Raw genomic sequence first — 57,671 nt, 5'->3', positions numbered from 1 at the left:
TGAATGTCTTGTTCATGATTTTTATGGCGGACACATTTACTTCGGCGCTTTTGTATATCAAAAATGGAAATTCCTGGGGTTACACTTTTGCAATGAATATGAGCTTAGGAACAGTACAAAGCTTGATTAGTGGGATCGGGATTGTTTTGGCAATTCCAGTTGCAAGTGCGTTGGCCGGTTTATTACTCGGAAGGCGGGTGAAAGCATGACGACAATTACAGGGCTTGGGCTAGTGTTATTAATGTTGATGGTGATTGTTGGCGGGCGGCAAGGCTGGAAGGCATTCTTAAGTTTGATCCTTAATTTTGGTTTCTTGTTCATGGCGGTTATCTTGATTGCGTTTCATTTGCCACCTCTAGCCGTCACCCTTGTAACAGGGGTGATTATTTTGGCGATCACAATTTTTATGGGCGATGATGATTTAGTGACAACCCAGACGGCTTTTTATGCGTCACTGGTGGTACTAGTATTATTAGTGTTATTGATTATTCCGGTTGAACATTGGGCAATGGTCCAAGGATTCGGTGAGGAAGATTCTGATGATCTGGAAGGAATGTCAATTTTGATTGGCATTAAATTTCTTAAAATTGCTGTCACAACGACGGTACTCAGTACTTTGGGTGCTATTGCAGAGGCCGCAATGGCAATTGCTGCTGGTCTAGCAGAAATCGTTCAACAACATCCACAAATCACAGCTCAGGCGTTGTTTAAAAATGGTATTTCAGTTGGTGAACAAATTATTGGCACAACTTTTAATACACTGTTCTTTGGCTTTTTTGGGGGGTTCTTAGCCCTCTTCATCTGGTTTGCAGGCCTGCATTATTCATTTGGTGAAATTGTTAATAATAAAATTTTCGTGGCAGAACTGATTATGGTATTAGTTTCGTTTGTGGGAGTAATATTGACAGTACCAATTACTGCTTTTGTGATGGGTCGGCGTCAGCAACGGTCATTGACAAAATAGCTAAAATAGGATAATATCAGATAAATTAAATGTCCTTTTAATTTGGTCCAGTGAGGCCAAAAATGGAATCTCGTATAAAGAATTACCATTATAAAATGATGACCATCGAGACAGCCTTTTGCATCCTTACTGGATTGTGAGAGCTGTCTTTTTTGTTTGAGGAGGATGAAAAAATGCAACGACGAGATGTGGTTTTAGATATAGGTGATCGACCTAAATTTGGTCAATGGGTTGGGTTGTCAATTCAGCATATGTTTTCAATGTTTGGGTCAACCGTTTTAGTGCCAATTTTGGTTGGATTAAACCCGGGGATTGCGCTATTTAGTTCCGGAGTCGGTACACTGCTTTATATTTTGATTACAAAGGCAAAAATTCCTGCCTACATGGGATCGAGTTTTTCCTTCATTGTACCAATGGTGGCGTTGATGAAGACGGCTGGTTATCCTGCAATCGCTCAAGGCACAATTGCAGTTGGGGCAGTTTATCTAATTGTTGCTTTAATTGTTAGTTTTTTTGGCTCGGATTGGATTGACCGTGTTTTACCGCCGGTGATTGTCGGACCTATCGTGATGGTGATTGGACTATCGCTAGCAAGCACGGCAGCGAAGGATGCAACAATCAACGCGGCTGGGAAATATGACCTGCGTTTTTTCGCCGTCGCAATTGTGACGCTGTTGATTACGATTGGCTTTAACATGTATCTACACGGATTTCTAGGTTTAATTCCAATTTTACTTGGTATTGTCGTGGGATATTTGATTGCTGCACTGGTCGGGATTGTTAATTTTAAACCTGTACTGGATGCAGCCTGGTTTAGCCTGCCTTCCTTTCAAGTTCCATTCCTAACGTATCACCCACAACTGTATTGGGGCGCAATTTTAAGCATGGCACCAATTGCGTTTGTGACAATGACCGAACATCTGGGTCACATCATGGTGTTAAATCAGTTAACCGGACGAAATTTCTTCAAGTCCCCAGGATTGAATCACACTTTGGCCGGTGATGGAACTGCGTCAGTCATTGCGGCGTTTGTGGGTGGGCCTCCAGTGACTAGTTATGGTGAAAATATTGGTGTGTTAGCCATTACTCGTGTGCATAGTGTTTATGTTTTAGGGGGTGCCGCTTTTTTTGCCATCGTATTTAGTTTTGTTGGCAAATTAAGCGCATTGATTGAATCAATTCCAAGCCCGGTCATTGGCGGTATCTCATTTTTACTATTCGGTGTGATTGCCTCAAGTGGATTGCGAGTACTAATCGATCAGCGGGTTGATTTCAACGAGAAAAGAAATTTAATGATTTCATCGACTATTCTAGTTATTGGAATAGGAAACGCTTATTTGCAATTAGGACAGTACCAATTTTCGGGATTAGCGGTGGCGGCAGTGTTGGGAATTGCTCTAAATTTGATTTTGCCTAAACAAGCATTCAGTGAAAAATGATTTTAGCTATAAATACCGTAATGGCAAGATTTATCGTCGATTAATTTAGTGGATTTCATTTTGAAATCTTTTTGATATTTAGGCTGATTGGTGGTATGATTTTATTTGTATTTTGAATTGTCTGGTAATGCTTTATTTATGCATTTGTGAACGACGTTTCATGATATAATTGGTCTAAATTTGTTGTTATGAAGAAAAGAGGTGGAGTATACATGGGTGGTGAACCAGCTTACACGTTTAAGCTTTTTGGGCTCATGTTTGATTGGACAAATGTGATATCGGTATCAGTAGTTTGTATAATCATTTTCCTTGTGATTTTTGGATTATCTCGTAAGGTTCAAATGAAACCTAAGGGCGGGCAAAACATTCTTGAATGGATGATCGATTTTACGAATGGAATTGTTCGTGGACAAATGCCTGCAAGTAAGGCACGTCAGTATAATTTTTTTGCGTTTGTTTTGTTCATATTTATCATTGTTTCCAACGAGTTAGGGCTGATACTGCAAGTTGGGTGGAATGGACACGAGTTGGTCAGAAGCCCAACAGCAGATCCAATTATTACCTTGACACTTTCATTGACAGTTATGACGGTAGCACACTTTGCCGGCGTCGCAGAACGGGGAGCAAAGGGATATTTTAAAGCGTTTGTGTCTCCGATGGCAATACTACTACCAATTAATTTGTTTGAAGAAGTTGGTAATTTTCTAACGTTAGGATTGCGGCTTTTTGGGAATATTTTTGCTGGAGAGCTATTATTGAAATTATTGGCAGAACTTGCCTTTTCACATGGTGCGTTGACAGTTATTGTAGCGCTACCGTTAGAAATTATTTGGCAGGGATTTTCAATCTTCATAGGAGCAATTCAGGCGTATGTTTTTGTAACTTTATCGTCATTATATATTTCTCGTAAAATTACTGAGGAATAACATATTTAAGGAGGAAATTTATTATGGGTGCACTCGCAGCAGGTATCGCAGCATTTGGAGCTACAGTTGGAGCAGGTTTTGCGAACGGAATGGTTATTACAAAAACGGTTGAAAGTATGGCACGTCAACCCGAAATGATTGGTGAATTGAGGACTACTATGTTTATTGGTGTCGGTTTAATTGAAGCCATTCCAATTTTAGCAATTGTTGTTAGTTTCCTTGTAATGAACAAGTAATTGAACGAGAAAAATTCATTTATTAGGGAGGCAGCAATTTAATGTTTGAACAAGTTGTTTTGGCTCAATCAAATAGTTTATATATTGGTGACATGCTATTTTATATTCTGGCATTCGTTGTATTGATGTTAGTAATCAAAAAATTTGCCTGGAAACCAATTGTGAAAATGATGCAAGATCGAGAAAAGAAAGTTGCAAGTGATATCGATGATGCTGAAAGATCACGAAAAGAAGCAAACCAGTTAGCACAAAAAAGACAAGTAGAATTGCAAAACTCTCGTCAAGAAGCCGTTGGCATCATTAAGGATGCAAAACAAGACGGAGAAACTCGTCGAACACAAATTGTTGAAACGGCTCAAAATGACGCACAGGTTCTGAAGGAAACGGCACAAAAAGATGCACAACAAGCACGGCAAGATGCGCTTAAAGGTGCCCAAAATGACTTAGCTAATTTGTCTGTTGATATAGCTTCTAAAATTATTGGCAAAGAGCTAAATGCAGTTGATCACAAGGCCTTGATTGATTCTTATATCGAAGGGTTGGGAAAAAATGAGTCTTGATAAAATGACAATTGCAAACCGTTATTCCAAAGCCCTGTTTGAACTGGTTATAGCAAAAAATCAAGTTGATGAGACATATCAGGACTTGGTGCAGCTACGCCAAGTCTTTAAAACTAACGATGATTTGATTCCTGCTTTAATTGGAGCTGAGTTACCTATTAGTGAAAAGAAAGAATTGATACACATCTTAATTAGTAATGCTAGTACCGTTGTGTCAAATTTAATCAAAATGGTTTTTGATTACGGCCGCATGGATGATCTGGTCGCAATTATTGATGAGTTTGAACGACGATACGATATTTATAAGCAGCGAGTCCATGCTGATGTTGTTACAGCTGTGAAACTGGATGAAACACAAAAGAGTGAACTCGTTCAAACATTTGCCAAACGAATTGGGGCAAAGCAGGTATTGTTGAGTGAACATGTTGATCCAACAATCTTAGGTGGGGCGATCATGAGTGCAAATAATCAAACACTAGATGGTAGTCTCAGTTCCAAGATTGAGCAGATTCGGCGTTTACTTGTTAAGTAATGAATATTTTTAGTGAAGAGGTGAGACTTTTATGAGCATTAAGGCTGAGGAAATCAGTTCACTCATCAAACAGCAGTTAGCCAATTACCAAGATCAGTTATCAGTTGAAGAAACTGGGACGGTCACATATGTTGGTGATGGTATTGCAAGAGCCCATGGGCTTGACAACGCTATGGCTGGTGAGTTGCTCGAATTTGATAATGGCGTTTATGGAATGGTTCAAAACCTAGAAAGCAACGATGTTGGTATTGTTGTTCTAGGTGAATTTGGTGGCATCCGTGAAGGTGACAGTGTCAAACGTACCGGGCGAATCATGGAAGTTCCAGTTGGTGACGCATTATTAGGTCGTGTAGTTGATCCACTTGGTCGTCCAATTGATGGATTAGGTGAAGTAAAAACTGAAAGCACGCGTCCAATTGAGAAAAAAGCACCTGGTGTTATGCAACGCCAAAGTGTTTTTGAACCATTACAAACTGGAATTAAGGCGATTGATGCGTTGGTACCGATCGGTCGTGGTCAACGGGAGTTGATTATTGGTGACCGTAAAACCGGTAAAACATCAGTTGCTATGGACACAATTATTAATCAAAAAGGTCAAAATATGATTTGTGTGTACGTGGCAATCGGACAAAAGGAATCAACTGTTCGGAGTCAAGTAGAAACACTACGTCGCTATGGCGCCTTAGACTATACGATTGTGGTCTCAGCTGGTCCTTCTGATCCAGCACCCTTACTGTGGATAGCACCATATGCAGGCGCAGCTATGGGTGAGGAATTTATGTATAACGGCAAGCATGTTTTGATTGTTTATGATGATTTATCAAAACAAGCCGATGCTTATCGTGAACTTTCATTGGTCTTACGTCGACCACCTGGGCGTGAAGCTTATCCTGGAGATATTTTCTATACTCATTCTCGTTTATTAGAGCGAGCAGCCAAGTTGTCGGATGAATTGGGTGGTGGTTCTATGACTGCCTTGCCAATTATTCAAACACAGGCTGGGGATGTTGCAGCATATATTCCAACGAACGTTATTTCTATAACTGATGGTCAAATATTCTTGGATTCTGACTTGTTTTATGCAGGTACGCGACCTGCAATTGATGCCGGAACTTCGGTTTCTCGAGTTGGTGGAGATGCACAAGCTAAGGCGATGAAGAAGGTTGCTGGAACGTTGCGACTTGATTTAGCATCGTACAGTGAACTAGCTTCATTTGCCCAATTTGGCTCAGATTTGGATGAAGCAACACAAGCAAAATTGAATCGTGGTCGTCGAACGGTTGAAGTGTTGAAGCAAGGATTACATCAACCAGAGTCTGTTTCACAACAGGTTGTGATTTTGTATGCATTGACGCATGGCTATCTTGACAAGGTTGCGGTTGAAGATATTTTACGTTTTGAAAGTGAATTATTTGAAAACTTTGCTGCTAGTCATCAAGATTTGTTTGATCAAATCAAAGAAACATCACAGTTGCCAGAAGGAGATAGCTTAGACCAAGCTATCAAAGATTTTGCTGCTTCATTTCAATCAAGTGAAGAAAAAAAGGCGGCAACTAGTGATCCCAATAAGTAAAATTGACCAGTAGGAAGGGACGGTGAGATTCAGTGCCTGCTTCACTTGCAAGCGTTAAGCATAAAATTGCAACTACTAAAAACATGAAACAAATAACGACTGCGATGCAAATGGTGTCTACGTCGAAGTTGAACCAGATTCAACATCACACGAAGACATATCAGGTGTATGCAGCCAAAGTAGAACGAGTTGTGGCTCATCTTGCACAATCTCATATTATTGGTTCGGCTTCTGCTGGTGAAGATTCAACAATTTCTCCAATACTAGAGCAACGCCCAGTGAAAAAAACAGGTATTTTAGTAATTACCTCTGATCGTGGATTGGTTGGCAGCTATAATAGCAACGTGATTAAGGAAACACTTGATTACATGCGCCAACACGATTTAACTGCTGATAATACTGTTTTCCTGACAGTTGGTAATACTGGAACTGAGTTTTTTACAAAGCGTGGCATGAATGTTGCGTATGAGTACACTGGTGTCAGCGATGTGCCAACATTCACAGAAGTACGAGAAATTGTCAAAATGGTAACAGATATGTATGGAAACGAGATTTTTGATGAGTTATATGTTTCATATAGCCATTTTGTGAATCGAATTTCGTCAAAAGTTAAGACTATTCAAATGTTACCAATTTCTGAAGAAACACTGGGAGAAAAGGCTTCGGAAGAATCTGAAATTTCCCAGAGTGACTTAGATTATGAATTTGAACCTTCAGAAGAGGAAATTCTTTCAGTTGTGTTGCCACAATATACTGAAAGTTTGGTCTACGGAGCAATTCTAGATGCCAAAACATCTGAACATTCTTCGAGTTCTAATGCAATGCGATCTGCTTCCGATAATGCTAGTGATATTATTTCTGCATTAGAGTTGCAATATAATCGTGCACGACAGGCTGTGATCACCACTGAAATTACTGAAATTACAGGTGGTATGACAGCTGTCGAGTAAATATTATGAGATAGGAGGATACAACAAAATGAGTTCTGGTAAAGTTGTACAAGTTATCGGACCTGTCGTTGATGTTGAATTCCCCTTAGATGGTAAATTACCTGATATCAACACAGCGTTGAAAATCAAATTAGCCGATGGTAAAAGTTTAACTGTTGAAGTTGCCCTCGAATTAGGCGATGGAGTAGTACGAACAATTGCTATGGATGGTACTGATGGTTTGCAACGTGGCATGGATGTCGAAAATACAGAAGCATCAATTAGTGTTCCTGTAGGTGAAGACACATTGGGTCGGGTATTTAACGTTTTAGGCGAACCAATTGACGGTGGTGCAGAGTTTGGCCCGGACGCACAACGGGATCCAATTCACCGAGAAGCACCTGAATATGATGAACTAAACAATAGTACCGAAATTTTGGAAACAGGGATCAAAGTGATTGATTTGCTGGCGCCATATGTTCGGGGTGGAAAAGTTGGTCTATTCGGTGGTGCTGGTGTTGGTAAAACTGTGCTAATCCAAGAACTAATCCATAATATCGCACAGGGACACAATGGTATCTCTGTCTTTACGGGTGTTGGTGAACGAACCCGCGAAGGAAACGATATGTACTTTGAAATGAAGGCTTCAGGGGTGCTTGAAAAGACTGCCATGGTGTATGGGCAGATGAATGAGCCACCTGGGGCTCGTATGCGGGTGGCTTTGACGGGCTTGACAATCGCGGAGTATTTCCGGGACGTTAAGGGACAGGATGTATTGTTGTTTATCGACAATATTTTCCGTTTTACTCAAGCTGGTTCAGAAGTTTCGGCGCTATTAGGCCGAATTCCTTCAGCCGTTGGGTACCAGCCAACCTTAGCTACTGAAATGGGACAGTTGCAAGAACGAATTACATCAACAAAGAAGGGGTCAATCACCTCGATCCAAGCTGTGTACGTTCCTGCTGATGATTATACTGACCCAGCTCCAGCAACAACATTTGCTCATTTGGATGCAACTACCAACCTTGAACGTGCTTTAACACAACAAGGTATTTATCCGGCAGTTGATCCATTAGCTTCCACTTCAACGGCTTTGACACCTGAAATTGTGGGCCAAGAACATTATGATGTTGCTACTGAGGTACAACATGTTTTGCAACGGTATCGTGAACTACAAGACATCATTTCAATCCTTGGAATGGATGAATTGTCTGACGAGGAAAAAACAGTTGTTGGGCGTGCGCGACGAATCCAATTTTTCTTGTCACAAAGCTTTACTGTGGCGGAACAATTTACTGGCCTGCCTGGCAAATATGTACCACTAAAAGATACAGTCCGTGGTTTTAAGGAGATCTTAGATGGTAAGTATGATGACTTACCGGAAGATGCCTTTCGTTCTGTGGGACCCATCGAAGATGTGGTTGAAAAAGCAAAACAGATGCAAACCAATTAGGGGGAATTTAAATGGCTGATCATACGTTTAATATCTCCATTGTTACTCCTGATGGGACAGTATATGATAGCGATGCAACAATGATAATCTTTAAAACACAAAATGGTGAGATGGGGATTTTAGCAAATCATATTCCTGTACTCGCTTCGTTGTTAATTGACGTGGTTCGTGTAAAAAATGGGAACAGCGAAGATAAAATTGCTGTTAATGGCGGATTTATTGAATTTTCAAATAATTCGGCAACCATTGTGGCCGATAGTGCGGAGCCAGCAACAAAGATTGATGTTGCTCGTGCACAAAAGGCTAAAACACGTGCGGAAGAGCATATACAACATGCTCACGAAGTTAATGATAAAGATGAGTTGTCACGTGCTGAAGTGGCACTTAAACGTGCTGCTAATAGATTACGTGTTTCACAAAAATAATTTTTTTAGCAAAGATTGACCTATTTTGGTCAATCTTTTTTATTTGGGACGAGAATAGGTGTTGATACTGTTAAACTTTGTTTAAGAGAAGCGACACATAGACATGGTCTATGGTATGATGAAAACTATAGTACAAAGGAGTATAGCATGAAACAAGTTGGAATTGAGGCATTATTGACACTAATTATTCAATTTGGCTTTATTTGGATGACTTTTAAAAGTATTCAAGCTGTTCATATTGAGCGTTTTTTTCACCAAACACCTAAAGGATTGTCAATGCTAATAGTGTTAATTTCAATTGCAGTTGGCTATACTTGTGCCAGCTTTTTTATGAATTTTTTTGATTCTATTCGAAATTTAACTTTTTTAATAAAATAAATCTGAGTAATTGTTGGAGGAAACATCCATGGAAAAAATTATTGTTGAGGGCGGGCACCGGTTAGAGGGACGCGTTAAAGTTGAGGGTGCTAAGAATGCAGTGTTACCAATTCAAGCTGCAAGTATTTTGGCATCCAGTGGTCAAGTTCATTTGAGCAATGTGCCAATTTTATCAGATGTATTCACAATGAATAACGTGCTGAAATTTTTGAACGTTGGTGTTGATTTTCAAGAAGCAACGAATGAATTAACCTTTGACGCTTCTAGTGATATTTCATCAGAAGCCCCCTTTGAATATGTTTCTAAAATGCGCGCTTCAATGGTTGTAATGGGTCCGCTGTTAGCTCGTTGTGGTCATGCTAAGGTGGCTATGCCAGGAGGTTGTGCAATTGGTAGTCGCCCAATAGATCTACACCTTAAAGGCTTTGAAGCACTTGGAGCTAAAATAGAGCAACACGATGGTTATGTTGAAGCTTATGCTGATCAACTAGTTGGCGCCAATATTTATTTGGATTTTCCAAGTGTTGGAGCTACACAAAATATTATGATGGCAGCTACGTTGGCTCAGGGAATTACAACAATTGAAAATGTAGCTCGTGAACCAGAAATTGTGGATCTTGCTAACGTGCTAAATAAGATGGGCGCGAGGGTGCATGGTGCTGGAACAGAAACAATTCGGATTCAAGGTGTTACATTCCTACATGGATGTGAACATAGTGTTGTTCAAGACAGAATTGAAGCTGGGACTTTCATGGTGGCCGCTGCTGTGACAAATGGTGATGTAATCGTAGAAGATGCAATTGCAGAACACAATAAACCATTAATTTCTAAATTAGAAGAAATGGGTGTCACAGTTATCGAACAAGATGATGGCATTCGCGTCATTGGGACTTCAGTTTTGTTGCCCGCTAACGTAAAGACCATGCCGCATCCAGGCTTTCCTACTGATCTTCAGCCGCAGATATCTGTACTGCAGTTGATGGCAAATGGTGTTAGCACGCTCAATGAAACTGTTTTTGAAAACCGATTTATGCATTTGGAAGAATTACGTAGAATGAATGCAAACTTCCGGATCGAAGGCTCAATGGCCATTTTAAATGGGCCAACCAACTTTAATGGTGCTGAGGTGTCAGCGACTGATCTAAGAGCAGCCGCTGCGTTAGTGCTTGCTGGGCTTGTTGCTAACGGGTATACACAGGTGCGCAATTTGAAATATCTTGATCGTGGTTATTATAATTTTCACGGTAAATTGCAACAGTTGGGGGCACATATTCAACGCGTCAACGTCGATGATGTAACGACAATCGACATGAGTCAAATTACCCAAAAATAACCAGTAAATTAAATAATTTTAAAGCTGAGATTGTGATAGTGTTTTTGTCATGATCTCAATTAGTTATGGTATAATACCGGGCGAACGGAAACGAAGGGAGCAACATATTAAAATGGCTAAGGATATCGGAATTGACCTCGGAACAGCGAACGTGCTCATTTATGTGCAAGGAAAAGGAATTGTCTTAAATGAGCCTTCCGTTGTTGCGGTAGACACAAAAACTGACAAGGTATTAGCAGTCGGCTCTGAAGCATATCGAATGGTAGGGCGAACACCAAGTAATATTCGCGCAATTCGACCACTGAAAGATGGAGTTATTTCTGACTTTGATGTAACTCAAGAGATGCTAGCATACTTTATCAATAAACTAAGTGTAAAAGGGTTCATGTCAAAACCCAATATTATGATTTGTGCTCCAACTAATATTACTGAAATTGAGCGAAAAGCAATTATGCAAGCTGCCGAGCAATCTGGTGGTGGCAAGGTTTATTTGGAGTACGAGCCAAAGGTGGCAGCAATTGGTGCCGGGCTCGATATTTTTAAACCTAGTGGTAACATGGTCATCGACATGGGTGGTGGAACAAGCGATATTGCTGTTCTTTCACTAGGCGACATTGTGTCAAGTCATTCATTGCGAATTGCTGGCGACAAGATGAATGCTGACATTGTTACCAGTATTAAAAACAATCACGGGTTAGTGATTGGTGAACATTCAGCTGAAAAAATTAAGATGGAAATCGGTTCAGCGTTAAAGAGTGATGAGCCTAAAACGATGGAAGTTCGCGGCCGCGACGCCATGAGTGGCATGCCACGTTCAATCCAAATTGATGCTAATGAAATAGAAGAAGCGTTGCATGAAACACTGCAACAAATTGTTAATGCTGCGATTGGTGTTTTAGAGACCGTACCGCCAGAATTGGCTTCGGATATTATTGATCGTGGTATTATGTTGACCGGGGGAACGGCGCTGTTAGATGGTATTGATCAATTATTTAGTGACTTTTTGAAAGTACCAGTTGTCGTGTCTGAAAATCCATTAGACAATGTTGCTAAGGGTGCAGGTGAACTGTTAGAGCGGATGCAAAAAAGTAGTAAAAAATAAGGTGAGGAAATGGTAAAGTTCATCGACTGGCTCATTGGTTGGTATCAGCGGAATATTTCAGCGTTTCATCCGGCAACTTGTCGCTATCAACCGACTTGTTCCAGTTATATGAAAGAGGCTGTCGATCGTTTTGGCGTTCCCGGTATTTTAATGGGTCTGGCAAGAATATTACGATGTCATCCGTTTGTAAAGGGTGGGTTTGATCCCGTCCCAGAACACTTTTCGTTACTACGTAATAAAATCAAATAAATTAATCAGGTGAAAAAGTGGCAAAAAAAGATAAAACTGTAGAAGTGACCGTTCGTGATATCATGCGCGACGACCAACCAATCCAAGAAATTTTGATTGGGAAAGTAGTTGTTGGTGAGGTTAAACCAGATGGTGATCGGTTTGTTGCAAGTGTTAATGATGGCGAAAAATTTCGTGCTCGTTCACAAGAAGAAGGGCTTGAATTAGTCCTGCAAGAATACCATTTACATCAGGGGTAATTGGTCAAGTATGTTTGAATATTGAATAGTAAAGAGGAGCTTCAGTAATGCAACAAAGATCAACTACTAAAGAGGAAAATTCACGAATTGATTACGGCATTATTTTTTGTGTGTTGTTGCTAGCTTTAATTGGGCTGGCATCGATTTATGTTGCCACAACTCATGATACGACTTCCACCAGTGTGATGAGAACTGTCGTTACGCAATTGATGTGGTATGTGATTGGCTCTGCTGCGGTTGCCATTATTATGCAGTTTGATTCTGAACAGCTTTGGAAAGTAGCACCAATTGTATATTGGCTTGGTATTTTCTTAATGTTTGCCATTCTAGTTTTTTATAGTCGCTCGTATTACATTAGCACAGGGGCTAAGAGTTGGTTCGCGATTGGACCATTTACGTTTCAACCATCGGAACTTATGAAACCGGCATACATTTTGATGATGGGACGAGTTATTACAGTGCATAATAATCAATATGCTACTCACAATGTGCGATCCGATTTCTTGCTCATTGGGAAAATGGTGCTGTGGTTTTTACCAATTGTTGTTTCCCTGCATTTTCAAAATGATTTCGGTACTACGTTAGTATTTGCCGCTATTTTCGGTGGAATGTTGTTGGTTTCTGGTATTTCGTGGAAGATTATTGTTCCCGGAGTTACTGCCCTAGCTGCGCTTGGAACAACTGTGTTAACACTGGTTGCGACCACCTGGGGCCGAAATATCTTAGAGCATGTGGGATTTCAGTCCTATCAATTTTCACGGGTCGATACATGGTTGCATCCGGCACAAGATACTTCTAATGATGGCTATCAATTGTGGCAAAGTATTAAAGCGGTTGGTTCAGGGTCAATTTTTGGAACTGGGTTTAATACATCTAAAGTGTATGTTCCCGTCCGTGAATCTGATATGATTTTTTCAGTGATTGGTGAAAATTTTGGCTTTATTGGGGCAATCTTGCTAATTTTATTGTATCTCCTATTGATCTACCAAATGATTCGAGTAACTTTTGACACGCGGAATGAATTTTATGCCTATATTTCCACTGGTGTAATTATGATGATTTTATTTCACGTTTTCGAAAATATTGGAATGAGTATTGGTCTATTGCCCCTGACTGGTATTCCGCTGCCGTTTGTTAGCGCTGGTGGTTCTTCATTATTGGGGAATATGATTGGAATTGGTATTATTATGTCGATGAGATATCATCATCATTCGTATATGTTTAGCAATAATGAACAATTCAGGTAAAAAAATTGGAGGCGCGGTAATGAGTGCAACTGCAAATTATTTTTGGACTAAGAAACAAGACGACGGTACAATTCGCATCGGATTAAGTGATGCAGGAGTTGATGATTTGGGTAAAATTAATTTTGCTGATGTACCGGCCACTGGTACTAAATTAACAACGGATGGACCGTTTGTATCAGTGGAAGCTGAAAAAGCAGTTTCCGATTTACCAAGCCCATTAACAGGTGTTATCAGCCAGATTAATCCAGCATTAAGTGAGGGGCCGGAAGCATTGAATTCTGGTAATTTAACGGATCGCTGGTTTGTGGATGTTAAATAAGGCTTTAAGAGAAACTTGACTTGCTTATTTTGACTCAGTTATAATCAGGTAAATGCTAATAATCACGTTAGTCGAGATGAGTAGATTTTGATCAGATAAACAGAGAGCTTTCGCTGGTGAGAGAAAGTTATGTGGTGATTTCGAAGATGGTCTTGAAATTAATTATTTGTTGGTAAATTGATTTTTAGATGAGCTTGCAATGGTGGTGCCCATTAACGCACATGAGTTTTTTACTCGTTGAGTTAGCAATTGTGAAATTGTTAAGAAGTTAGGTGGTACCGCGAAAAAAGTTTGCTTTTCGTCCTATTGAATATTTTTTATTCGACTGGATGAAAAGCTTTTTTTATGGGAACAAAGGAGGAATGCACGGTGATTGAATTTAAGGATGTTTCTAAAACATTTAATGCTAAGGAAGGCCATGTAGCTGCAGTTAAAGATGTGAATTTGAGTATTTCGGATGGTAAAATTTATGGCATTGTTGGCTACTCAGGTGCTGGCAAAAGTACATTGATTAGAATGTTAAATGGGCTGGAGTTTCCAACGACTGGCTCAGTTAGTATTAATGGTACCGAAATTAGTAGTTTAAGCGGTAAACCACTTCGAGAACAGAGACTGAAAATTGGCATGATTTTCCAACATTTTAATTTATTATGGTCCCGGACAGTGTTGGAAAATATTGAATTTCCGCTCGAAATTGCTAAAGTGCCAAAAGAAGAACGAAAAAAGAAGGCACAACATTTAGCTGAATTAGTTGGTTTAGCAGGCAGAGAGCAGGCGTATCCATCTGAATTGTCAGGTGGACAAAAACAGCGGGTTGGCATTGCACGAGCACTGGCAAATGATCCAGAAATTCTGCTTTCTGATGAGGCTACTAGCGCCTTGGATCCGCAGACAACTGATGAAGTACTGGATCTATTGCTGAAGATCAATAAACAGTTGAACTTGACCATTGTCGTTATTACGCATGAAATGCACGTTATTCGTAAAATATGTGATCAAGTGGCAGTGTTGGATGCAGGTAAAATTGTGGAACAAGGTCCTGTTTTGGATGTTTTCAAACACCCGCAACAAACCATTACCAAACGATTTGTTAATCAAGAAACTGGCAGTAGCAGTCTGGATGATACGACGATCGTAGTTGGGGAGTTGTTAGAGAAATACCCAAATGGGTTGATTGTAAAATTAACATTTCATGGTGATCAGGCCAAATTACCAATTGTGTCAGAAATGCTGCGGCAGTTCCCGGATATTGATTTAAGTATTATCGAAGGTAATATCCATCAAACACAGGAAGGTGCGCTTGGTTCACTGTACATTCAATTAATCGGTCAGAGTCAGGATAGTCTGTATGGGGCACTCGAATACTTGAAAACAATGCGTGTTGAAACGGAGGTGATCAAACGTGGATAATAATGGGTTGGCATCATATTTTCGGTTCAGTAGCGTTGATTGGAATAGTATGGGTGCGGCAACATGGGAAACGGTTTGGATGACATTAATTTCGATTATTGTGGTTGCTATTTTAGGAGCCTTGCTTGGATTATTATTATTTGAGACTAGCGGTAGTTCTTCATGGGGTGCTCGGATTCTTAATTGGATCGTTGCGGCGTTTGTTAATATATTTAGGTCGATTCCTTTCATTATATTGATTGTATTGTTATTACCTGCCACGCAAGCAATTATGGGAACTATTATTGGGCCCAAAGCGGCGTTGCCATCATTGATAATTTCAGCGGCGCCATTTTATGCCCGTTTGGTTGAAATTGCATTTCATGAGATTGACCACGGGGTAATTGAGGCTGCCCAGTCAATGGGAGCAACTAGAACGCAGATTATCACTAAAGTACTGTTACCAGAGAGTATGCCAGCACTAGTGTCTGGAATTACGGTCACTTCAATTTCTTTAATCGGGTACACTGCAATGGCGGGTGCAATCGGTGCGGGGGGCTTAGGAAACTTAGCTTATTTGGATGGCTTCCAGGCAAATAATAACGCAGTGACGCTAGTTGCAACGGTTATAATTGTTTTGATTGTGTTCATTTGCCAAATTGTTGGTGATGTACTAGTTAAGCAAATTGATAAGAGGTAGGAAAAATTGGGGAGGGTATTAGTTATGAAGAAAAAATGGATGGTAGGATTAACCAGTATTGTAGCAGTATCATTATTGTTGGTTGGTTGCGGTAAGTCATCAAAAGAAACCACACTCACTGTGGGTGCATCAAATATTCCACATGCTCAGATTTTAAAACACGTGCAACCAGAGTTGAAAAAAGAGGGCATCAACCTCAAAATTAAAGTATTTCAAGATTATGTGTTACCCAACAAAGATTTGGCTAGCAAGGGCTTAGATGCTAATTACTTCCAGCATATGCCATTTTTAGATAACTGGAACAAAAAGAATAATGGTACCCTAGTTAGCGCGGGTAAGGTACACCTTGAGCCAATTGGAATTTACTCTAAAAAATACAAGAGTTTATCTGCTTTACCAAATGGTGCGACAGTGCTAGTTAGTAACAATGTCGCCGACTACGGTCGGGTGTTAACGATTTTGAGAGATGCTGGTTTAATTACTTTGAAGTCGGGTACTAACATCACAACGGCAACGTTTGCTGACATCAAAGATAATAAGAAAAATTTGAAATTTAAGACGGATCTAGAGCCTAAACTGATGCCCCAATTTTATGATAAAAATGAAGGCGATGTCGTGGTGATTAATGCTAACTATGCGGTCCAAGCGGGACTTGATCCACGAAAAGATTCAATCGCGCTTGAAAAGAATTCATCGCCATACGTCAATATTGTGGCAGTTCGTAAAGGTGACAAAAATAAGCCGGCTATCAAAAAGCTGATGAAAGCACTACAATCCAAACAGACACAACAATGGATTTCTAAGAAATATAAGGGTGCGGTGATTCCTGCATATCCAAACGGAAAATAGCATTGCTTACAAATACAAATTTATCTCGAATGGTAAATTTGTATTTTTTTGTTTTCTAATGCTTTCAGCTGGTTAAGCGCTTTATTTACTTAATCAGATTGCTGAGATAAGTTGACAATCTACAGTTGCAGGTGTATCTTACTTAATATTATGAGAAAACGATTAGAATTCACATAGTTTTCTAAGATTGGAGAGAAGTACATATGAGAAAATTTGGTATTATTGGTGTTGGACATGTTGGGGCAACGGTGGCTTATACGTTAGTTTGTAAGGGCATTGCCGATGAATTAATTTTAATTGATAATAATGAAGGCAAGGCTACTGCTGAACAGCTTGATTTGCAAGATGCGCAGGCTCGCTTAGATACACGCACAATTATTAAAACTCAGGATTATAGTGAATTGGAGGATACTGATGTCTTATTTGTTACTTCTGGTAATATCCATGCGCTTGATAATGTTTCTGGAAACCGTTGGGCAGAATTTGAGTACACACGCGAAATTGTAAAGGACATTGCACCAAAAATTAAAGCATCTGGTTTTGATGGGGTGTTGATTGATACGATGAACCCTTGTGATGCTATTACACATTATCTACAACGAGAAACAGGGTTATCACGACAACAGTGTTTTGGTACTGGAACATTCTTGGACACAGCCAGAATGCAAAAAGTTGTTTCCGATGTGTTTGATGTAGATCCTAAAAACGTGACCGGATATGTCTATGGTGAACATGGTGAATCACAATTCTCCGCTTGGTCAACTGTTCAAGTTAACGGTTTGGATATCTTAGACTTAGCCCATGAACAAGATTTAGACTTAAGTGAGTTGGAAGATAAGGCTCGTCATGGTGGCTGGGCCGTTCATTCTGGTAAGGGCTATACCAGTTATGCCATTGCAACTTGTGCAGTTAAGTTAAGTGAAGCTGTATTGTCGGATGCTAAGCTTACCTGTCCATGTTCATCATACAGTGAAAAATATGGTACATATGTTGGTCAACCATCAATTGTTGGTAAGAATGGGATTGAATCAGTTACCGAATTGCCATTACCAGATGATGAAGAGGCTAAGTTCAAGCACTCAGCAGATACAATTAAAGAAAAGTTTGCTACACTGTAATAACGAAACTAGGGAAATATCGGTCTGAATGCAGATCGATATTTTTTTGGCTTCAACGCCCTATTCATTAGCGTGCTGTAGTTGTATGAGTGTTATGATTAAGCTAACCAAACGGATTGGTACAGAGGGGAAAATATGCGCAAAATAGGAATAATTGGGGTGGGCCACGTGGGTGCAACGATTGCATACACACTGGTCGTGCAGGGGTTAGCGGATCAATTGGTACTAATTGATGAGTCTGATAAAAAGGTGATCGGAGAACAATATGATTTGCTGGATACGATGGCTGGATTGGACACCGTTACCACAATTAAGGTGCAGGATTATGCGGCATTAAACGATGCTGATGTGCTTATTACTGCATTTGGTAGCAATCGAGATGAGTCACAGTCAAATGAACAAATTGTTACGCAGATTGCTGCAAAAATAGAATCAGCTGATTTTACAGGTGTTTTAATTAATATTAGCGACCCTTGTGATCTGTTCACGGCCTTGCTTCAAGCAAAAACTGAATTACCAGTGAAACACGTTATTGGAACGGGGACATTGGTGGATACAGTCATGATGCGGCGGGCCATTGGGTTAAAGTTAGACTTGGCACCACAAAATATTGGTGGGTACGTATACGGAAGTCATGGTGGTTCGACATTTACCGCGTGGTCAACTGTCACGGTTAATGGTCGACCAATTAACGAAATTCAAGGAAGTTATGGTTTAAATTTTGAATCGTTGATGACAGCATCAAATTATGGTGGTTGGCTTGCTCTGGCTGGAAAAGGGTTCACTAATTATGCAATTACAACCTGTGTGATTAAACTAGTTCGGGCTATATTATCGAATGCACATCTGGCAGTTCCTGTGTCAACGTATAGCCCAGAATTTGAAACATACATTGGTCGACCAGCTGTAGTTGGTGCAAATGGGGTCGAGTCCTTAATAATGGCATCATTAAGTGAATTGGAACAGGGGCAATTAAAGGCGGCAGCAAGTGTAAGCAAGCAAAAAATTGATGGTCTACACCGTAACTAAGGTACAATGAGGGTGGATTTAAGAATTGGGGGTAGTTTGATGACTGAGAAAAGAGCTTTTCATGTCAATGGTTATTTGGGGATTGTGGTAGCGCTATTAATGTTAATTCTTAGTGGCTGGATCGTCTTATCTGGTTTTTATAGCGGGACTGTGAGTTCGGTAATTATGGGGGCCATTTTATTTTTAGTGGCATTATTTATTTTTAGTTCATTGACGATCGTAGCGCCTAATCAGGCCAAGGTACTAACATTTTTTGGACGGTATGTTGGTTCAATTAGGGATGCTGGATTGTACGTTACAATTCCGTTAACGCAAAAAGCAACCTTGTCACTACGGGTTCGTAATTTTAATAGTGAGATTCTAAAGGTTAATGACTCCAAGGGGAATCCAGTTGAAATTGCGGCTGTGATTGTGTTTAAAGTGGTTGACAGTGCTAAGGCCTCCTTTGACGTCGATCGTTATGAAGAATTTGTTGAAATTCAAAGTGAGTCGGCAATTCGGCACGTTGCAACTGAATATCCATATGATACATTTGAGGATGAGGCTGCGTTATCACTGCGAGGTAATCCAAATGATGTTTCTGACAATTTAACCAAGGAATTACAAGATCGGTTACAGGTTGCTGGAGTCAAAATTATTGAAACCCGGTTAACGCACCTCGCCTATGCCACTGAAATTGCAAATGCAATGCTACAACGGCAACAAGCAACAGCGATTTTATCAGCCCGAAAAATTATTGTGCAGGGGGCTGTTTCAATGACTGAAGACGCAATTAGTCAGCTACAAGCGGATACTGATTTGCAATTAACTGACGAGCGAAAATTACAATTAATCAATAACATGTTAGTTTCAATTATTACTGACCGCGGGACACAACCGGTAATTAATACGGATAACGTTAAACGTTAATAATTAAGGGCTTAAGAAGCATAGGATCATTCCTATGCTTTTTATTTTGCCAAAAAGGATTGACAAAACGATCACTCACTTGTATTGTTAGTTATATAAGTAATTAACCAATTAACCATGGCGGAGCAAATGGATAATCAAGCAGTAGTTACCGTAACTAATTTACTTAAAACATATGGTAGTAAAAATTCAGCCAAATATGAAGCACTTAAAGGGGTCAACTTTGAAGTTCAATCTGGGGAATTTGTGGGAATCATGGGAGCTTCAGGTTCAGGTAAGACAACATTACTTAATTTGATTGCCACGCTAGACCGACCAACTAGTGGGGAGATTAAAATCAACCAGCGTAGCATCAGTAATCTGAAGCAGAATGAACTGAGCGATTTTCGGGCACAAGAATTGGGCTTTATTTTTCAGGATTTTAGCTTATTAGAAAATTTAACCGCAGCGGAAAACATTTCACTGCCGCTAACGTTAACTAATACCAAAAAAGCTGAAATTGATAATGCTGTAATACAAGTTGCAAAACGACTATCAATTGAAAACTTTCTCGACCAATATCCAGCACAATTATCAGGCGGTCAGAAACAACGAGTTGCTGCCGCACGAGCACTGGTTCATCAGCCGAAACTATTGCTAGCAGATGAGCCCACCGGAGCGTTGGATTCAAATAGTGCTCGTGATTTACTGGAATTATTGACTGAAATTAATCGAGATTCAGATGTTTCTATTTTGTTAGTAACCCACGATCCCTTTTCCGCCTCGTATTGTGATCGCATTTTGATGATTAAAGATGGTGTAATTGGGAGCAGTTTAGTGCGGGAAAAGCAGTCAAGAGTTGAATTTTATCGAGAAATTTTGACTGATTTAGGGACGTACAGATAAGGAGGTAAGACTATGATCCGTAAATTGGCATTTGCAGGTTTACACCGCCGTTGGGCAGATTATTTAGTTTTATTTTCTGGCTTAAGTATTGGAGCAGCCATTTTTTACATGTTCGCTGCTTTGGCAACTAATGAAAAATTTTTAAAAGCCAACATTAATGTTGGTTCTGTTACTCAGGTATTTGTCTTTGGGCTGATACTATTAACATTAATCACAATTGTTTATGTCGGCTATGCACAATCATTTCTGCTTGGCATGCGGTATAAAGACTATGGCGTATTTCTTACCTTTGGGGCTAAACCGCGTAAAATTAGTCAAATGATTATGCTCGAAACGTTCGCAGTTCAATTAGGTTCCACTGTTATAGGCCTGTTCTTAGGAATGGGTTTGACCAAAATTGCTAGTCAGTGGCTGGCAATTCAAATTCACCTTCCACTAACGGGACTGAACGTGTTTCAGTTACCAGCCGTCATTATTACAATTTCATTGTTCGTTCTGCTAGCAATCTGTTCTACCGTGGTTTCACAAATCATTGTCAGAACGAAACCACTACAGTCGATTTTGAAAGCTAATCAATTAACCAATCATTCCGATCAAAATTTTAAGCTAAAAATTTTTGAATCAATTACTGGATTAGTTTTATTAATCATCGGATTTACAGCATTATTTAAAATTGAGGTGTTACAACTGGCAGCGATTCCCGTTGCGTTAGTAACAATTTCTGGTGGAACATATTTAGTGGTCCATTCAGTGTTCTCGGTGATAATTAATTGGCTAAAAAAACGAAACTTTAGTTATCGAGGACTACGCTTATTCACTCTTGGACAACTTCAGTTTCGAATTGAAAACTACACACGGGTTTTATCCATGGTGACGATTTTGTTTGCGTTAGCACTGGGTGCCATTGTGGTTGGAATCGGTTATCATCGTCAGATTCCAATTATGAGTAGCTACTCCAGTGCCTATAGTATGAACATCACTAATCCTACTAAAGCAACGGATAAAATTATTGCTAAGATGGATTTAGTTAAAAATGTTTCATACGCGCAAATTAGCGACCAAAAACACATTTATTTGAATCAGGATCAGTTAAGAAAACAGCCGCTTGAAGCAGTGGTTGTGCCTAAAGCTGAGCATCAATTGAGCCAGCCACACTATAAAAAAATAGCAGCCCACAAATTAGTTGGTAGGACAGTTGAAAATCGCAACTTGATGTTAATGGAGTCACCGGCATTACGTGGCAAACAAATTGTTATTTTACCAACCAAGCAGTTTAATCAGCTGGCGGGAACGAAAAGCACGCTACAGTTAATTCGAGTCCGAAACTTGAATCAGAGTTTTTCCAAACTGAAGCAATTAGAAAGATACAGTAGTTCCACTGCGGCGAAACAAGGTTACGAAATTACGAACAGTTATGAAATGTTTGTTATTTCAAATACACTTTTTGGTGGTTTAGAGTTTATCGGACTGTTTTTGGGAATTGCCTTTTTAACCATGCTGGCCTCTTGTCTGATGTTTAAGGTGCTATCGGGAACTCAAATAGACCGAAATCGGTACCAGATGATGATGAAAATTGGAGTATCAATTAAGCAATTAAAACGAGCAGTGGCATATGAGATCGGAGTTTTGTTTGTAATTCCGGGAGCAGCCGGCATTTTATATGTTGGACTCGGGCTCCAGGTGTTCAAAAAATTGATGGTAAATCCGTATGATCAATGGTGGTGGGCTGTGTTAGGCTTTAGTATTTGTTATGGCATTTATTATTTACTGACAGTTAAGTTATACCAACGATTGGTAATCCAAACGAATCAAACTGGAGGTGACAAGCATGGAGTTTAACTTTAATAGTACTGAGCCACTCTATCAACAGGTAGCGGAGCAGCTTGAAGAGGCTATATTTACTGGCAGTTTTACAGAAGACAAACAGATTCCATCGACGACTGAAATTTCAAAACAATTTCATATTAATCCGGCGACGGTATTAAAGGGGATGAATTTGTTGGTTGCTAAAGAACTAATTGAAAAAAGGCGGGGGATTGGGATGTTTGTTAAAGTTGGTGCTGTGGCAACGATTGAACAGCAGCGAAAAGAAAGTTTCTATGCAGATTACATTTTAAATGTAGTGACTGAGGCACAAAAATTAGGGTTAACTGAAGAAAAGCTAGTCCAGTTAATTGAACGGGGGTATCAAAATGGCACAAATTAAAATCGATCATGTTACACGCAAATTTGGTAAAAATGAGGTTTTGAAAGACATTTCATTTGAGTTAGAACCAAATAAAATTTATGGATTATTGGGACGTAACGGTGCCGGTAAGAGTACATTGTTGAATATTATGACAACCCGAATTTTTGCTTCCAGTGGAAAAGTCACAATGGATCAACAATCAGTAGTTGAAAATGATGATATACTAGCAGACATGTTTTTAATGAGTGAAGTTGATTTGTATCCCGAACGAATGCGGGTAGAAAAAATATTTAAGCAAGCTGAGCTTTGTTATGGTTCATTTGATTATAAAAAAGCGTATAAATTAGCTGAAGAATTTGGGGTTAAGTTAACCGCCCGCTTTGGTGGTTTATCGACAGGTTATCATTCAATTGTAAAATTAATTGTGGCGTTGTGTGTACCGGTTAATTTCGTCTTTTTCGACGAACCAGTATTGGGCTTAGATGCAAATCATCGCGAATTGTTTTATCAGGAATTATTACAATCATACGAAGAACGGCCACGAACATTTGTTATTTCAACCCACCTAATCGAAGAAATTGCTCAAATTGTGGAACACGTTTTTATTCTAGATCAGGGGAAAATAGTCATCGATGACGAAACCCAAGCAATCATTGATCGTTCATATGCAATTACAGGGCCCAAAAAGGCCGTCAGTGACTACAGCGTTGGATTGAATGTAATTGGTCATCAAACATTAGGCGGACTGAGAACGGACTATATTTATGGTGATTTGGACGATGAACGTGTTATTCCAGATACCATTAAAATTGAGCACGTTGATTTACAAAAATTATTTGTTTATTTAACTGAAGGGAGTGTTAATTATGTTAAAGAGTAAGAGTAATCGATTGGCTTTGTATGACTTTAACCGCTCCTTGATTCGATTAGTGTGGACGTTTGTGTGGTTTGTTGGAATTACCATAGTGATTCCAGTATTATTTTCCATTACATTTAATGGTTCCACAGGATTTAAATTGAATAGTACTGGTTTTGCGTTTGTTGCCGGCTTATACCTCTTCATTGATGCACTTATGTTTAATTACGATAATTTTAAGTGGACAATTCAAAATGGTATCTCACGTAGAACAGCATGGTGGGCAAGAATCAAAGGAATTTTACTGCTGGCTTTAGTTGTACTGGTAATTGATATGATCGAAATGTTTGTCAAAGGACAAAAGATTACAGTTCACAGCGTGTTTGTCGGATATCAAAACGAAACAGTGGGTACGTACCTGATTGCAATTGTTCAATTATATATGGGTCTCTTAATGTTGGCCCTAGCAGGCTTAGTGGTTGGCTGTTTCTTGGCATTGCTTAACAAACGTGGTAAAGCCATTGTAATTATTGGGTTTCCAGTAGTATTAATCGTAGCAGTAACGAACTTAGCACGGGCCTTGGTTCATGCAAATATTGACTGGACCGGGATTGTTAATTTTAGTAAAATCATGTTCGGATATTCGGATAGTACTGGCAATTTTAATCCAGTAAATAGTTCAATTGTTATGTTAGTTTGGATTCTAGTCTGTGGCGGGCTTTCATACTGGTTTAGTCAAAAATTACGATTACGTCGAGATTAATAATATTAGTAAGCGTGGGGCCAAAAAAACAATTTTTGGTCCTTTTTGCATGGCAAAAATTATTTTAAATCGATGATAGCTTTGTAGTTTCATCTCTGTGAGCTGATGTGCTATCATTAACCTATTAGCTTGTGTGAAAAGAGGGATTGACGATGAGTCAGCAAACACAATTAGCGGCACAATTAAAGACTTTGCGAACCAAAATTAATCAAGGGCAAATTTTTCAATCTCTGGGAACTGAGGTTGGAAAACTAGTCTCGTCCGTTAAAAAAAATAAATCAACTAAGGTTCATTTGCCAAGCGATGATGATGATGTACTTGATTTGATTAAACAGTTGCGTCAGCAACACACTGATGATCAATTGACTGAAGTATCTGATCAAGATTTACTGTTGTTACTCGGTCACATCGGTTCGCCTAATCCAGAGGTGCGGGATCATGGTGTTTATTTTATTGTTAACGAATTATTGGAAGCCCAAATTTTTTCAAAACGACAATTAACACTGGCTTACAATTATTTGTTGTCTGATGAAGTCTTATTTGATCATATATTAGAACCTCAAAATAATGGTGTTTACCAACGTTCATTTGCAGTACTACTGCTATCGACGTTGACCTATGGTGACCAGGCAGGTTATTTCTTTTTGACCCCGGAGTTAATTAATCGCGCAGTCGAACAAATTTCTTCATACACGATTATGGAGACCGACACACGGGGGTTTATTCGTAAAAATGGATGGGGTCATGCATACACCCATATTGGAAATCTGCTCGATGAACTATCTGCTCGTGATGAGTTATCCCGCGCAGATAAATTATTCCTAATGACGATTTTAATCGAACGGTACAAACAGCTGCAGACCCCCTTGATTTTTGGTGAGCCACAGCGAATTGCGGCCTATCTGGCACGAATTACAAATAAAAATGATTTATACCGTAATTACTTTTTATTACAATTAAAAGCTTGGCGCAGTCAAATTATGAACCGGTTCGAACCGCATACAGAGGGAGAATGGAATCAATTACTGAACCATACACGGTTAATGCAAGCTATTTTGATTCGTGGTGATTTCAATCAGGAAATTGTCAAATATATTACTAGTGGTCAGCAGTTCATGAACTAAAAATTAAAAATTACTAAGTTTTTTGTAAACGTGACGCAAGACTTAGTGAACATGATAGACTTAAGATTCTATAAAATAGCGGAAGAATGGTGTGATAAAGAAATGCAGACAAATCGAAAGATTCATGTAGCACTCCTTTTTGGTGGTAATTCGTCTGAACATGATGTTTCTAAACGTTCAGCGCATAATATTTACGATGCAATGGATAAACAAAAATATGATGTTAGTCTGTTCATGTTTACCAAAGATGGTGTTTTACTTGGCGATCAAGCTTCGAAGCGGATATTTGATGGCGAAGAAGAGGACGATGTTGTAGCGGATGAATATCCTAAAATTGATGTGCACAATCCGTTAGCACCGATATTGGCTTTGCAAGAAGTACAAGATATTGATATTTTTTATCCAGTTATCCATGGTAACCTGGGCGAAGATGGAACAGTTCAAGGGTTATTTAAGTTGTTAAAGAAGCCTTATATTGGTTCGAATGTGCTGGCATCAGCAGTATCTTTTGACAAGGATATGACCAAGCGAATTTTAAGCCAGGCAGGAGTACGTAACACAAAATATGCAGTAGTGACTCCTGAAAACAAGGACGCCATGACGTGGACTAAAATTAGCCAGGAGCTTGGTAACACAGTGTTTATTAAGCCAGCTAATCAGGGCTCTTCGGTTGGAATTCATCGAGCCGTTAATGAACAAGAGTACGTTGATGGCCTAACGGATGCGTTTAACTATGATTTTAAGATATTGGTCGAAGAAGCGATTGCTGGACCTAAGGAAATTGAAATTTCTATTTTAGGTAATGAAAAACCACGAGCTTCTAAGCTAGGTGCTGTTCGTGTTCCCGATAGCGACGAATTCTATGATTATCAAAATAAATTTGTTGATGCCAGCGGTGTTGTATTTGAATTACCAGTTATTTTACCAGAGAAACTAACTAACGAAATTACACAAATGGCGCTAAAAGCGTATGTTGCACTTGGTATGAAGGGCTTATCACGAATTGACTTTTTAGTTGATCAAAATGGTGTCCCATATCTGAGTGAACCAAATACACTCCCAGGTTTTACTAATATTAGTCTTTACCCGCAAATGTGGGAAGTATCTGGGATTAGTTACTCAGAATTAATTGATCAAATTATTCAATATGGGTTGGCAGAATACCAAAGAAATAGTAAAATTAAGTACGATTTTGAGGAATTAGGTACAGAACATGTCGGTAAAAAAGAATATAATTTAGACGAATAGATTTACATGATGGGACTTAGTTTCTTGGCCAACAAGAGGCTAAGTTCCATTCTTTACATAATGGGGCTAAAATTGTGAGACGAGTAGAGTTAACTAGCATTTTTTGGGGGCTAATAGTGATCAATAACTGGCTATTAGCTAATAAAAATATTACGCCGTTACTAAAAGTAGTGGGGTTGTGTTTAAGTTTTGCTGTGCTCGTTTGGTGGATTACCAGACATTTAAATTTTGGTACTAGTCAGCATTTTAATGTCGTTGCTGTTGGCATAATTTTATTAATCGGTTGGGTAACAATCCTGCCGTTGGGTGGACTTGGGATTACTAGTTATTTAATTAATTTAATTGAGGTGCCTCAGGCAGTGCTGCGAATTATTTACTTGCACCGAATTGTCATTGTACCAATTTTAGTGGCGTGTTATTGTGGTGTTATTTTTTGCTATTGGCGCTTTTTACGACGCTGGATGGTGCAACTAATCCAGCCGGGGCAGACGATTAATGGCGCCGTAACTGCAAAACAGAACTTGATTGTAATTGGTCAGTTGCTGTTAGAGACAATAATAGGACTTGGATTGATGTATTTATGTACTAGTTGGTTTGCTAGGGTCAGTGATTTTTGGTCCGGCTTTTTGCTGCTAGCTATCGGTACCTGGCTACTTGCTGCCTGGGGCGCTTTTTTAATTGCAGCTTATTTTAAAATGCCAATTTCCAGCCGTGCAAACGCAGTGTTTCATTTGGTAGTCATTGCCATTGGATTGCTAATCGTAGGTGGATGGACACAAAATTTGCAGGCACAAAAACAGGCACATTTACCTGAAATTATTTCACACCGTGGCGTTGACAATGACAACGGGGTACCAAACACGGTTCAGAGTCTCAAAAAGACAGTTCAAACTCATCCAGCGAAAGTTGAAATGGATGTCCAAGAAACGCAAGACCAGTCGTTTGTCTGTTTTCATGATGCGAATTTGCAGTTAACTCATAAAAAGAAGACGATTGCTAAACTGAAAAATAACCATGTAAAACAGATTAAATTGACTGATCATGGTTTTGAAACTCGCATGTCAACATTTGATGAGTATTTGAAGGTTGCTAACCGTCATCAGCAGCATTTAATCGTTGAAATTAAACCTCAGTCGCTTAACCCAACTAAAGTGGCCCAGCTTTTTGGTAACAAATACGCGCAGCAACTTCATCGGCAGCACGATCAAATTCACTCAGTTGATGATTTGATTGTTGCCAAACTGAAACATAATTTTCCTGATTTATCGGTGGGTTTGATTCGACCATTTGTCTTTAGCCGATTAGCCACCAAGGATGTTGATTTTTACTCGCTTGATTATCGTACTGTGAATTCAACCAATGTCCGATTCTTACATGCGCATCACAAGAAAGTATATGCTTGGACTGTTGATAATCCCAAAGTTGCTGAACGAATGGCACAAATTGGGGTGGATGCAATCATCACAGATCAACCCAGCTTAATTCGTGCTAAAATAAAACTTAACTCAACACCAACAGTGGTGCGTGTTAAGAATGTGTTATGGCAGTTAATCTAACTTCGAAAGTCAGGAATTGAAATGAAATTACGCGGCGATCAATTAAAAATGCTTCGCAAAAATAAGGGCTTATCCCAAAAACAATTAGCTGCTGGTATTTGCACGCAAGCAACAGTTAGTTTAATTGAAAAGAAAGGGAATGTCCCGAGCATGCAGATCCTGACGCAGCTTTGTGCCCGGCTGGGGGTATCAATTGATACTATTTTGATTGATGAAAATCAAGTACTGACCGATGTTTTTGAAACTATTAATCAACTAATTTTACAAAAAAAATACGATGCTGCAACTAATCAATTAAACAATATTGGCATTAAGCAATTGCGGCAAACATATGATAAACAGCGCTATTACTATTTTTTGGGAATGTTGCAGTTAAATCAAAATGAGAATTATGATGAAGCATTATTTAATTTTGAATTGGTATTGAAACAGTTTACGCAAGCTGGCGATCAGATTTATCAAATTATGGCTACAATTGCTGCAGGAAATACTTGGTTTTACAAACATAATCAAGTCAATGCTGAAAAACTAGCAACCCAAGCGACAGTTTTACTGGAACAAATCGATCCAAAGACAGATTATTATAAGTTGATTGCCAGCTATGTTTCACTGGCCCAACTTCACCAGCATATTGACCAGATGGGGAATGCGTTACAGCTAAATAATGTGGCGCTAAACCTATGTCGTCAGTATGAAACGCTATTCTTAATTGACGAAGTTTACTTGCAACTAGGCGATTGCAATCTCAAAATGGGAAATGTTGATGAAACACAAAAAAACTGGCAAATAGCGGCCAGTTTATCAATTGTCAACCAGCATGCAGAATTACAGCAAAAAATTAGTTTGCGGCTGCATGGTGAGGGATTGAACAAAAAAAGTGGGAAATAAAGCACGGAGATTCTTGGAATCCGAATGACTTAGTTCTCACTTTTTGTAATTAATTATTATCTGTTTTCTTAATCGGTTTGTTCTCTAAATCGGTTCGAACCACAAGCACGTCACAAACTGCCGTTCTGGTAACATACTCAGTCACTGAACCAATTAGTAGGCGTTCAACGGCGTTTAAACCAGTTGCACCAATCATAATTAGGTCAGCTTTCATTTCATTCGGGACATCGCGAGCGATAATTGTTTTGGGTGCACCATACTCAATTGTATAACTAACATTTGTTAACCCTTGAGCCTGTGCTTCCTCCACATATTTATCAAGCGTTTTTTTAGCAGTCTCTGTAACTTGCTCGACCATGGAAGTATCAAAGCTGGAAATATTTTGAAACGCACGTGTATCAACAACGTGTAATAGGCGTAACTCAGTTTCACTACCATTACGGTTAGCAACAGCAACCGCCTTTTTAAAAGCAACTTCCGCTTCCTTAGAGCCATCGACCGGAACAAGAATATGTTGATATTGTTGTAACATTTTAATTCCCCCTCACTTTGTTTCTACCTTCATTCTACGTTATTTGCTGCCAAAATAAAAGGAAAACACTTAAATATTGTTTCCGGTTACATCCGCGGTATTAGCGCATAAATATCATTAGGCTCAGCAACATTAACGTACCTGAGAAACAGCCAACTACTAAAATGATCACTGTAACCAGCAAAATATTAATTAACGCTGCAACTAACCCAACTAATCCAACTACTAACATAGTAACGCCCCAAAAGGTAACCGCATGGGATAAGCTAAGATTGGTGGCTGGATTAAAAATTAAAAAGGGCCTATTACGGTGTGCAACCAAATACCAGCCAATGTATAGCGCAATTAACGCAAAAATAATAAGTAAAATTGTAATCAACATAACAGCCTCCACGCCATAAAAATAAGGCAATCACAAATCGATATTTGCAATTGCCAATAATTATCAAATTAAGGAAATTCTAGTGGTGCCGTTAATCGTTCTTCAGTGTTGACCTGTGTTCAAGACAGGTGGGACACGGTCGCTACACTTCTAACTACCAAGAGTTAAGGCCTGTTATCCGTGCAGCTAACGCTAGTCCCAATGTAATAAGATTGTAAGGCAAAACTGTAATATGAACAACGCGTACACCTTAGAATTTCTATTTATATGTTAGCATGTTGCGCCGGTAAGCGCAATTAATTTAGTTGGGTTTCTTAGGCGACTTGCCACGTTGTGCCGCTAGTAGTTGCTCATATTGCTGACCCAGCGCCTGTTCGAATCGGCCATTTTGCTTCGGCTGATAATACTGTGCGTTTTTGATTTTATCAGGTAAGTATTGTTGTTGCACCCAGTCATTAGGAAAAGCGTGTGGATATTTATATTCCGTGCCATGACCAAGTTTTGCTGCTCCCTGATAGTGTGCGTCTTTCAAGTGGGCAGGCACGTCGCCAAAACCACCTGCCTTAACTTGATCAATTGCCTTATCAATTGCATTGATACCTGAGTTTGATTTTGGAGATAAACACAATTCAATTACTGCATCTGCTAGTGGAATTCGGGCCTCTGGGAATCCAAGCTTTTGGGCTGCCTCCACAGCAGTAACTGTCCTGCTAGCAGCCGGCGGGTTGGCCAAACCGATATCTTCGTAGGCAATCACTAGTAACCGTCGTGCAATTATTGGTAAATCACCAGCTTCAATTAATCTCGCCAAGTAATGCAGTGCAGCATCAACGTCACTTCCTCGGATGGACTTTTGAAGTGCAGAAATTACATCGTAATGTGCATCACCGTTTTTATCTGCAGATAGGGCCTTATGTTGGAAGCTTTCCTCGATGATTGGCAGAGTCAAAATAATTTGTCCATCTTCAGCGGGTGGGGTAGATTTAGCGGCCAATTCAAGGCCGTTAAGTGCACTTCGTAAATCACCATTAGTAGCACGTACTAATTGCTGCAATGCTTCGACTTTTAGGTCAATTGATAATTGGCCCAGTCCCTTGTCAGGATCCTTGAGCGCACGATTAACGGCTTGTTCCATTTGTTCTTCGGTCAATGGATAAACCTGAAAAATTTGAGTTCGGCTGCGAATCGCTGGATTTATTGTGATGTAGGGATTTTCAGTTGTTGCACCAATTAAAATAATTCGACCACTTTCTAGGTGAGGAAGCAGAAAATCTTGTTTTGTTTTATCCAGGCGATGGATTTCATCAAGTAATAAAATTACTGTGCCACTCATCTTGGCTTCTTCTGCAACGATTTGAAGATCCTTTTTAGAATCTGTGGCTGCATTGAGCGTACGGAATGCATATTTAGTTGACCCAGCAATGGCACTGGCGATACTGGTTTTTCCAGTGCCAGGTGGACCATATAAAATCATTGATGAAAGCATTTTGGCGCTCACCATGCGATTAATTATTTTGCCAGGTCCAACTAAGTGTTGTTGGCCAACAATTTCTTCTAATTTAGTTGGTCGCATTCGATAGGCCAATGGTTGCTGCATATTTGTTTTCCTTTCTAAATAAAACCGGTTTAATTAAACAATTTGTGCCAAAATGACTTTTTAGGTGTTGGTGAGTCAGTTTGCTTGGCGGAATACTCGGGATGCTTTTTAGCAATATCAATTGGATTGATATGAATGGCATTCTTGGCGGCTACCACGATCGCGAGATTATCATTGTCAATGTGATAATCTGGACTAGTCTTAATGGTAAAATTGGTTCCAATTTTAGCGGCAGTCTTAATATATGGTTGTAACTGTGATTGTTCAATGTTGCCATTAAAAAAGATGATTTTAACCTGAGGCTGGGTGATTTCTTGTTCAAATATATTGCTCCAGTTAAACTGTTGTAGTTGACTAACACTAATTGTCACCATGACCCGTTCTCTGAAGGTGCCAAGATATTTGCGCTGTTCATCGGGATTAATTTTGGGAGTTCCAAACATGGCATTTTGCAAATGTTCATCAGTTGGAACAAATTTATTTTCAGGCATCGGTCCAATGGTCCTTTCATTTAGCTACGAAATATTATACCATTAATGCAATTGTAGTTTAAAAGAAAGCGGTGCGAAGCAATGTTTTCACAAGCTGATTTTGATGTTTTTTTAGAACCAACATTGACTGGAAGAATGGCACAGGTTAGAGCAGTGATCGACCCACAGTTTGAACAATTGGCAGCCAACCTGCAACCTTTTTTTAGTCAACAAAAAATTGAAATATATCCGCATATCGCTAAGCACTTGCGACGAACGGTTAATCCGCCAATTAATACTTGGATTGCATTTGGTCCCAATAAAAGAGGGTATAAAAAAGATCCCCACTTTGAAATTGGCTTTTGGGCTGATCGGATGTTTATTTGGTTGGCATTACTGGGCGAGTCTAAAATCGATGCACAAATTAGTTCACGTTTATTAGCAAACCAACAAGCATTGAATGAGTTGACGGGCGACTACTATGTTTGCCAGGACCATACTCAAACAAAAATTGAAGCAGCGTCCGCTAAGACAATTGAAATGGCAATCAGTGGTTACCAAAGAGGCAAAAAAGATGAATTTTTGATTGGCCAGGTTTGGGCAAAAGATGACCGTTTCTTCCAAAATAGCACGGCTATTCAAATTAAATCAATTGAGGCTGTTATTAGTGGGTTACTAGCAATCTATCAAAAATTAGTCCAATAATCTGGCGTTAATAAAAAAGCACACTGTACAGTGCGCTTTTTTTTAAACCAAAATTAGATTAATTATGCCAAGAAAGACATTAAAAAAAGACCTGCTGAGTTCAGCAAGTCTTACTAAATTATAGTTTGTTGTAGTATTCAACAATTAGAGCTTCATCAATGTCAGCATCCATGTCTTCACGTTCAGGAATTCGAACTAATGAGCCTTCCAGCTTATCAGCATCAAATTCAACGTATGAAGGACGACCAACAACTGCTTCAACGGCACTTTGAATAATGACAAGGTTCTTTGACTTTTCACGAACGCCGATTGTTTGACCAATCTCAACTTCGTAAGAAGGAATATCAACACGTTTGCCATCAACTGTGATGTGACCGTGGTTAACTAATTGACGAGCTTGACGACGAGTAGTTGCTAAGCCGAGGCGGTAAACCATGTTGTCCAGACGACGTTCCAGTAAAGCCATGAAGTTAGTACCATGAGTACCATCTTGCATTTTACCAGCACGAACGAATAGGTTAGCGAATTGACGTTCTGTCATGCCATATGTCATACGCAACTTTTGCTTTTCACGCAGTTGTGTACCATATTCTGACAACTTTGAACGACGATCATTACCATGATCACCAGGAGCATAAGGGCGACGAGCTAATTCTTTTCCGGTTCCGGATAATGAAACACCAAGACGACGAGAAACACGCCAACTTGGACCTGTATAACGAGACATAAGAGATCCTCCAATAAATTTATTTGGAGTAAAATAATCCGATTGTAAATTCGGTATTCGTGCAGGTTGGTCTGCAACGTTCACCTTTGCAGCCGCGGTTACTAGTTGAACCATTGGGCACCAATCTGTTGACGAGCTTACCATTCACTGCTGCATTATTTTACACAAAGAGTAGTATACCGCGATTGGCTAGTGCGAGTCAATATGTTGGACCAAAACATTGGCGAATTCGACTAATTGTTCTTCATCTGCAGGTGAAAAACGGTCTAGTGTTGTTGAATCAATGTCCATTACACCGATGGGTTGACCGCTGGCTGTATATAGTGGGACGACAATTTCAGCGTTCGAATCACTATCACATGCAATATGACCAGGAAAATCGTGCACATTGGCTACTCGTTGCACTTTCTTGTTTTGCAATGCACTTCCACACACACCAGCACCGTTTTTGATGTGCATGCAGGCGACTTTCCCCTGAAAGGGGCCAAGGACTAATTCATCATTGGCCGGTTGATAAAGATAAAAACCAGCCCAATTAATATTGGACAGGCTTTGCATCAGTAGAGCAGATGCGTTGGCTAAATTTGCAGTTTGGTCCTGTTCTTCAAATAATAGGGCATCTAATTGCTGGGTCATTAATGAAGCTTCACTCATAAAATAACTCTCCTTTTACTCATAATGATTGTTAATTCAACGTAAATTCAATGTGCTGCTATATTTACTGTATGTTATAATTTTAAATAAGATTGATTTTAACTGTCTTAACTTTAAAAATCAATAATAAACGTCCATAATAAAAGGTGGGATTTTCGAATGCTGCAAGTGCTAATTGGGATTGTGATCATCGCAGCAGTAATTGTTGGCGGATTATATCTTTTTCAACGGATTACAATTAATCAAATTAATGACTTACAGGATGATAAACAGCGGCTGGTAGGCTTACATGTTGATGCAAATTTGCGTGATGGAGCGAATCTCAGTTTAACTGGGGAATCATTGCAGCAATTTCAGCGGTTACAAAGTGACTATCAAGAGGTAACCGATCATCGTTTTACCGCAATTGACGAATTGGCAGATAGCATTCGCCATGATGTGCGTGGAGTTAATTTTGTTAAGGTTCGTCAGGAAGTGAGTCAACTCAAGGAGCGAGTTGCTACAACAGAAAAAATTGTTAATCATACGCGCGATGCATTAGCTGACTTAAAGAAAATCGATCAACAGCATCGGCAAGCAGTTTCTAAACTAGAAAAGAAATATCAAAGTTTACGGAAAAAGTTATTGTCGGAGAACTTCAAGTTTGGAAATAGTATTGATCAATTGGAAGAAAAACTGTCTGGATTGGAAGATGAATTTGACCGTTTCAGTACGCTTACTTCTGAAGGTGACCATGCCAAGGCTCAGACTGTACTTGGTGGTTTGGAAGCAAATACTAACCAACTAGAAAAAACAATTGAGTTAATTCCTGCCTTATATCAAAATTTAGATGTTCAGTACCCAGAACAGTTGCAGGAATTGCAGGGAGGCTACACTCAGCTGAGTAATCAGGGGTACCAATTTATTGATGCAGATATTGCTACCGAAATTGCTAACATTGAACAACAAAGAACAGAAACACTGACTAAATTAGCTCAACTTGAAATTGAGACAGTTCAAAAGGCTAATGACAACATTCAGCGGCAAGTTGATCATTTGTATGATGTAATGCAAAAGGAGCTGGATGCACGTCCAGCCGTAACTAAGATCATGCCTGAAATTGGACGATTTATCGTGCATGCACAAAATCAAAATCATGAATTAATGATTGAACTAGATCGTCTGAGTCAAAATTATACTTTGGATCATAGCGAATTAGAAACCGCACGGGGTCTGAGTGAACAAATTAAACAGGTAGAAAAAGATTATCAAACTGATTTGACAGTCATTCATAAGCATACTGCTGTGGACAGCCAAGTATTAGAGCGGCAACAAAATGCGCAAAAAATATTGACTCAAATTGAACAACAACAAACACAAATTAATGATGATGTGGCTGGATTACAGGATGATGAGCGGCGAGCCAAAGCGACGTTACACCGATTTGCAAGTGAAATTCATGCCATCAAGCGGCAAGTTGAATCGCTGAATTTACCAGGTTTACCGCAATCATATTTGGATTATTTTTTTGTTGTTAGTGACGAAATAAAGAAATTAGATACAGATATTAATCGTATTAAAATCAATATGGAAGAGATTACAAAACAACTGCTAATTGTGCAGGCTGACCTTGAAACACTGCAGGAAAAAACAACTGATCTACGGGATAGCGCCCAATTAGCTGAGCGATTAATGCAATACGCTAATCGCTTTAGGGAGCAAAATCAGACGGTAGATCAGGCGGCCAAAAAAGCACAGAAACTATTCAACGAATCTCATGACTACGCTGCTAGTTTAGAAACTATTGCAACAGTGTTGGATAAGGTTGAACCGGGTTCATATAAGCGACTAGAAGATAGTTATTATCAAAGTACTAGCAGTCACAGGCAACCTAGAAAAACAAAGTAAATGGCACGTGTTATGGTATTAAATCATAGCAGGTGTTTTTTTGAACTGAGAATTGTGACTATCATTTTGCAGGAAATCAGATAATATACTACCATCTGACAGGGTTCTTTGGTATACTTGGAGCGCTGTTTTAAGCGAGTCGAACTTTGCTACTGATGGTCTATCCCCATTGGTAACTATATCTTGCATGTTGTGTTACTCATTTGTATTGCACATGCTACAAAGAAGGATGGAAATTTGATATATTTTGATAATAGCGCCACAACCCAAGCACTACCCGAAGTACTAGATACTTATCGGGCTGTTAGTGACCAGTTTTGGGGGAACCCGTCAAGCTTACATAACTTTGGTGAGTCAGCTTGGCATTTGCTGGAACAATCGCGGGCTCAAATTGCAAAGTTACTGAATGTAATGCCTAGTGAGATTTTATTTACGAGTGGTGGTACTGAAGGTGATAACTGGGTGGTTAAGGGAACTGCAATTGAAAAACGCTCCTTTGGCAAACATTTGATCACGACGGCAATTGAACATCCAGCAATTCAAAATTCGATGGAGCAACTAGAACAATTAGGTTTTGACATTACGTATTTGCCCGTTGATGCACACGGACAAATTTCAGTTGCAGATTTGAAGGCGGCAATTCGACCAGATACGATTTTAGTATCAGTAATGGCAGTTAACAATGAAGTTGGTTCAATTCAGCCATTAAAAGAAGTCGCTGAAGTGCTACAAGATTACCCCAAGATTCATTTCCACATTGATGCTGTGCAAGGAATTGGCAAAGGAATTCAATCATTGATTTTCAATGGCAGGGTTGATTTTGTGACGTTCTCTGGTCACAAATTTCATGCCCCACGTGGAATCGGATTTATTTATGCTAAGCAGGGACGTAAAATTGCCCCCCTTTTAACAGGTGGTGGACAAGAGCGTAACTTGCGCAGTGGCACAGAGAATTTACCCGCAATTGCGGCGATGGCTAAGGCATTGCGAATTTTATTAGCTAAAGAAGCCCAGAGCAATGCTAAAGAACGAGAGATTAAACAAGTCATCTCTGAGCACATTAAGTCATTTGAGCACGTTACTATTTTTTCAGAGGATACTGCTCGTTTTGCACCACACATCTTGTGTTTTGCAATTGTTGGGGTGCGGGGTGAAACAATTGTCCATGCTTTTGAGCAACACGATATTTACATCTCGACGACCAGCGCGTGTTCTTCTAAAAAACATTTGGCTTCTAGTACATTAAAGGCAATGAATGTGGCAGAAAATGTTGCTACTAGCGCTGTTCGTGTTAGTCTTGGCGATCAAAACACAGTGGAAGAAGCACACAAATTTAATCAAGTATTTGACCAGTTATATGATGAATTTAGAAAAATCACGAAGTAAGAAAGGGGGCAATTAAATGCAATATACAGAAATTATGGTGCGTTACGGTGAACTATCAACTAAGGGTAAAAACCGTAAAGGATTTATTGATCGACTCGGTTCAAATGTCCGTAAAGCATTGCATGAGTTTGAAACAGTTAAAATACAGGCTAATCGAGATCGCCTGCATGTTAGTTTAAATGGTGCCGATAGTGATGCCGTGATGACACGGTTGAAGATGGTGTTCGGAATTCAGAATTTTTCGCCATCGATTAAAGTAGCCCGAACTTTTGAAGCAACTGCCCAAACTGCTGAGCAGATGGTTCGTGAGCAGCTTAAACCAAAAATGACATTTAAAGTTAATACACGCCGTTCTGATCATGAATTTCCAATTGATACCAATGAAATGAATACACGGTTGGGTGGCTACATTTTGGATCAATTTCCTGAACTAACTGTGGATGTTCATCATCCGGATTTGACTATTAGAGTTGAGATTCGTGGCAATGGTATTTTTCTGACTAGTGAAGTGGTGCAAGGTGCTGGCGGTCTGCCGGTCGGTACTGGTGGCAAGGGAATGCTAATGTTATCTGGAGGTATTGATTCTCCAGTGGCTGGCTATCTGGGGATGAAACGTGGTGTTTCAATGGAAATGGTTCATTTCTTTAGCCCACCGTATACTAGCCAACAGGCGTTAGCGAAAGCCAAAGAATTAACTGGTAAATTAGCCCGATACAGTGGGAGCATCCAATTTTTGCAGGTTCCATTTACTGAGATTCAAGAGACAATCAAAGAAAAAGTGCCTGAGGGATACTTGATGACTGTCCAGCGCCGGTTAATGTTACGTTTGACCGCAGCATTGGCGATTAAACGCCATGGCTTAGCGATTTTTAATGGTGAATCACTGGGGCAGGTAGCATCACAAACGATGGAAAGTATGCTAGCGATCAATGACGTTACAACAATGCCAATTTTACGACCTGTTGTATCATTGGATAAAACTGAAATTATCAAAATTGCTAAGGATATCGATACTTACGAGTTATCAATTTTACCATTTGAAGATTGTTGTACTATTTTTGCGCCACCAAGTCCGAAAACAAAACCTAATTTGGAACGCACTAGGCTCTATGAAGCGCGTCTAGATATCGATGGTCTCATGCAGCGAGCACTAGATGGTGTTCAAGTTAGCGAAATTAAAGCTGGCGAAGACTTCTTGAATCAACAAGAAGATGTATTTGCTGAGCTGCTGTAAAGACAAGACAAAAGGTTGGAGATTTTTTCTCTGACCTTTTTTTCTCACCCTTTTCACTAAATATCCTTGCAAACCCCTTGAAAGTGTTGTAGTTTAATATCAATCTTAGCTACGTATTTAGTCATTTGGAAGGAGTGCATAACTGTGGAAGTAACACGTCATGGTGAAGTAGAAACATTGGTTGGTAATCCGCCAGAAGTGGGGACACCATTGCCACATTTTAAGATTTTTAATGCTCAAAACGAACGGGTTAAAACGAGGGATTTAATCGGTCAGACCACTTTAATCAGTGTTGTGCCAGATATTAATACTAAAACGTGTAGCTTACAGACCAAGAAATTTAATAAAGCAATGGATCAATATCCTAATGTTCGCTTCATCACGGTTTCTACCAATACGGTCAAACAACAATCCGTTTGGTGTGCTGCAGAGGATGTCAATAACATTGAGATGATGTCAGACAGTGAAGAATCATTTGGTTACGAGATGAAGTTGCTGATTCCAAATACTGGTGTTTTGACGCGTTCGATCTTTATTATTGATGATACTGGTACCATTGTGTACCGACAAATCGTGGCCGAACAGGGTGATGAACCAAACTACTTAGCAGCCTTGAATGCACTAAAAAAGTTAGTTTAGTTGCTTGACGGAACTGAAATAATTGACTATTATGAAACAATAATCAGCAATGAACAAGAAAGTAATGTCTTAATGGTGTTTAGAAAGAGAATACATGACTGAAATATTTTCCGCCATTGAAATGTGAAGGTAGCTTGGGAGCTGGTATTTTGAAATTTAGTAAAAATACCCGGAATGTCATTTCGTTAACAATGATTTTAAGTGGGGTTTAACAAACCCAAGTTAGGTGGTACCGCGATTAAATCGTCCTATTTTTAATAGGGCGATTTTTTTGTTTACTGATTAGATACATATTTGAAGGGAGTTTTACTATGGCAAAAGAAGCAGACATGTCAACCAAATACGATCCACAAGCAGTTGAGGCAGGTCGTTACGATAAATGGCGCGAACAGGGATTATTTAAACCTAGCGGCAACAAAAAAGCGCACCCGTACTCCATCGTTATTCCGCCACCCAATGTAACTGGTAAGCTTCATTTAGGGCATGCATGGGATACAACACTGCAAGATATGATTATTCGGCAAAAACGAATGCAGGGTTTCGATACGTTGTGGTTACCAGGAATGGATCATGCCGGAATTGCTACCCAGGCTAAAGTTGAAGCGCGATTACGCGAACAAGGGATTTCACGTTATGATTTAGGACGTGAAAAATTTGTTCAACAGGTCTGGGATTGGAAAGATGAATATGCTGACATTATCCACAAACAGTGGGCTAAGTTGGGTTTGTCACTGGATTATGATCGCGAGCGATTTACCTTAGATGAAGGATTAAACAAAGCCGTGCGGAAGGTTTTTGTGGAACTTTATAAAAAAGGACTCATCTACCGTGGCGAATATATTATTAACTGGGACCCCCAAGCGCGGACTGCATTGTCCGATATTGAAGTAATCCATGAAGATGACAAGGGCGCTTTTTATCACGTTAAATATCCGTTCACTGATGGAACCACCTTTAATGGCAAAGACTATATTGAAATTGCTACGACACGACCTGAAACAATGTTTGGTGATGTGGCAATTGCGGTCCATCCCAGCGATGAGCGCTATGAGTCAATTGTCGGGAAAAAAGTGCTTGTGCCATTAGTTAACCGAGAAGTCGAAATTATTACCGATCAATATGTCACACCAGATTTTGGAACCGGGATGGTTAAAATTACACCAGCTCATGACCCAAATGACTTTCTGGTTGGCAATCGTCACGATTTACCGCGCATTAATACAATGAATGAAGATGCCTCGATGAATGAAAATGCTGGCAAATATAATGGCATGGATCGATTTGATGCTCGAGATGCGATCGTGAAAGATTTGGATACCGGCGGTTATTTATTGAGTACCGATCCAATTGTCCATTCAGTTGGCCATTCAGAACGGACAGGAGTTCAAGTTGAAGCACGATTATCAACACAATGGTTCGTCAAAATGGAACCATTAGCTAAGGCTGCATTAGGTAAGCAATCATCTGACGATCGGGTTGATTTTGTGCCACCACGATTTGAAAATACATTTACCCAATGGATGACCAACATTCATGATTGGGTGATTTCGCGGCAACTGTGGTGGGGACATCAAATTCCTGCCTGGTACCACAAAGAGACTGGCGAAATTTATGTTGGAATGCAAGCACCTAAAGATATTGACAACTGGACACAAGATTCTGACGTTTTGGATACCTGGTTTTCAAGTGCGCTGTGGCCATTTTCGACTATGGGCTGGCCGGATACCGATCAACCAGATTTTCAACGATATTTCCCAACTGATACGTTAGTGACAGGTTACGACATCATTTTTTTCTGGGTTGCACGAATGATGTTCCAAAGCACTGAATTTACGGGTCGACGACCATTTAAACATGTGCTAATTCATGGATTAATCCGTGATGAACAGGGTCGTAAAATGAGTAAATCTTTGGGCAACGGGATTGACCCAATGGATGTAATTAAAAAATATGGTGCCGATGCTTTGCGGTGGTTCTTAGCAACTGGTTCCACTCCTGGGCAAGACGTCCGCTTCAGCTACACGAAGATGGACTCCGCTTGGAATTTCATTAACAAAATTTGGAATGCCAGCCGTTACGTTATTATGAATCTTGGCGACATGCAGGAGCCTAAATTGCCAGCTAAAGAAAACTGGGATTTGGCAGATCGATATATTTTAAATCAACTCAATCAGACCGTGACGCAAGTAACGCGTCTATTTGATAAATTTGAATTCGGTGAAGCTGGTCGCGCTTTGTATAATTTCATTTGGAATGATTTTTGTGACTGGTACATTGAAATGTCCAAGGAAAAGCTAAATAGTGGGGATGCACAACAACAAAGTGATACACGCAATATCTTAGCTTATGTTTTGGACCAAACATTGCGATTAATGCATCCGATCATGCCATTTGTTACCGAAAAACTGTGGTTGTCGATGCCGCACATTGGCGATTCATTGGTTAATGCAACTTACCCAGCAACACATGCTGAATTTGCTGATAGTTTAGCCGCTGATCAAATGAGTCATTTGATTGAACTAATCAAGGCCGTCCGTAATATTCGCAGTGAAGCAAATGCGCCAATGTCAACGCCAGTTGATTTATTGATTAAAGTCGAAAATCAACAACTGGCTGATATGTTGCAAGCCAACAAGGAATATATTGATCGTTTTTGTCACCCACAACAGCTAACAATTGGTACAGATGTTGTTGCACCAAAATTGGCCCTTAGCGGAATCATTACTGGGGCTGAAATTTATATTCCAATGGCAGAATTGATTGACCTGAATGAAGAAAAACAACGACTTGGAAAAGAGATTAAGAAGTTACAACAAGAAGTTGACCGTTCCACTAAAAAATTGGGTAACGAACACTTTGTGGCGAACGCACCAGAGGAAGTCGTTGCTGAAGAACGAGAAAAACAGACAGCTTGGCAACAAAAATTAACAGCAGCCAAGCAACGTTTGACAACTATTGAAGATGCTTAATAGCTAAATGTTATATCGTTCAAAAACACTGACCAGTTATACTAGGGTCGGTGTTTTTGTTGTGTTATGATAAAAAAGATTGCGGCCACATAATGATTAAAAAGGATGAGTCAATTTGAAACAAATCAAAACGTATGAGGATGCCCTAAAATTTATTCATGGGCGAACACAATTTAAAAAGATCCCGACACTAAAACGAATGAGAATTTTAATGCAACAGCTGGGTAATCCACAGGACAAATTGCAGATGATTCATGTTGCAGGGACTAATGGAAAAGGTTCAACGGTAGCTATTTTACGTTCTTTATTTATGAGCCAGGGTCAGCAAGTTGGTACTTTTACATCACCATTTTTGACTCGTTTCAATGAACGAATTAGTCTGAATGGTGAACCGATTGATGATGCAACACTATTAAAGCTCACCCAATCAGTTGCACCAGTCGTGGCACGCCTTGACAAGACATTGGCCGAGGGAGGCCCGACAGAATTTGAAATTGTCACAGCATTGATGTTTTTGTATTTTAAGCAGACACAGCCAGATATTGTGATCGTTGAAGTTGGTATTGGTGGAATGTTTGATTCCACCAATATTATTACACCAGTCGTCGCTGTTATTACCACAATTGGTTATGATCATATGCGGTTATTAGGTAATACCTTGCCTGAAATAGCTACGCAGAAAGCAGGCATTATTAAAAAAAATGTCCCGGTTGTCCTCGGAAAATTACCGCCAGAAGCACGCGAAACGATTATGGCAATTGCCAATCACCAAAATGCCGAAGTATTCCAACCAGACGAAGAATATACTGCTATAAAAGTTAATCTACCTCAGTGGGGAGCACAATTTAAATACAGTGGTCTTAATATTTCTCCGACCACTTTTACAGTTGATTTACTTGGTGATTATCAGATTGATAACGCAGCAGCGGCACTGACTACATTCTTGATTTACTGTCAAAATAATCATATTAAACCGGATATTAGCGCGATTAAGCGAGCATTGAATCAAGTGCATTGGGCCGGTCGCATGGAGCGCGTCAACGAGCAACCATTGATAATTTTGGATGGTGCACATAACTTGCCAGCGGTGACAGCAATTGCCCAAACTATCAAAGAAAAGTTTGCACAACAGGAAGTGTATATTTTAATCGCAATTCTAGCTGACAAACAAGTTCAACAGATAATTGCCACATTAGCTGCACTCACCAATGTGCATCTAATTGTCACTACTTTTGTTGGACCAACTAAAAAAAGGCCAGTGGCAAATCTGGCACAAGTTTTGTCACAACAACAACCGGCTAATCAAATTGAATTTGCCGATTCATGGCAGGATGGGTTAGTGCAGATTACCCGACAAATGTCTGCCGAAGATGTATTGTTAATTACAGGTTCACTTTATTTTATTTCAGAAGTACGACCGTATTTTAAAGATTAATCAGATTTCATCCGTATATTGTATTATGGAGGGTGAAATAATGGACTATCAAACTGATTTAAAGACAGTAACTGATCACGAATTATTGGCTGCTTTTTTGGGGGAACATAACGACCGGAAGCGTTGCTTGGAGTTGCGAACTCAATTTTGGAATACTTTTCCAACTTTAGCTGACTACAAACATGCCCCACAACGGCGCAAAGATGATTTTTTCGGTAGCACGGATAAAAGTTTATGCCAATTATTGATAGGAATTGAAATTGGCGAACGAATTGCTCGTGCCTCGCGGCCGCTATTGGGCAATATTTATTCAAGCAAACAGGTGGGTGAAAAATTAATTACTGAATTTAGAAATGATCAGCAAGAAAATTTGTGCCTTATTTGCCTTGATGTGAAGCATCGCATTATTAGCCAACAAATTATTTTTAAGGGTACGTTAACTACCTGTCCGGTTCATCCCCGCGAAATTTTTGCGGTGGCGCTAGAACAACATGCAGAATCGATTTTGATTGCCCATAATCATCCTAGCGGCATGACAGAACCTTCCACAAATGACATTGAATTTACTCATCGGTTAGAACAATGCGGTCAATTGCTGGGAATAAATTTATTGGATAGTTTTGTGATTGGTCAATGCGATTATTTGAGTTTACGTGAAGAAAAAATAATTGAAGCAGCTGGTTGAATTGCTAAATTATTCTTAAATTACGTTGGATTCGTTTTGCAGCAGTACAAATTGGTTTATCTTTGGTAAAGTAATGTGAATCGGACAAAACACTATGTTATAATACGGATATTATTGTAATAAACTAGATAAATAGATTTGTAAGACGAAGGGAAGACACAACGTGCTAGGAATCGGAACAAAAAACATCGGAATTGACTTAGGAACTGCCAACACAATTGTATATATTGACGGTAAGGGAATCGTGCTTCGTGAACCATCCGTGGTTGCCAAAAACACTAAAACGGGGGAAATTGTCTCGGTTGGTGAAGCTGCTCGTGAAATGATTGGCCGAACTCCTGCCAGCATCGTGGCAATTCGTCCGATGAAAGATGGAGTGATCGCTGACTATGATACGACGGTTGCGATGATGAAACACTATATTGAAAAGGCACTGGGCAAAAGTAGTGGCAAACCATACGTTATGGTTTGTGTCCCAAGCGGTGTTACTGAAGTTGAAAAGCGAGCTGTGATCGATGCTACACGAGTAGCAGGTGCACGGGATGCTTATGTAATTGAGGAGCCATTTGCCGCAGCGATTGGTGCCGGACTACCAGTGATGGATCCTACCGGTAGTATGGTTGTTGATATTGGTGGTGGAACCACAGACGTTGCTACCATATCACTTGGTGGAATTGTTTCTAGCCGTTCAATTCGAATGGCTGGGGATAAAATGGATGAAGCAATTGTTTATTATGTGCGTCAAAATCATAATTTACTAATTGGTGAACGGACAGCTGAAAAGTTGAAGTGGGACATTGGTTCTGCTTCAGTTGAAGCAGCTGCAGAAATGGGCACGACAGAGATTCGCGGTCGTGATCTTGTATCTGGATTACCACAAACGACTGAAGTATCAGCATCAGATGTAGCGAATGCATTGCAGGATGTGGTTGCTGAAATTATTTCTGCCATTAAAGAAACACTAGAAGAAACTTCTCCTGAAATTGCTGCCGACGTTATTGATCATGGAATTGTATTAACTGGTGGCGGTGCATTACTTAAACATTTGCCTGAAGTAATTGCAGATGAAACAAAGGTCCCTGTCTTTATCGCCTCAGAACCACTGGATTGTGTGGCTATTGGTACTGGTGAATCATTGAAAAGTATCGATGTAATGAAGAAAAAATAATTAAAATGGTATATTAACTAACGGTGACAAGTAAGAACAGTTAGTATAGTAAAATAGCTCAAGTTAATTGAGTTTATTTGGACAGGGTTGGTCACAAAACTAATGTTTTGTCCAACCCTGTTGATTTAACCTGAGAAGTGCGTTGGAGGATTAAAATGCAAAAGTTTTTTTCAAATCGTCGGTTGGTAATTATTGTGGTAGCGCTAGTCGTTTGTTTTGGGCTAATGGCTGGTTCTGTTGCGATCCGAAATAAAAAAGCAACTCCACCGGTAGTGCAACAGTTTGGTAATGATGTGGTTGGATTTGCCGGTTCGGTGGTAGCTTATCCGGTTAATGCTCTGCAAGGTGGTTTTGACTCAGTTTCTGAATTAATGAACGCGTATCAAGAAAATCAATTGCTAAAAAAACAAGTTAGCGAAGTGGCTCAAGTAAAGGTACGCGACCAAACATTAGCAAGTGAAAACAAACAGTTAAAAAAGCAGTTGAAGTTAAACAATTCATTGACAGATTACTCAACTGTTAGTGCTTCTGTACTGACTAGGACACCATCTTCATGGCAGAATCAATTAGTGATTAATAAAGGGCAAACAGCTGGAATTTCAAAAAATATGCCGGTATTATCAGGTGCTGGATTGATTGGCAGGGTCGCAGAAGTCAACAAAACCAATAGTAAGGTTGAATTGTTGAGTGATAGTGATGAATCATCAAACCGGTTTGCAATTCAAATTACCAATAAACAGGGTAAAACTGTGAATGGAATCATTACAGGATATCAAAAAGCTACTGGTGAATTGGTCATGGGGCAGGTTACATCCAAGGTTAAAATCACTAAGGGCACTAAGGTAATTACAAGTGGTCTGGGTGGCGTAACACCAAAGGGCTTGTATGTCGGTAAAGTAGCGCGGGTCACTAAAGATGATTACGGTCTTGCAAAAAAGATCTATATTAAGCCAGCAACTAATTATGACAATATTAATATTGTCACTGTGGCAGAACTGAATTCTTAGGGGTAGTTGATTATGTACAGATTATCACGTTTACGATATGTATTTCCGATTGGACTGTTCATTGCCTTTTTTTTGGATGGATCAATTAGTAAAGTTTTCAGTGGTTGGTTGTTTAGTTATCCATATTCGATGGTTAGCCATTTGATAGTTTTGTGGTTGGTGTTGGCGTATTTTTTTGAAGAAGATACTAAAATTCCATTAGTTTCATTTGCTGCGGTGGCTGGATTGATATTTGATTTATATTATTCTGGCATCATTGGCTTATTCATGTTTTTATTTCCATTGATTATTTTGCTGACACAAGCGTTAGCTAAGTATTTTACACCGACCTTTCTAACGGTCATCATGTTTTTTTTTATTGATATTACCTGTCTTGAATTACTAAACTATTTTGCATACTCACTGATTGGTCTCATCAATAGTAATTTTGGTGATTTTTTGGTGTACGTTTTAGCACCAACATTGGCGCTGAATCTAATTTACTTAGTAGTACTATATTTTCCAATTCACAGTTTATTTGCGCGTTCGGTGCAAAGAAAAAACTCATGATATTTTAATAATTGGCTGTTGACATTCAAATAGCAATGTATTAGGATATTATCAACATTAAAAAACAGTGAACAGACTAGTAGAGTAGTTATCGGTGATAGAAAGCTCTTGTTGATGGAAATGGAGCCCAGTAATTATTTGAATCACATCTGTGAGTTGATTTTCTGAATATTAGTAGGAAAGTCCGGGATGCCCGTTACAGCTACAAGTTTAATTAATAAACTTGTTGAGACTGAGCTTGTGAGAGTTTAGTGCACATGAGGTGGAACCGCGGGAACGCCCTCAAAGTCATTATTGACTTTGAGGGCGTTTTATATTTACCAAGGTGTAGCCTTAACAAAATTTATTAGTTAAACTTATTGAGGTAGCTACTGTGAGGTAACTACGAAGCAGAGGTGGTACCACGACTAGACGTCCTCTTAGATTATTTTAATCTAAGAGGACTTTTTTTGTTCATCATGAATTAAGAATATGGGAGGTTGGCACATGTCAATTAGTTATATATCAGAAATTTTACCATCATTATTTCAAGGCGCAGGATTAACCTTACAATTGTTTTTTTGGACGTTAATTGGTTCGCTACCGCTAGGAATCGTTGTTAGTTTAGGCTTAACTTCAAAAATTAAACCGTTACGTTGGTTGCTAGATTTGTATGTTTGGCTGATGCGTGGAACACCGTTATTATTGCAATTAATATTTGTTTTCTATGGTCTACCGTTAGTTGGAATTGTCTTTCAACGTTATGATGCTGCAATTTTTGCTTTCATCTTGAATTATGGTGCCTATTTCGCCGAAATTTTTCGTGGTGGTCTCCAGTCAATTGATAATGGTCAATACGAGAGCGCACAGGTATTACGGCTTAGTTACTGGCAAACAATTCGAAAAATTGTAATTCCTCAAGTGGTTAAAATTGTGTTGCCATCTGTTGGAAATGAAGTTATTAATCTTGTCAAGGATTCATCATTGGTCTATGTTATCGGGTTGGGTGACCTGCTGCGAGCTGGTAATGTAGCTACCTCACGAGATGTGACACTTGTTCCATATATTCTCGTCGGTGCAATTTATCTATTATTAGTTGGTGTTTGTACTTATGTACTACACAAGGTTGAGCAACGTTACTCATACTATCAATAAAATGGAGGCACACTTATGTTAGAAATAAAAAATTTAAAAAAGAGCTTTGGTTCACGAGTTATTTTAGATAACGTGAATGTCACCATTAAAGATCAAGAAGTTTTGAGTATTGTTGGTCCTTCCGGGGCTGGTAAAACAACGCTGCTGCGATGTATTACGGGTTTGGAGCAGGCTGATTCAGGTGAATTTACGATTGACGGCAAGTCATTTGATCCTAATGCTACTGATACCTCCGAAAGCGTTATTGGTGTTGTGTTTCAAGACTTTAATTTATTCCCACATTTGTCAGTAATGGATAATATTATCTTGGCTCCCACGATGGTACTCAAGCAAAGTAAACAAGTGGCAACGGCTGACGCCAAGAAATTATTGGATCAGCTAGGTCTAATTGGTAAGGGTGATTTGTATCCTTATCAATTATCAGGTGGGCAAAAGCAACGGGTTGCGATTGCACGAGCTTTGGCAATGAAACCAAAAATTTTATGTTATGACGAACCAACATCGGCACTAGATCCTAATCTACGTAAAGAGGTTGAAAGACTAATTTCAGGATTAAAGCAGGATGGAATGACTCAACTAGTAGTTACGCATGATATGGACTTTGCTCGCAACATTGCGGATGATATCTTAGAGGTCAGTTCATTAGATAAACTCAACCAAACGGCGGATTAAAGCGCAGAGGAGAAGAGAAGATGAAAAGAGTTAAAATTTGGTTTCTCTTAATTGTTATATTAGTGCCTACAGTGCTGCTATCTGGTTGTCAAAGTGTCACCAAGAAAGCTAATACAGATGATACTTGGAGTCGGATTCAGCGACGAGGTAAGGTAATTATTGGATTGGATGACAGTTTTGTTCCGATGGGTTTTCGCAAGAAAAATGGGAAGCTAGTCGGTTATGACGTTGATTTGGCCAGGGCGGTTTTTAAGCAATATGGCATTAAAGTTGATTTTCAAACGATTGATTGGTCCATGAAGGAAACAGAATTACGAAATGGCACGATTGATTTAATTTGGAATGGTTATACAGTTACAGCTTCACGTGCTAAAAAGATTGCCTTTAGTCGTCCATATCTCCAAAATCAACAGATTTTAGTAACTAAGAAGAAAAATAATATCAATGATTTTAAAGATATGCAGGGACAGACTTTAGGAGTTCAAAATGGTTCAACCGGAACGAGCGTGTTAGATGAAAAGCCTTCAATCCTCAAAAATTATATTAAAGGTCGCAAGCCTGTGTTGTACGATACATTTCCGGAAGCATTTATTGACTTAAATGCTAATCGAATTCAAGGGATTTTGATGGATAAAGTTTACGCTGAATACTACATCAAGCATCAGCCGGACGGCAGTGCTTATTCGACCTATCTGAATAAACAAATTCCGGCAGAAAACTTTGCGGTTGGTATGCGTAAGGGTGACACAACGTTGCGTAATAAAATTAATAAGGGACTTAAACGACTGCAGCAAAATGGTCAGCTAAAAAAGACCAATGAAAAATGGTTTGGTGAACCAAGTAATTTCCTAGGTAAACCATAACTTCGTGACAAAAGGATGAACTCTTGGTATGCTGAGTTTATCTAATAGACGGAGGTTGCAATGATATGATAAATTTGTGGGTGTTCATTGATGTAGTAATCACATTAAATACCATTGCAACAGTAATTATTGTGTTTCGTGAGAAAAGAGATATTTCGGCTACTTGGGCCTGGTTATTGGTATTGTTACTACTGCCGATTGCCGGGTTTTTGTTGTACCTGTTTGCTGGACGCAAACTTTCACATCGTAAAATATTTAACTTAAAGGCGCAAGAACGACTAGGTATTGCTCAAATTGTGGCCAATCAAAAATTACAATTTGATGATAATGAATTACTACCAGCTAATCAGGTTACCAATGCAGCCCGGGAATTAGTGCGGTTATTTTTAGAAACTGATAATGCCATTCTCACACGAAAAAATGCTGTCAGAGTTTACACGGATGGAGAAAAACTGTTTGCCAGTTTATTTGAAGATGTGCGCCGGGCACAGCATCATGTTAATATTGAATTTTTTACTTGGTATAATGACGACGTCGGCAATCAATTTGTACAATTATTGGAAAAAAAGGCCGCTGCCGGAGTTCAAGTCCGGGTGATCTACGATTTATTAGGGTCACACGGATCCAAACAGAAGCTATTTCAGCGCCTAATTAAATTGGGCGGTCACGTAGAACCATTTTTAACACCTAAGTTTTTTCCGATTACTTTCAGGCTTAATTTTCGGAATCACCGAAAAATTGCAGTGATTGATGGCAATATCGGTTACATTGGTGGTTTTAATGTTGGCGATCAGTATTTGGGAAAAAAAGTCCGGTTTGGTTACTGGCGTGATACACATTTACGTGTGACAGGAGACGCAGTCTTATCCATGCAAAGTCGTTTTTTCTTGGACTGGAATGCTACTACTAAGCAGGCTCCGGTTACTTTTGACAATAGATTTTTCCCGCAGACTGAATCTGAAGGAACAACCAGCATGCAAATTGTTTCCAGTGGACCAGATGACGATCGACAAAAAATCAAACAGGGTTACGTTAAAATGATTTCAATCGCCACTGAATCAATCTATATTGAAACGCCGTATTTTGTTCCTGATGGCAGCGTGTTGGAGGCATTGGCAATTGCTGCCACGGCAGGTGTTGATGTGCGCATCATTATTCCAGATCGACCAGACCACCCGTTCGTTTACCGTGCTACTGAATATTATTGCCGAGATTTAATCCAATCCGGTGGCCAAATTTTTGCATATAAAAAGGGTTTTATGCACTCCAAAATGGTAGTTATTGATGGCAAGATAGTTTCGATTGGTTCTGCCAATATGGATATTCGTTCATTTAAATTGAATTTTGAGGCTAATGCTTTTTTATATGACCGTGAATTTGCTCGGGCAACTGAGTTAATTTTTCTCCATGACCAGGAAAATTCTGATTTTTTGACCGCTGAATATTTTGATCAGCAATCACGATTTATCAAAATTAAACAAGTGCTTTCTCGTCTGTTAGCACCAATTCTATGATCAAAAAGGTCGTTGAATAACGCAAGTAACGCGTCACTCAACGACTTTTTTAGTTTTGCTTGAAAAATTCACCATATAAAGCACTAACAGCTAAATCTGCTTTATCCTGAGCCACTCCAAACATAATTGAAATTTCAGAAGCCCCTTGATTGACCATTTGCAGGCGAATACCGGCTTTGGCGAGGGCAGTAGTGGAACGGGCCATGACACCCAAAGTATCTCGCATTCCTTCGCCAACAACCATCACAATTGCATAATCATGAATCATATGCATTTCGTCAGGTTGAATGGTAGTTTGCAATTCAGACATGATGGATTGTTCAATATCAGGGGTTAAATTTGCTTCGGGTATGATGACTGTAATATCATCAATTCCTGATGGCATGTGATCGTAACCAACATTATACTTGTACAAAATGTTAAGTACCTTACGGGTGAAACCAACTTCCTTATTAAGTAGATATTTACTAATATAAAGGCCACAAAAATGTTTAGATGCTGCAATCCCGCGGACAGGATAGTTTTTGTTGTGTCCAATTTGTGCTGCGATGATCGTTCCCGGAGCTTCAGGATGATTTGTGTTTCTCACGTTGACGTCAATATTACCCTGGATAGCTGGAATTAGTGCTTCATCATGAAAAACGGAGAAGCCGGCATATGAAAGTTCTCGCATTTCACGAAAAGTCATATGACCAATTGCATGAGGATTAGGGACAATGTTGGGATTAACTGAATAAATGGCATCGACGTCCGTAAAATTCTCGTACAAATCCGCGTTTAGGCCACGAGCCATGATGGCCCCAGTGATATCTGAGCCGCCGCGAGAGAAAGTACAGATGTTGCCATGTTCGTTATACCCAAAGAAACCAGGCACGATCAGTACTTTAGCGTTATTTTGCCATTTTCGTAAATTGATGTAGCTGGTAGGCTCAATTTGCGCGTCGTCAGGAACATCCGTGACAATCAGACCAGCTTCAGCAGGATCAAGATATTGTGCTGCAATGCCGACGAGGTTAAAAACCCGTGCAATTAGTTGTGCATTTAATTTTTCACCATGTGCTTTGAATGCAGCCATGAGGTAATTATTATCAGGGTACTTTGCTAGTGGTAAATTTAAAATTGCTCGCTTAATTGGTGCAAAATCTTCAGGTGTGAAATTAAAACCCAATGCAATTTCTTGGTAGCGTGCAATAATTTCTTGTGCCAGATCGTGATAATCGCGGCCTGCAATTACAGCATCAGCATAGCGAATTAACAGGTCGGTGACCTTTGTATCAGCTGGATTTCGTTTTCCAGGAGCTGACACAACCACACATCTTCGTGTGGCATCATCTGAGACAATTTGAATTACTTTTTTTAGTTGTTCGCTGCTGGCAAGAGAACTGCCACCGAATTTAATGACCTTCAAGATACTTCGCTCCTTTTTGTTAGTTAATATGATAGCAAACCACCACCGTACTTACAATTAAGTTCGGTATATTTTTTGCTAAAATAGCAGTATTTTTGTGGTTGGTTTGTAATTTATGTAATTTTCACGTATTATTGTTAAACATGCGGTAGTAAATGTTCAGTGCCAATAATTTGGCGGTGGAACGGAGGAACCAATTTGGATTTTAAGTTAACTGATGGTGTCAATTTACACGTTATTAGGACAACACAATTTAAAACTAATCAAATATTAATTAATTTTAACACAGTACAAACGAAAACTAATATCACAGCTAGAAGCTTATTAGCAGATCTCATTGAAACTAGTACTCACAAATATCCAACGCAAACTGCATTGGCTAGACAGATTTCTAGTTTGTTCGGCGCTTATGTGGGGACAAACGTTGCCCGTATTGGTAATATGCATGCCCTGCGAGTGAGGGCCAGCTTTGTTAATGATCGCTATTCAATGCCAGGATTAACAGATCAGGTGATTGATTTATTGCATGAGATGATTTTTCACCCGTTGATTGATAACAACACGTTCGACGAGCCAACGTTTAAGCTCCAACTCAATAATTTACAAAGCTCAATTAAGTCGTTGGATGATGATAAGCAATTTTATGCGGCCATGCAACTACGCGACCTTTATTTTGCGGATCATTCATTGCTAAAAATCCCTAGTTTTGGTCAACTTACAGATTTACCACAAATATCTGCGGAGTCACTAGTGCAAACATATAATGAGATGGTAAATAGCGATCAAGTTGATATTGTGGTATTAGGGAATGTTGACGTACAACTGATTGTCGAACAATTTCGCCGCTTTGAATTTAAACCGCGGCAAGAAATTAAGCAGGAACTATTTTACCATCAAAAATTAAATAAAGAGCCACGCGAAACAAGTGAAAAACAAGCATTGAATCAAGCTAAACTTAACTTAGCATACCAATTACCAATTTATTATCAGGAACCAGATTACTCTGCCACTATGGTGATGAATGGAATTTTAGGTGGTTCGCCACTCTCCAAACTGTTTGTGAATGTACGCGAAAAAGCAAGCTTAGCTTATTATGCTAGCAGTCAACATATTGCATTTAACGGAATGTTTTCAATCCAAACGGGAATTCAAAGTAGTAATAAAGTACGAGTGCAACACTTAATTCAAGAACAGGTTGATGCTGTGAGGACTGGCGATTTTACAGACGAGTTAATGCAAGAGGTTAAGGATGGAATTATTAACCAATATGAGACAGGATTAGATGTTAGCAGCAATGTTATTGAGCAAACACTATTGGACAAAATCACGCGGACACATACAGAGTCGAGTGCGCTGATTGAACGAATAAAAAAGGTGACCAAGGTGGATGTAATTCGTGTTGCAAGTCAATTGGAGTTTCAGGCAGCCTATTTTCTGAATGGAGATTTAAATTAATGGATGAACAGTTTTACCAACATTTGAATGAAACGATCTATTCAAAAAAAATGAATAATGGTTTGTTGGTTCAAGTATTACCAAAAGTCGGATTTCATAAAACCTATGCAATTTTAACAGTTGATTTTGGCTCAATCGATCGTACATTTATGCCAGTTGGTAAAGATGAGCTGGTGACTGTTCCAGATGGTGTTGCTCACTTTTTGGAACATAAAATGTTTGAAAAAGAGGATCACGATGCCTTTGATTTATTTGGTCAATTAGGGGCTGACTCGAATGCGTTCACTAGTTTTACTCAAACTAGTTATTTATTATCAGCGACAGGGCACATTCATGAAAATTTGGACGTTCTCCTGGATTTTGTTCAAGAGCCTTATTTTTCTGCCAGCACAGTTGAAAAAGAAAAAGGAATTATTGGCCAGGAAATCAAAATGTATGACGATGATCCTAACTGGCGCTTATATTTTGGACTACTAGGTAATCTGTACCCTAAAGATCCGATGCATATTGATATTGCAGGAACGGAAGAATCGATTGCACAAATTTCACCGGCTGATTTGTATGCAACATATGGAACTTTCTATCAACCAAGCAACATGAACTTGTTTATTGTCGGTAATGTTGATCCAGTGCAAACAGTGGATTGGATTGAACAAAATCAGGCTACTAAACGATTTGCGGCACCGACCAGCCCGCAAGTTCAATTTGAATTGAACGACAGTGAGGGTAACGATGTGATTCCATTTAGAACACTTGAAATGGACATTAGTCGGCCAAAAGTAATGGTCGGACTGAGAGGGTTAGATCAAATTGAATCCGGCATGGATGGGTTACAGTACCGGTTGACAGTTGAATTATTGTTGGATATTTTGTTTGACGATACATCCGATAATTATTTACGTTTGTACAATAACGAAATACTAGATGATTCTTTTAGTTATAATTTTGAAATGCAACGAGGCTTCCACTTTGCGTACTTCAGTAGTGATACCAACCAACCAGAGCGCTTTTCTGATGAAATTATCAGTATCTTAGAGAGTGCTACACAGCAAATTGAAACGGCCACCAGTCAGTTCGAAAATATTAAACGAGCAATGTTAGGCCGCATGATTGGCTTGTTAGATTCACCAGAAGCAATTGCTAATCATTATTCAGGCAAACTATTTGGTGGTGCCAATTTGATGGACGAAATTACCGCTTTGGCTGCAATTAAAATTGATGATTTATACCAAATTGTGCCAGAGTTTGTCCAATCACAAGGGATTTCGGTTTACCAAATCGTACCCAGACGAGATTAACTTCAATCTTTTTTAAGATAATGCTTTCAAAAAGTATGCTATACTGGTCGACGTTAAAGTGGGAATTCCAAAGTTATGGAGAACAGATTAATGAGTGAAAATGCGAAAATTGAAGTGGGCAAAAAGCTTCACGATGCTCGAATTGATAAGGGTCTAACATTAGATGATTTACAACAGGCCACTAAAATTCAAAAACGTTATTTAATTGCGATTGAGGACGAAAATTTTGCAGAGTTACCTGGCGATTTTTATGTGCGGGCGTTTGTAAAACAATATGCGGATACGGTTGGACTAGATGGCAATGATCTATTATTAGAATTTAATGACCAATTGCCGAAAACCAAATCTGATGAATATTCTGAGCACATCTCTCAAGCTGTAGAAACTAGAGCTGGAAAAAATAAAACGGTTGATCAAATTGACAAGGCGCGCCAATATATACCGACAGTGATTGTTGTTGTCGTGATTATTGTCATCCTAGGAGCCATTTGGTTGACTGCTATTCACAGTAATCATAAGAGCTCGCAAAGCAATATTGACAGTAGCTCAGTTTCAGTTTCCGGAGAATCAAGTAAAAAGGAATCTTCCTCAGCCACCAGTAAAAAGAAAAACAGCAGCAGTACCTCAAGTACTAAATCAACCGTTAAATTAACGAAAGTATCACAAAACTCAAGCAAGGCAACCTTTAAGGTTAAAAACGCTAGTGCTCGTAAATATACATTGACAATTGCGCCCAGTGAACGAGCATGGGTGGCGGTGACTGGCGATGGCAGTTCATTGTTTAGTCAAACAATGACTGCTAACACTAAGCAAAGCGTCAAAATTAGTAAATCCGTTAAACAGATTGTTTTGACATTGGGTAATGCCGGTGGCACAACGGTCAAATTGAATGGTAAAACAGTTAATATTACTGATAACGATAAATATCCAAACATTCGGACGGTGACAATTGTGTTGAGTGGTTCAACTTCAACTGATACCACCAGCTCATCTAGTTCAAGTAGTACAGCTACAAGCTCAAGTAGTGCCACAGCAGCAACTACGTCTGGCAGCAATTAAATTTGAGGGGGGAATTATCGTGAATTTACCTAATAAATTAACATTAATGCGTTTAATCGCTATTCCATTTTTCTTATTATTACTAGTACTACCGTTGCATTGGGGAAGTGTTACTTTTGCAGGGGCAACAGTGCCGGTTGAGCAATTAATTGCTGCAATTATTTTTGTTGCTGCTTGTATTACTGATAACTTGGACGGGCACATTGCGCGTAGTCGACACCTCGTAACGAACTTCGGTAAGTTTACGGATCCACTAGCCGATAAGTTGTTGGTGATGACAGCTTTTATTGTATTGAGTGCCAATCAAATTGTGCCCGCGTGGGTGACGGTTGTTATTATTTGGCGTGAGCTTGCAGTGACTGGATTACGACTGTTAATCGTTGAAAGCAATGGCGAGGTAATGGCGGCCAAAATGCCAGGAAAAATTAAAACAGTCAGTCAATTTATTGCAATTACCTTTTTATTATTGAATAACATGTTCTTTGAACTAATCCACATTCCGTTTGGCCTGATCATGTTGTACGTATGTCTCTTCTTCACGGTCTACTCAGGAGTTGATTATTTTGTTAAGGGACGTTCGGTTTTTTCTGATGGCTTGAAGTAAATCGCTGACAGTTAGTTAAATAAGGTTCGGCACAAAACTTTTGTTTTGGCTGAACCTTATTTAATTGGCTCTTCGTCAAGAAGTACTGATGACTTAATTTAAGGACGTAGTCCTTACTAGGCAACTAGTTCTCTTTCAGGAGGATTAGTTGTTTTTTTGTTTAGCTGTTTTAAACTGTTTTTATAATTTATAGAGTAGAAACTAGTAGAAAATGCTACAAGTATCCTAAGCC

59 protein-coding genes and 1 other annotated feature (1 of these 60 running past the window's edge) are annotated in these 57,671 nt (G+C 39.4%); of the genes, 52 read left to right on the top strand and 7 right to left on the bottom strand.

Annotated elements, in window-relative coordinates:
• The 33 genes from WDC_RS00875 to WDC_RS00720 form a co-directional block, all read left to right on the top strand.
• Positions 1-209 carry the 3' portion of a YibE/F family protein gene (locus WDC_RS00875; RefSeq protein WP_044009925.1) on the top strand. It extends 910 nt beyond the left edge of the window, so the window shows 209 of its 1,119 coding nt (coding positions 911-1,119); its start codon lies off the left edge, out of view; its stop codon occupies positions 207-209.
• Entirely contained in the window at positions 206-964 is a 759-nt protein-coding gene (locus WDC_RS00870; protein WP_044009924.1) for a YibE/F family protein, read from the top strand. Before WDC_RS00875 ends, WDC_RS00870 begins: the two co-directional genes overlap by 4 nt.
• 173 nt (positions 965-1,137) lie before the next feature.
• On the top strand, positions 1,138-2,403 hold the full coding sequence (locus tag WDC_RS00865; protein ID WP_044009923.1) for a uracil-xanthine permease family protein: 1,266 nt from the start codon (positions 1,138-1,140) through the stop codon (positions 2,401-2,403).
• 212 nt (positions 2,404-2,615) lie between these two features.
• On the top strand, positions 2,616-3,329 hold the full coding sequence (gene atpB, locus WDC_RS00860) for a F0F1 ATP synthase subunit A (protein WP_044009922.1): 714 nt from the start codon (positions 2,616-2,618) through the stop codon (positions 3,327-3,329).
• Positions 3,330-3,352: 23 nt separating this feature from the next.
• Positions 3,353-3,565: a F0F1 ATP synthase subunit C gene (gene atpE / locus WDC_RS00855; RefSeq protein ID WP_044009921.1), complete on the top strand. Its 213-nt coding sequence runs from the start codon at positions 3,353-3,355 to the stop codon at positions 3,563-3,565.
• Between the two features lie 41 nt (positions 3,566-3,606).
• Positions 3,607-4,125, top strand: coding sequence for a F0F1 ATP synthase subunit B (gene atpF, locus WDC_RS00850; protein WP_044009920.1), 519 nt, complete (start codon positions 3,607-3,609; stop codon positions 4,123-4,125).
• On the top strand, positions 4,115-4,657 hold the full coding sequence (atpH, locus tag WDC_RS00845) for an ATP synthase F1 subunit delta (protein ID WP_044009919.1): 543 nt from the start codon (positions 4,115-4,117) through the stop codon (positions 4,655-4,657). The genes atpF and atpH overlap by 11 nt, the downstream gene beginning before the upstream one ends.
• Positions 4,658-4,688: 31 nt before the next feature.
• Positions 4,689-6,230 (top strand): F0F1 ATP synthase subunit alpha, encoded by a 1,542-nt coding sequence (gene atpA, locus WDC_RS00840; RefSeq protein ID WP_044009918.1) that lies wholly within the window; start codon positions 4,689-4,691, stop codon positions 6,228-6,230.
• A gap of 32 nt (positions 6,231-6,262) precedes the next feature.
• On the top strand, positions 6,263-7,180 hold the full coding sequence (locus tag WDC_RS00835) for a F0F1 ATP synthase subunit gamma (RefSeq protein ID WP_044009917.1): 918 nt from the start codon (positions 6,263-6,265) through the stop codon (positions 7,178-7,180).
• A gap of 28 nt (positions 7,181-7,208) precedes the next feature.
• Positions 7,209-8,612, top strand: coding sequence for a F0F1 ATP synthase subunit beta (gene atpD, locus WDC_RS00830; RefSeq protein ID WP_044009916.1), 1,404 nt, complete (start codon positions 7,209-7,211; stop codon positions 8,610-8,612).
• Between the two features lie 11 nt (positions 8,613-8,623).
• Positions 8,624-9,037, top strand: a complete 414-nt coding sequence (locus WDC_RS00825; protein ID WP_044009915.1) for a F0F1 ATP synthase subunit epsilon — start codon at positions 8,624-8,626, stop codon at positions 9,035-9,037.
• A gap of 147 nt (positions 9,038-9,184) precedes the next feature.
• On the top strand, positions 9,185-9,415 hold the full coding sequence (locus WDC_RS00820; RefSeq protein ID WP_044009914.1) for a DUF1146 family protein: 231 nt from the start codon (positions 9,185-9,187) through the stop codon (positions 9,413-9,415).
• A gap of 28 nt (positions 9,416-9,443) precedes the next feature.
• The gene (gene murA / locus WDC_RS00815; protein WP_044009913.1) at positions 9,444-10,748 is read left to right on the top strand and encodes a UDP-N-acetylglucosamine 1-carboxyvinyltransferase; all 1,305 of its coding nucleotides are present in this window, start codon (positions 9,444-9,446) and stop codon (positions 10,746-10,748) included.
• A 112-nt stretch (positions 10,749-10,860) separates the two neighbouring features.
• Entirely contained in the window at positions 10,861-11,850 is a 990-nt protein-coding gene (mreB, locus tag WDC_RS00810) for a rod shape-determining protein (RefSeq protein WP_044009912.1), read from the top strand.
• 9 nt (positions 11,851-11,859) lie between these two features.
• Positions 11,860-12,099 (top strand): membrane protein insertion efficiency factor YidD, encoded by a 240-nt coding sequence (gene yidD, locus WDC_RS09450; protein WP_082040878.1) that lies wholly within the window; start codon positions 11,860-11,862, stop codon positions 12,097-12,099.
• Positions 12,100-12,116: 17 nt separating this feature from the next.
• Positions 12,117-12,338 carry a DUF2969 domain-containing protein gene (locus WDC_RS00805; RefSeq protein ID WP_044009911.1) on the top strand — a complete coding sequence of 74 codons (222 nt, stop codon included), beginning with the start codon at positions 12,117-12,119 and terminating at the stop codon, positions 12,336-12,338.
• A gap of 47 nt (positions 12,339-12,385) precedes the next feature.
• Entirely contained in the window at positions 12,386-13,585 is a 1,200-nt protein-coding gene (locus WDC_RS00800; protein ID WP_044009910.1) for an FtsW/RodA/SpoVE family cell cycle protein, read from the top strand.
• 19 nt (positions 13,586-13,604) lie between these two features.
• A complete protein-coding gene (locus tag WDC_RS00795) occupies positions 13,605-13,904 on the top strand; it encodes a glycine cleavage system protein H (RefSeq protein ID WP_044009909.1) in 300 nt (99 codons plus the stop codon).
• 369 nt (positions 13,905-14,273) lie between these two features.
• Positions 14,274-15,314 carry a methionine ABC transporter ATP-binding protein gene (locus WDC_RS00790; RefSeq protein WP_044009908.1) on the top strand — a complete coding sequence of 347 codons (1,041 nt, stop codon included), beginning with the start codon at positions 14,274-14,276 and terminating at the stop codon, positions 15,312-15,314.
• 49 nt (positions 15,315-15,363) lie between these two features.
• Positions 15,364-15,993, top strand: coding sequence for a methionine ABC transporter permease (locus WDC_RS00785; RefSeq protein ID WP_191978629.1), 630 nt, complete (start codon positions 15,364-15,366; stop codon positions 15,991-15,993).
• A 24-nt stretch (positions 15,994-16,017) separates the two neighbouring features.
• Positions 16,018-16,842 carry a MetQ/NlpA family ABC transporter substrate-binding protein gene (locus WDC_RS00780; protein WP_044009906.1) on the top strand — a complete coding sequence of 275 codons (825 nt, stop codon included), beginning with the start codon at positions 16,018-16,020 and terminating at the stop codon, positions 16,840-16,842.
• A gap of 203 nt (positions 16,843-17,045) precedes the next feature.
• Positions 17,046-17,960 (top strand): L-lactate dehydrogenase, encoded by a 915-nt coding sequence (locus WDC_RS00775; protein WP_044009905.1) that lies wholly within the window; start codon positions 17,046-17,048, stop codon positions 17,958-17,960.
• 135 nt (positions 17,961-18,095) lie between these two features.
• Positions 18,096-18,989, top strand: a complete 894-nt coding sequence (locus WDC_RS00770; RefSeq protein WP_044009904.1) for a lactate/malate family dehydrogenase — start codon at positions 18,096-18,098, stop codon at positions 18,987-18,989.
• Between the two features lie 39 nt (positions 18,990-19,028).
• The gene (locus WDC_RS00765; protein WP_044009903.1) at positions 19,029-19,898 is read left to right on the top strand and encodes an SPFH domain-containing protein; all 870 of its coding nucleotides are present in this window, start codon (positions 19,029-19,031) and stop codon (positions 19,896-19,898) included.
• A 129-nt stretch (positions 19,899-20,027) separates the two neighbouring features.
• Positions 20,028-20,783, top strand: a complete 756-nt coding sequence (locus tag WDC_RS00760; protein WP_044009902.1) for an ABC transporter ATP-binding protein — start codon at positions 20,028-20,030, stop codon at positions 20,781-20,783.
• A 12-nt stretch (positions 20,784-20,795) separates the two neighbouring features.
• Positions 20,796-22,622, top strand: a complete 1,827-nt coding sequence (locus WDC_RS00755; protein WP_044009901.1) for an ABC transporter permease — start codon at positions 20,796-20,798, stop codon at positions 22,620-22,622.
• Positions 22,612-22,989: a GntR family transcriptional regulator gene (locus WDC_RS00750; protein ID WP_044009900.1), complete on the top strand. Its 378-nt coding sequence runs from the start codon at positions 22,612-22,614 to the stop codon at positions 22,987-22,989. The genes WDC_RS00755 and WDC_RS00750 overlap by 11 nt, the downstream gene beginning before the upstream one ends.
• Complete coding sequence (locus WDC_RS00745) at positions 22,976-23,851, top strand: ATP-binding cassette domain-containing protein (protein ID WP_044009899.1); 876 nt, start codon at positions 22,976-22,978, stop codon at positions 23,849-23,851. Before WDC_RS00750 ends, WDC_RS00745 begins: the two co-directional genes overlap by 14 nt.
• Entirely contained in the window at positions 23,838-24,590 is a 753-nt protein-coding gene (locus WDC_RS00740) for a hypothetical protein (protein ID WP_044009898.1), read from the top strand. The genes WDC_RS00745 and WDC_RS00740 overlap by 14 nt, the downstream gene beginning before the upstream one ends.
• A 152-nt stretch (positions 24,591-24,742) precedes the next feature.
• Positions 24,743-25,714: a DUF2785 domain-containing protein gene (locus tag WDC_RS00735; protein WP_044009897.1), complete on the top strand. Its 972-nt coding sequence runs from the start codon at positions 24,743-24,745 to the stop codon at positions 25,712-25,714.
• A gap of 102 nt (positions 25,715-25,816) precedes the next feature.
• Entirely contained in the window at positions 25,817-26,962 is a 1,146-nt protein-coding gene (locus WDC_RS00730) for a D-alanine--D-alanine ligase family protein (protein ID WP_044009896.1), read from the top strand.
• A 116-nt stretch (positions 26,963-27,078) separates the two neighbouring features.
• A complete protein-coding gene (locus WDC_RS00725) occupies positions 27,079-28,518 on the top strand; it encodes a glycerophosphodiester phosphodiesterase family protein (RefSeq protein WP_044009895.1) in 1,440 nt (479 codons plus the stop codon).
• 21 nt (positions 28,519-28,539) lie between these two features.
• Entirely contained in the window at positions 28,540-29,406 is an 867-nt protein-coding gene (locus tag WDC_RS00720; RefSeq protein WP_044009894.1) for a helix-turn-helix domain-containing protein, read from the top strand.
• Positions 29,407-29,455: 49 nt separating this feature from the next.
• On the opposite strand, the gene WDC_RS00715 is transcribed toward WDC_RS00720, so the two are convergent.
• From WDC_RS00715 to WDC_RS00700, 4 genes are all read right to left on the bottom strand, one after another.
• Positions 29,456-29,938 (bottom strand): universal stress protein, encoded by a 483-nt coding sequence (locus WDC_RS00715; RefSeq protein ID WP_044009893.1) that lies wholly within the window; start codon positions 29,936-29,938, stop codon positions 29,456-29,458.
• 100 nt (positions 29,939-30,038) lie between these two features.
• Complete coding sequence (locus WDC_RS00710) at positions 30,039-30,320, bottom strand: hypothetical protein (RefSeq protein ID WP_044009892.1); 282 nt, start codon at positions 30,318-30,320, stop codon at positions 30,039-30,041.
• A gap of 301 nt (positions 30,321-30,621) precedes the next feature.
• Positions 30,622-31,917 (bottom strand): replication-associated recombination protein A, encoded by a 1,296-nt coding sequence (locus WDC_RS00705; RefSeq protein WP_044009891.1) that lies wholly within the window; start codon positions 31,915-31,917, stop codon positions 30,622-30,624.
• Positions 31,918-31,946: 29 nt separating this feature from the next.
• A complete protein-coding gene (locus WDC_RS00700; protein WP_044009890.1) occupies positions 31,947-32,408 on the bottom strand; it encodes a YueI family protein in 462 nt (153 codons plus the stop codon).
• Between the two features lie 81 nt (positions 32,409-32,489).
• On the opposite strand from WDC_RS00700, the gene WDC_RS00695 reads away from it, so the two are divergent.
• Entirely contained in the window at positions 32,490-33,092 is a 603-nt protein-coding gene (locus WDC_RS00695; RefSeq protein ID WP_044009889.1) for a DUF1054 family protein, read from the top strand.
• Positions 33,093-33,210: 118 nt separating this feature from the next.
• On the opposite strand, the gene rpsD is transcribed toward WDC_RS00695, so the two are convergent.
• Together rpsD and WDC_RS00685 are read right to left on the bottom strand one after the other, a co-directional pair.
• Positions 33,211-33,819: a 30S ribosomal protein S4 gene (gene rpsD, locus WDC_RS00690; protein ID WP_044009888.1), complete on the bottom strand. Its 609-nt coding sequence runs from the start codon at positions 33,817-33,819 to the stop codon at positions 33,211-33,213.
• Between the two features lie 189 nt (positions 33,820-34,008).
• Positions 34,009-34,473, bottom strand: a complete 465-nt coding sequence (locus WDC_RS00685) for a GAF domain-containing protein (protein WP_044009887.1) — start codon at positions 34,471-34,473, stop codon at positions 34,009-34,011.
• A 159-nt stretch (positions 34,474-34,632) separates the two neighbouring features.
• Between WDC_RS00685 and ezrA the strand changes: the two genes are divergently transcribed.
• The 14 genes from ezrA to cls all read left to right on the top strand — a co-directional run bounded on the left by ezrA (position 34,633) and on the right by cls (position 51,615).
• Positions 34,633-36,360: a septation ring formation regulator EzrA gene (ezrA, locus tag WDC_RS00680; protein ID WP_044009886.1), complete on the top strand. Its 1,728-nt coding sequence runs from the start codon at positions 34,633-34,635 to the stop codon at positions 36,358-36,360.
• Between the two features lie 237 nt (positions 36,361-36,597).
• The gene (locus WDC_RS00675; RefSeq protein WP_044009885.1) at positions 36,598-37,746 is read left to right on the top strand and encodes a cysteine desulfurase family protein; all 1,149 of its coding nucleotides are present in this window, start codon (positions 36,598-36,600) and stop codon (positions 37,744-37,746) included.
• A gap of 16 nt (positions 37,747-37,762) precedes the next feature.
• Entirely contained in the window at positions 37,763-38,980 is a 1,218-nt protein-coding gene (thiI, locus tag WDC_RS00670) for a tRNA uracil 4-sulfurtransferase ThiI (RefSeq protein ID WP_044009884.1), read from the top strand.
• 144 nt (positions 38,981-39,124) lie between these two features.
• The gene (locus tag WDC_RS00665) at positions 39,125-39,619 is read left to right on the top strand and encodes a thiol peroxidase (RefSeq protein ID WP_044009883.1); all 495 of its coding nucleotides are present in this window, start codon (positions 39,125-39,127) and stop codon (positions 39,617-39,619) included.
• A gap of 40 nt (positions 39,620-39,659) precedes the next feature.
• Positions 39,660-39,873 (top strand) — a binding site (T-box leader).
• Positions 39,874-39,930: 57 nt separating this feature from the next.
• The gene (locus WDC_RS00660; protein ID WP_044009882.1) at positions 39,931-42,588 is read left to right on the top strand and encodes a valine--tRNA ligase; all 2,658 of its coding nucleotides are present in this window, start codon (positions 39,931-39,933) and stop codon (positions 42,586-42,588) included.
• A 115-nt stretch (positions 42,589-42,703) separates the two neighbouring features.
• Complete coding sequence (locus WDC_RS00655; RefSeq protein ID WP_225349603.1) at positions 42,704-44,023, top strand: bifunctional folylpolyglutamate synthase/dihydrofolate synthase; 1,320 nt, start codon at positions 42,704-42,706, stop codon at positions 44,021-44,023.
• Between the two features lie 40 nt (positions 44,024-44,063).
• A complete protein-coding gene (locus tag WDC_RS00650) occupies positions 44,064-44,708 on the top strand; it encodes a JAB domain-containing protein (protein ID WP_052497758.1) in 645 nt (214 codons plus the stop codon).
• Between the two features lie 163 nt (positions 44,709-44,871).
• Positions 44,872-45,876: a rod shape-determining protein gene (locus tag WDC_RS00645; protein WP_044009880.1), complete on the top strand. Its 1,005-nt coding sequence runs from the start codon at positions 44,872-44,874 to the stop codon at positions 45,874-45,876.
• A gap of 155 nt (positions 45,877-46,031) precedes the next feature.
• Positions 46,032-46,883: a rod shape-determining protein MreC gene (gene mreC, locus WDC_RS00640; RefSeq protein ID WP_044009879.1), complete on the top strand. Its 852-nt coding sequence runs from the start codon at positions 46,032-46,034 to the stop codon at positions 46,881-46,883.
• A 12-nt stretch (positions 46,884-46,895) separates the two neighbouring features.
• Positions 46,896-47,432 (top strand): rod shape-determining protein MreD, encoded by a 537-nt coding sequence (gene mreD, locus WDC_RS00635; RefSeq protein ID WP_044009878.1) that lies wholly within the window; start codon positions 46,896-46,898, stop codon positions 47,430-47,432.
• Positions 47,433-47,918: 486 nt separating this feature from the next.
• On the top strand, positions 47,919-48,566 hold the full coding sequence (locus WDC_RS00630) for an amino acid ABC transporter permease (RefSeq protein ID WP_044009877.1): 648 nt from the start codon (positions 47,919-47,921) through the stop codon (positions 48,564-48,566).
• Positions 48,567-48,581: 15 nt separating this feature from the next.
• Positions 48,582-49,238 (top strand): amino acid ABC transporter ATP-binding protein, encoded by a 657-nt coding sequence (locus tag WDC_RS00625; protein ID WP_044009876.1) that lies wholly within the window; start codon positions 48,582-48,584, stop codon positions 49,236-49,238.
• A gap of 20 nt (positions 49,239-49,258) precedes the next feature.
• Positions 49,259-50,101 (top strand): amino acid ABC transporter substrate-binding protein, encoded by an 843-nt coding sequence (locus tag WDC_RS00620; RefSeq protein WP_044009875.1) that lies wholly within the window; start codon positions 49,259-49,261, stop codon positions 50,099-50,101.
• A gap of 65 nt (positions 50,102-50,166) precedes the next feature.
• A complete protein-coding gene (gene cls, locus WDC_RS00615) occupies positions 50,167-51,615 on the top strand; it encodes a cardiolipin synthase (protein WP_044009874.1) in 1,449 nt (482 codons plus the stop codon).
• A 49-nt stretch (positions 51,616-51,664) separates the two neighbouring features.
• On the opposite strand, the gene WDC_RS00610 is transcribed toward cls, so the two are convergent.
• Positions 51,665-53,023 carry an aspartate kinase gene (locus WDC_RS00610; protein WP_044009873.1) on the bottom strand — a complete coding sequence of 453 codons (1,359 nt, stop codon included), beginning with the start codon at positions 53,021-53,023 and terminating at the stop codon, positions 51,665-51,667.
• Positions 53,024-53,221: 198 nt separating this feature from the next.
• Here WDC_RS00610 and yfmF point away from each other — a divergent pair, with 198 nt between their 5' ends.
• The 4 genes from yfmF (at position 53,222) to pgsA (ending at position 57,439) form a co-directional block, all read left to right on the top strand.
• Complete coding sequence (gene yfmF, locus WDC_RS00605) at positions 53,222-54,478, top strand: EF-P 5-aminopentanol modification-associated protein YfmF (protein ID WP_044009872.1); 1,257 nt, start codon at positions 53,222-53,224, stop codon at positions 54,476-54,478.
• A complete protein-coding gene (gene yfmH / locus WDC_RS00600) occupies positions 54,478-55,776 on the top strand; it encodes an EF-P 5-aminopentanol modification-associated protein YfmH (protein ID WP_044009871.1) in 1,299 nt (432 codons plus the stop codon). Before yfmF ends, yfmH begins: the two co-directional genes overlap by 1 nt.
• 90 nt (positions 55,777-55,866) lie before the next feature.
• A complete protein-coding gene (locus WDC_RS00595; RefSeq protein WP_044009870.1) occupies positions 55,867-56,835 on the top strand; it encodes a helix-turn-helix domain-containing protein in 969 nt (322 codons plus the stop codon).
• Between the two features lie 19 nt (positions 56,836-56,854).
• Positions 56,855-57,439, top strand: a complete 585-nt coding sequence (gene pgsA / locus WDC_RS00590) for a CDP-diacylglycerol--glycerol-3-phosphate 3-phosphatidyltransferase (protein WP_044009869.1) — start codon at positions 56,855-56,857, stop codon at positions 57,437-57,439.
• The last annotated feature ends 232 nt before the right edge of the window (positions 57,440-57,671 follow it).

The sequence above is a fragment of the Paucilactobacillus wasatchensis genome, from assembly GCF_000876205.1.
GTDB lineage: Bacteria > Bacillota > Bacilli > Lactobacillales > Lactobacillaceae > Paucilactobacillus > Paucilactobacillus wasatchensis.
Note: the sequence above shows the minus strand (reverse complement) of the source record. Positions and strands in the feature narration are given on the sequence as shown.

Excerpts from the sequence above, each read along its gene's own strand:
- WDC_RS00865 (WP_044009923.1), top strand. The coding sequence starts at position 1,138 with ATGCAACGACGAGATGTGGTTTTAGATATAGGTGATCGACCTAAATTT.
- WDC_RS00720 (WP_044009894.1), top strand. The coding sequence starts at position 28,540 with ATGAAATTACGCGGCGATCAATTAAAAATGCTTCGCAAAAATAAGGGC.
- mreD (WP_044009878.1), top strand. The coding sequence starts at position 46,896 with ATGTACAGATTATCACGTTTACGATATGTATTTCCGATTGGACTGTTC.
- ezrA (WP_044009886.1), top strand. The coding sequence starts at position 34,633 with ATGCTGCAAGTGCTAATTGGGATTGTGATCATCGCAGCAGTAATTGTT.
- WDC_RS00695 (WP_044009889.1), top strand. The coding sequence starts at position 32,490 with ATGTTTTCACAAGCTGATTTTGATGTTTTTTTAGAACCAACATTGACT.
- yfmH (WP_044009871.1), top strand. The coding sequence starts at position 54,478 with ATGGATGAACAGTTTTACCAACATTTGAATGAAACGATCTATTCAAAA.
- WDC_RS00755 (WP_044009901.1), top strand. The coding sequence starts at position 20,796 with ATGATCCGTAAATTGGCATTTGCAGGTTTACACCGCCGTTGGGCAGAT.
- WDC_RS00770 (WP_044009904.1), top strand. The coding sequence starts at position 18,096 with ATGCGCAAAATAGGAATAATTGGGGTGGGCCACGTGGGTGCAACGATT.
- WDC_RS00820 (WP_044009914.1), top strand. The coding sequence starts at position 9,185 with ATGAAACAAGTTGGAATTGAGGCATTATTGACACTAATTATTCAATTT.
- WDC_RS00740 (WP_044009898.1), top strand. The coding sequence starts at position 23,838 with ATGTTAAAGAGTAAGAGTAATCGATTGGCTTTGTATGACTTTAACCGC.
- WDC_RS00775 (WP_044009905.1), top strand. The coding sequence starts at position 17,046 with ATGAGAAAATTTGGTATTATTGGTGTTGGACATGTTGGGGCAACGGTG.
- WDC_RS00620 (WP_044009875.1), top strand. The coding sequence starts at position 49,259 with ATGAAAAGAGTTAAAATTTGGTTTCTCTTAATTGTTATATTAGTGCCT.
- WDC_RS00710 (WP_044009892.1), bottom strand. The coding sequence starts at position 30,320 with ATGTTGATTACAATTTTACTTATTATTTTTGCGTTAATTGCGCTATAC.
- WDC_RS00780 (WP_044009906.1), top strand. The coding sequence starts at position 16,018 with ATGAAGAAAAAATGGATGGTAGGATTAACCAGTATTGTAGCAGTATCA.
- atpH (WP_044009919.1), top strand. The coding sequence starts at position 4,115 with ATGAGTCTTGATAAAATGACAATTGCAAACCGTTATTCCAAAGCCCTG.
- thiI (WP_044009884.1), top strand. The coding sequence starts at position 37,763 with ATGCAATATACAGAAATTATGGTGCGTTACGGTGAACTATCAACTAAG.
- WDC_RS00715 (WP_044009893.1), bottom strand. The coding sequence starts at position 29,938 with ATGTTACAACAATATCAACATATTCTTGTTCCGGTCGATGGCTCTAAG.
- WDC_RS00700 (WP_044009890.1), bottom strand. The coding sequence starts at position 32,408 with ATGCCTGAAAATAAATTTGTTCCAACTGATGAACATTTGCAAAATGCC.
- WDC_RS00630 (WP_044009877.1), top strand. The coding sequence starts at position 47,919 with ATGTCAATTAGTTATATATCAGAAATTTTACCATCATTATTTCAAGGC.
- atpD (WP_044009916.1), top strand. The coding sequence starts at position 7,209 with ATGAGTTCTGGTAAAGTTGTACAAGTTATCGGACCTGTCGTTGATGTT.
- mreB (WP_044009912.1), top strand. The coding sequence starts at position 10,861 with ATGGCTAAGGATATCGGAATTGACCTCGGAACAGCGAACGTGCTCATT.
- WDC_RS00735 (WP_044009897.1), top strand. The coding sequence starts at position 24,743 with ATGAGTCAGCAAACACAATTAGCGGCACAATTAAAGACTTTGCGAACC.
- atpE (WP_044009921.1), top strand. The coding sequence starts at position 3,353 with ATGGGTGCACTCGCAGCAGGTATCGCAGCATTTGGAGCTACAGTTGGA.
- WDC_RS00785 (WP_191978629.1), top strand. The coding sequence starts at position 15,364 with ATGGGTGCGGCAACATGGGAAACGGTTTGGATGACATTAATTTCGATT.
- WDC_RS00745 (WP_044009899.1), top strand. The coding sequence starts at position 22,976 with ATGGCACAAATTAAAATCGATCATGTTACACGCAAATTTGGTAAAAAT.
- WDC_RS00870 (WP_044009924.1), top strand. The coding sequence starts at position 206 with ATGACGACAATTACAGGGCTTGGGCTAGTGTTATTAATGTTGATGGTG.
- atpA (WP_044009918.1), top strand. The coding sequence starts at position 4,689 with ATGAGCATTAAGGCTGAGGAAATCAGTTCACTCATCAAACAGCAGTTA.
- WDC_RS00595 (WP_044009870.1), top strand. The coding sequence starts at position 55,867 with ATGAGTGAAAATGCGAAAATTGAAGTGGGCAAAAAGCTTCACGATGCT.
- WDC_RS00650 (WP_052497758.1), top strand. The coding sequence starts at position 44,064 with ATGGACTATCAAACTGATTTAAAGACAGTAACTGATCACGAATTATTG.
- cls (WP_044009874.1), top strand. The coding sequence starts at position 50,167 with ATGATAAATTTGTGGGTGTTCATTGATGTAGTAATCACATTAAATACC.
- WDC_RS00800 (WP_044009910.1), top strand. The coding sequence starts at position 12,386 with ATGCAACAAAGATCAACTACTAAAGAGGAAAATTCACGAATTGATTAC.
- WDC_RS00730 (WP_044009896.1), top strand. The coding sequence starts at position 25,817 with ATGCAGACAAATCGAAAGATTCATGTAGCACTCCTTTTTGGTGGTAAT.
- WDC_RS00825 (WP_044009915.1), top strand. The coding sequence starts at position 8,624 with ATGGCTGATCATACGTTTAATATCTCCATTGTTACTCCTGATGGGACA.
- atpB (WP_044009922.1), top strand. The coding sequence starts at position 2,616 with ATGGGTGGTGAACCAGCTTACACGTTTAAGCTTTTTGGGCTCATGTTT.
- atpF (WP_044009920.1), top strand. The coding sequence starts at position 3,607 with ATGTTTGAACAAGTTGTTTTGGCTCAATCAAATAGTTTATATATTGGT.
- WDC_RS00660 (WP_044009882.1), top strand. The coding sequence starts at position 39,931 with ATGGCAAAAGAAGCAGACATGTCAACCAAATACGATCCACAAGCAGTT.
- rpsD (WP_044009888.1), bottom strand. The coding sequence starts at position 33,819 with ATGTCTCGTTATACAGGTCCAAGTTGGCGTGTTTCTCGTCGTCTTGGT.
- mreC (WP_044009879.1), top strand. The coding sequence starts at position 46,032 with ATGCAAAAGTTTTTTTCAAATCGTCGGTTGGTAATTATTGTGGTAGCG.
- WDC_RS00750 (WP_044009900.1), top strand. The coding sequence starts at position 22,612 with ATGGAGTTTAACTTTAATAGTACTGAGCCACTCTATCAACAGGTAGCG.
- murA (WP_044009913.1), top strand. The coding sequence starts at position 9,444 with ATGGAAAAAATTATTGTTGAGGGCGGGCACCGGTTAGAGGGACGCGTT.
- yidD (WP_082040878.1), top strand. The coding sequence starts at position 11,860 with ATGGTAAAGTTCATCGACTGGCTCATTGGTTGGTATCAGCGGAATATT.
- WDC_RS00625 (WP_044009876.1), top strand. The coding sequence starts at position 48,582 with ATGTTAGAAATAAAAAATTTAAAAAAGAGCTTTGGTTCACGAGTTATT.
- WDC_RS00765 (WP_044009903.1), top strand. The coding sequence starts at position 19,029 with ATGACTGAGAAAAGAGCTTTTCATGTCAATGGTTATTTGGGGATTGTG.
- WDC_RS00795 (WP_044009909.1), top strand. The coding sequence starts at position 13,605 with ATGAGTGCAACTGCAAATTATTTTTGGACTAAGAAACAAGACGACGGT.
- WDC_RS00705 (WP_044009891.1), bottom strand. The coding sequence starts at position 31,917 with ATGCAGCAACCATTGGCCTATCGAATGCGACCAACTAAATTAGAAGAA.
- WDC_RS00760 (WP_044009902.1), top strand. The coding sequence starts at position 20,028 with ATGGATAATCAAGCAGTAGTTACCGTAACTAATTTACTTAAAACATAT.
- WDC_RS00685 (WP_044009887.1), bottom strand. The coding sequence starts at position 34,473 with ATGAGTGAAGCTTCATTAATGACCCAGCAATTAGATGCCCTATTATTT.